Raw genomic sequence first — 56,516 nt, 5'->3', positions numbered from 1 at the left:
GAGCGGTTGGATGCACAACCGTTGTCGCATGATCGTGGCGTCTTTCCTGGTGAAGGATCTGATTTGTGATTGGCGTTGGGGCGAACGCGCCTTTATGGAATTGGAGGTGGATGGCGATCTAGCCGCTAATAACGGTGGTTGGCAGTGGAGTGCCAGCAGTGGCATGGACCCCAAGCCGCTGCGGATTTTTAACCCCGCCACGCAGGCCACAAAATTCGATGCCGATGGGGACTACATCCGCCGTTGGCTACCGGAGCTGCGTCATGTGAACACAAAAGATCTCCTCACCGGGGAGATTGGTGGTTTGGAGCGCCGGGGTTATCCAGAACCGCTGATCAATCACAAAAATCAGCAGGCTCTATTCAAATCCCTTTACGCCACCATCCGTTCTTGACCTGGGCTGCCGCTGGAGGAGCTTTGATTGAGGAGCGTCTCGAGTGCCGAGACGACTTGATCTTGTTGTGTGGCAGTTAATTCAGGAAAAATCGGCAAACTCAGCACTTCACTGCACAACCGTTCCGTCACAGGAAATGTGCCTTCTCCATAGCCCAGGTGGGCGTAAGCGGGTTGGCGATGAATTGGAATTGGGTAGTAAATAATCGTGCTCACCCCCGCATCTTGAAGTGCTTGCTTGAGCCAATCACGGCAACGGCTCTCGGGTAAGCCGTGGGTGGCGCTGGTGGCGGACGTTGGGCAGCTACCTGCACAGAGTCGGGAAGCATTGGCACATGGCCCCACACGCACCACGAATTGATTCCAGCTGTGCCCGTTGTCTCCCTTTGGCAAAACGATGCCTGGCAATGCGGCCAGCCGCTCTAAATAGCAGTTTGCAATGCTGCTGCGGTTCTTGATCCAACCCGACAGTTTTGGCAATTTCACATTGAGCACCGCTGCCTGGATCGCATCGAGGCGGCTGTTGTATCCAAGGGCTGTGTGGAGATAACGCTGGGGCATGCCATGCACAGCAAGCTCGCGCATGGTTTGGGCGAGCCCAGCGTCGTTGGTGGTGACCGCACCTCCATCACCAGCCGCACCGAGGTTTTTGGTGGGGAAGAAGCTAAAGCAGCCCACATCACCGAAGCTTCCTACAGGCTGACCAGCCCAGGTGGCTCCAGTCGCCTGGGCACAGTCTTCGACCACTTTGAGGTTGTGGGTGTTGGCAATGGCCATGCATCGGGTCATGTCCACCGGACGACCGAAAAGATGCACTGGAATCAGCGCCTTACTGCGTGGTGTGATCACCGCTTCGATCTGATCGAAGTCGATGAGATACGTGGTTGGGTCGACATCCACAAACACGGGGGTGGCGCCAACGGCACTGATCGCTTCTGCCGTAGCGAAAAAACTGAAGGAGCAGGTGATCACCTCGTCGCCAGCTCCGATGCCTAGGGCCCTGAGGGCCAGGATCAATGCATCGGTACCGCTGTTGCAGCCCACAGCAAATTCGACACCGGTGGCGGCTGCAAATGCGGTTTCGAAGTGTTGGATTTGAGCGCCGCCGATGTATTGACCGCTCTGCAGCACCGACAGCACGGCCTTCTCAAGATCGCCGCGCAGATCATCGATCTGTTGGCTGAGGCTGAACGGAGGAACCTGCATATAGGAAATCTTAAGCGGTTCAGCCGAACCATTCGGGCTCTTGGCCGGGGTTCCACTTCACGTTGCATCCCACTGAGGCCACCTGGTTTTGGCTGACAGATGTTCCCGTCAGCACCGCATTGAGAGCGGCCCGGAGGTCGTATCCATCCAAGGGTTGGTCGTTGCCGGGCCGACTGGAATCCAGTTGACCCCGGTATTGCAGGGTTGGACTGCTGCCCTTGCTGTCTTGGCTGAAGAGATAAAACTCAGGTGTACAGGCGGCTTGGAGCGATTTCGCCAGCACCTGTTGATCGTCTAATAGATACGGAAATGCCCAGTCATGGCGTTGGGCCTGCTCTGCCAGTTGTGCTGGTCCGTCCTGAGGATGGGTGATCAAACTGTTGCTGCTGACGCCAACGAATTGGACCCGAGAACCAAAGTCGTTCTCCAGCCGAGTGATCTCAGGTTCGATGTGCTTCACGAAGGGGCAATGGGCACAAAGCACCATGAGCAGGATTGGCTGTTGCTCAAAGTCCGTTGAGGCGAACGTTCCGCCTTGGACCTTGACTCCGTTGACCTGGTCTCCGTTGACCCTGGCCAAACGAAACGCTGGTAGAGGTGTTCCCAGGGCCAGCATTGTTGAAGCTGTACGAGCCATCGCAGCGCTGCAGATCCAAATGGTCTCCATCAGGATGACGCCAGACGGCATGGATGGATGCGGCGGGTCTTGTTGCTCTCAGGCCTCGTCATCGGCCTGATGAGCTGCGGTGTTTCATCTGAACCGCCAAGTTGGCGGATTTTTGCCTTGCAGCGGCATGGTGCCCACGACGGCTTGGCCGTCGTGAATCAACCGGATGGCTACGGCATCCACATCGTCTTAGAAACCGACACCAGTAATCGAGAGGTCTGCCAGCCCCGTTGGTTGCCGGACGCGGCTCGTTTGTTCAATGGCAATGGAACCACCCCCTTCAGCTCTGGCCTCGCAAGTCGCGGTGAATTTTTTCAGGCCGTCACCCGCCGCGACGTCTTGAGGGCGCTCCAGGGTGAGCTCAAGCAATTGTGTGCCCTGCGTGCACCAGAATCTCGGTGGACGTGGACGAAGCCTCCGCGGTCAGAAGCGGAGGTGATTCCGGTGGAGCTGCCGGCTTTGGAGGAGGAGGACCTCCTGACGAATCCCGTGGAGGAGCTGAAACGGCTGAAGCAACTGATAATGAATCAACCCGAGGCCTTGTAGAGCTCCCAGACCACCGGCTCGGCTTCGCGCCAATAGCGACTGAATCGCCCGAGACGAGGGGGACGCGGTAAGTCCACAAAGGGCTCCCCATCGAGAATCCAAAGGGGGCAGTCGCGGTTGATGGCCGCCCCATGGCGTTGCAATCGCGGCTCAATGGCACCACTACTGATCACGCCATCAGCTCCATGACGTTCGGCAAACGCCAACACTTCCGCGACGACATCACCCTTACGAAGGGTCACCGGAAGATCCAAACAGCATTCATAGAGAAAGCCCAGGCGCTTGCGGCTGATGTGCTTGTTACGAATCCAGTCTTGATCGAAAACAAACAGAGCCGGGGCGTCTGGGTAATCCTCGAGGGCTGGGTTGGTGATGCCGAGCGATTCCTCATGCACCCAAACAATCGGTCGTTTTAGATCCATCAGAAGCGCTGAGTGCTGGGGTTTGGGCGAGCCGTCGACTTGTTGCGATGGTTTTGTCGACGGGGAGGAACGTCACGTATTGGGGACCGCTGGGCGAACAGGGTGCTCTCGAGTTGCTCGTAGCTGGCGTCGAAGGGGCACTGATTTGCGCTGGAACAGGTCTTGCAGAAACGTCCTTCGCTGTAGCGCTCAAGGTTGTCGCGATTGAAAAAGTAGGGCTTGTGGCTGAAGGTGCTGGCGATCCATTGCCAACTCAAATGGTTGCTGGCGGGATCTCCATCGAGCAAATGCTCGAGGAACCAATCCGCGCCGGCTTTCCAATGCACATGTCGCCAGTGCACCAGCCATGCGGCCATCCACATCCGGGCGTGGTTATGGAGCCAGCCCGTGCTGACCAGTTCGTTGCGAAATCCATCCATGCAGGCCAAACCTGTGCATCCATCGCGGACGTCGTCTGGGAGCTCTCGGCTGTAACTGGCTGCGCTGTGGCCGGTTTTCAACTCTTCTTGGTCGTCGTTGATGCGATCACCCAGGTTTTGCCACATGCGTTGCCAAAAGTCGCGCCAGCCCAACTCATTGATCAACTTGCTCCCGTCATCGCGTTTGCTGATGCCTCGAAACACCGCATCGCGCACCTCCGCCAGGGTGAAAACACCGTGGCGAATGTAAGGAGACAGACGGGTGACGGCGCCGTTGAGGTGATTGCGGCTGCGGGCATACCGCTTCCCATCCATTTTTTGGATTTGCTTTTCGGCTGCTGTCCGACCGCCACGGATCGGGCTGATCGCACCGCTTGCTTCTGGAAACTCTTGTTCCAGCAGGGTATTTAGAGCTTCGCGAGAGCTGATATCTCTTGGCAAATCACCGGCGATTGGAGGCGAAGCAGGGGCTGGCACCGGCTTTTTGAAGCATCGGGCGTTTGATCTTGGCGGGGGATGGGGGAGAATCGCGCGAATTCAACCCTGTTCCGGTTCGTTCTGATGCTGCTCGATCTCACCGGCAAAAAAATCTTGGTTACCGGCATTGCCAACAACCGCTCGATTGCCTGGGGCATCGCTCAGCAACTCAAAGCGGCAGGTGCTGACCTTGGCATCACCTACCTCCCCGACGACAAAGGCCGTTTTGAGTCCAAGGTGCGTGAGCTCACAGCTCCTCTTGAGCCCAGCTTGTTCTTGCCCCTGAATGTTCAAGATCCAGAGCAGATGGCGAGTGTGTTTGGCGAGATCAAAGACAAGTGGGGCGTTCTTGACGGGTTGGTCCACTGTCTGGCTTTCGCTGGCAAAGAGGAATTGATTGGTGACTACAGTGCCACCACGGCTGAAGGTTTCGCACGCTCTTTAGATATCTCCGCCTATTCCCTGGCGCCACTTTGTGCCCATGCCAAGCCGTTGTTTAGCGAGAAGGCCGGTGTGATCACCCTCTCGTACCTGGGCGCTGAGCGCGCGATCCCCAACTACAACGTGATGGGCGTTGCCAAAGCAGCTCTAGAAGCTTCGGTGCGCTACTTGGCTGCTGAGCTTGGTCCTGAGAAGCAGGTTCGCGTCAATGCCATCAGTGCCGGCCCGATCCGAACGCTGGCCAGTTCAGCCATCGGCGGCATCCTCGACATGATTCACCACGTGGAGGAGAGAGCTCCCTTACGTCGCACTGTCACCCAGATGGAAGTGGGTGGCACTGCTGCGTTCCTCTTGAGTGACCTGGCCAGTGGCATTTCGGGCCAAACCATTTACGTCGATGCCGGCTACTGCGTGACCGGGATGTGATTCCCGATTCTTAGCCCATGGGGATCGTTGGCTTGGCCGTTGAACGACAACAGATTGGTCCGAGCGAAACATCCCCTCGTATAGGGGTTTGGATTCACTGGTTTGGCGGATGGGCCAATGTTCGCCATGATCAGCGCACAGCAATGGTCGGCGGGAACTCAGGAGCATGCGCACGGGTGAAGTTCACCGCCATACCGGCGAGACCGATGTCAAGGTCAAGCTCGACCTCGATGGCACTGGCCGTTGCGAGGCTTCCACCGGTGTGCCCTTCCTCGATCACATGCTGAATCAGATCAGCAGCCATGGATTAATCGATCTGACGATTACTGCGGTAGGTGATACCCACATCGATGACCACCACACCAACGAAGACGTCGGCATTGCGGTGGGACAGGCCCTCAGCCAAGCCCTGGGAGATCGAAAAGGCATTCATCGCTTCGGTCACTTTGTAGCGCCCCTCGATGAAGCCCTGGTGCAGGTGGCCTTGGATTGCTCTGGCCGGCCTCATATCAGCTATGGGCTAACCATCCCAACCCAAAAAATCGGTACCTACGACACAGAATTGGTCAAAGAATTTTTCGTAGCAGTCGCGAATAACAGTGGGCTCACCTTGCATCTTCGCCAGTTGGATGGTGTGAATTCCCATCACATCGTCGAGGCTTGTTTTAAGGCTTTTGCCCGTGCGCTGCGCATGGCCACCGAAATCGATCCCCGTCGCGCTGGTGCGATTCCAAGTAGTAAGGGTGTTCTAGAGCAGGCCGGCGCTAACTGATGCCTGATTGATCTGCCGCGTTTCACGGTGGATTACGAGAAGATGGGTTTCATCACAGTCCTTGTTCGTGACCGTTGCACCTACCCGTCCCTACAACCGCGAGGACTGGTCGAGCGCCTTCGTCAATGTGGACGACGAACTCACCAATGTGGCCCTTATCCCTGTGCGTGGGTCTATCCCATCCGAACTTCAGGGCACGCTTTATCGCAATGGTCCTGGACGCTTAGAACGCGACGGTCATCGTGTTCACCATCCCTTCGACGGTGATGGAATGATCGCTGCGATGCGGTTTGAGAAGGGAGCAGTTTCCCTCACCAATCGCTTCGTCCGTACGGAAGGTTGGCTAGCGGAAGAAAAAGCCAACAAAGTCCTCTATCGCGGAGTCTTTGGCAGTCAGAAGCCGGGGGGGCGGCTTGCCAATGCTTTTGATTTACGGCTGAAAAACATCGCCAACACCAATGTGGTGAGGCTTGGTGATCAGCTTTTGGCGCTCTGGGAGGCGGCAGAGCCCCATGCCCTTGACCCCGTCAACTTGGAAACCCGTGGGTTGTCACGGCTGGATGGTGTGTTGAAGAAGGGAGAAGCGTTTAGTGCTCACCCACGTTTTGATGCTGGGCATCACGATCGCCCGCGGATGGTCACATTTGGGGTGAAAACTGGCCCCCGCAGCACCATTCGGCTCATGGAATTCGCCACGGATGGTCCCGATGCTGGTGTGCTTTTGAACGATCGTTCCGACAGTTTCTCGGGATTTGCCTTTTTGCACGACTTCGCGATTACCCCAAATTGGGCGGTCTTCCTCCAAAACGCGGTCTCGTTTAATCCGCTGCCGTTTGTCACCGGAGAAAAAGGTGCTGCCCAATGTTTGGCGTCCCAGCCGGGTGGGAAAGGGCGCTTTTGGTTAATACCTCGAGATTGTGGTCGTTTCGCTGGTCAAAAGCCCCGCATTCTCGAGGCTCCAGATGGTTTTGTGTTTCATCACCTCAATGCCTTTGAGGATGGTGATCACGTGGTTGTCGAGAGCATCGTCTACGACGACTTCCCTGCGATTGGTCCAGACGATGATTTTGCTCAGGTCGATTTCGACAGCATTCCAGAGGGGATCCTGCATCGCTGTCGTCTTGATTTGAGCCGTGAGATTGTTCAAACCGAGCGCATTGCTCATCGCACCTGTGAGTTCGCCATGGTGAATCCGCAGCGCCAGGGACTTTCAGCGCAATATGCATGGATGGCGGTGGCCGAACGGGAGATCGGGAATGATCCGCTGCAGGCCATCCAGAAGCTCGATCTGAACACGGGCGATACCAGGACTTGGAGTGCTGCCCCCCGTGGCTTCGTCAGCGAGCCTTTAATGGTTGCTCGTCCTGGGGCTTCCGCAGAGGATGATGGCTGGGTGCTGGATTTGGTCTGGAACGGAGCGCGCGGAGCATCCGACTTGGTGATCCTCAATGCGGCTGACCTCTCGGAAGTGGCCGTACTCGAATTGCCCTTGGCGATTCCCCATGGACTGCATGGCAGTTGGTCCGAATCGGTTTGATTGTGGTGAGTCACATCTAGGCAGATTTCAGTTCGCATCTAGTCGCCGATTTGAATCTGATCAGTTTCAAGCTGGTGAGACTGATCGGTGATTGTGATGCGGCGTTGTGGTGTTGTTGTGATCGTTGGCTTGCTGTTGGGAGCAGTCACTCCGATGCATGCGCAGAACGTCAGGTGTGATGGCACTCTGTTGGAACTCGCCGTTGTCGAAGAGAGCACGAGCGAAACAGACCGTTTTCAATTCGCCTTGCGTCTGGAAGTGCAAGCCACGTCGAAGAAAGCTGCTTTGACTGAATTGAATCGTCGGCTCGGCACGGTTCGCCGCAAGATGTCTGGCTTGGCGAGTGGGGGACTCATCGTGTCGGCCCCACGCACCTACACGGTTGGCAACACAACGGCATCTCCGCAGCGTCATCAGGCCACCTCTCGCATCACAGGTGAGGTGAGCCGTTCCAACTACGACCCCTTGATTCAGCAGGCTGGACGTTTGCCGGGCGTCAGTCTTCAGGGGATGACGTCGCTGTCCTCCACGGATGGTGCACGTTCTCTGCAACAGCAATTACTGGAGAGAGCCCTCGCCAGAGGGCGGCGTCAAGCGGAGTCCACACAGCAGCTGTTGGGATTGAGCCAACTTCGGTTGATCCGGATTGATCAGCGCAGTGGGGGAGGTCTTCTTCGTACGAGTGCCCTGTCTCGCTCGGAAAAGAGTTTTGATCCATCTGAAGCACCCAAACCCCGTCAATCCATTCGACTCAATCTCGACTATTGCTTGAACTGATCCCTGCGACTTTGTTGTGACTGTTGAGCGGAAGGGATTCGTCCGTGATGACCATATTTCAAGCGTGATAATTTGATCACCACTGATCGTTCTTTGTGGCCACGCCATTTGCTCTTCCGCAGATCAATAGCGATGAGCGGATGTTGTGGATCCATGCTGGACCTCATAAGGCAGCCAGCAGTTATGTAACTGAACGGTTGCGTAAAAATCGCACCACCTTGGCGAAACAAAGAGTATTAATGGATGGAGATAATAATCTCCTCGCTAATTCTATTGCCGAGAAAAATTATCAGCCTTTGGAGCAGGCTCTTTCAGGATTGTCGAGTGATTTTAAGCGTATTTTGATTAGTAGTTCATCCCTGGATACGCGGATTCTGAAACGGGGCGTTCTGACTATTCTGCAAGAAATGGCATCGTCCTATGGATTTAAGCTTGGAATTAGTTATTTCGTTAGAGATCAGCAGTCCTGGTTAAATTCAGTATATTGTCACCGTATTAGGCGGTTTCGTTCAACGCAAGATTTTCCAGATTACTGTCAATATATTATGCATAATTCTACGTCTTGGGATATTAGTTATCCCTCTAAGTTTAGTGTTTTAATGGAATCTCCAGAAACTATAAAAATGTTTCTACCGTTGTCTCGCGAAGTCGCAACTAAAGATCCCTTTCTGGCGTTGACATCAGCTTTGGGTTTGCAAGAGCCAGCTGGAAATGGATGGCTGAAGGGAGAGCCATCGAAGAAGAATATTCAGCCAGGTGCGAAAGGAATTTGGATGTCTCGGGTTTGTTATCAGCTCATGGAATCTCTTGGTTTTGATCCTGATGTGTTGAACCGCAAAGGAAAAGTGATTCGTGATCTTGCAATTGAGCGAGGCTGGGATCAGGACAAGTTTGATGGGTTTGATCAGCCACTTTTGGATCGTGTATCAGGTTTTTATGCATCATCAAATGATGCGTTTGCGCGCCAGCATTGGGGTGTTTCTTGGAATGCGTTGTTTCCAGCGAAGCCGGCCTCACCGCTTATCTATCCAGGGCCGGAGTCTGAATTGGAGAAGAGGGAAATGCGTCGTTTGATGGTTCGCGTTTTACGAGAGCTCCACTTCCCTTGGACTTTGCGCAAGCGATTTTTTAAGGACTATGACGCCATGGTTGCTTGAAAAGCTGAAACACGAGCTAAATGCTCACATGGTGTTAGTCATGCAAGATTATATGGACTAAGCCAGGATGAATCCGTGTTCCGGCGTGATTTATTGAAAATATTTTACTGAATACTGACTTGCTATATGTTTATAGTTGGTGGTTTTGGATGTATTTAATTTGGTCGGCTTTTTAAGAGTTAAGGATCAGTTTAATTCAACTTGTTTTGTCTCAAAGATTCTTTCCAGGCGAGGCGCGGAGCGCTCCAAAGTGTGAACAGCACTAAGGGGGTCACAGGAACCGCTGTAATCACAATGAAGGCTTGCAGTGCGTCAATCGAGGTGCTGTCACCGAGTCCGGTGCCGATGCGCAGTAATACCAGGGTGAGGCTGCCGATCATCAGGGCCCAGAACAAGCGCAAGGCTGGAGGTGGCTCGTTTTTCCCACTCACCACCATGGCGGCGGCGTAGCTCATCGAATCGGCACTGGTGCACATAAAAAGCACCACCAGGATGAGGCCCACTGGGATCAGCAGAGCTGCGAGTGGTAAAGCGCTGAGGATGGCGAGCAAAGCAGCTGCCGCACCGTTCTGGGCAAGGGCATCCGTAATTCCTGCCCCAGCAAGTTCAAGTTGCATGCCCGTTCCGCCGAGCAATGTGAACCAAAGGTTCGTCACGATCGGGCAGAGGATTGCAACGGCCAACACCAGTTCCCTAAGGCTGCGCCCACGGCTCACTCCCGCGGTAAACAGCCCCATGAGGGGCGCATAACCTAGAAACCAGCCCCAATAGAACACGGTCCAGCCATTCACCCAATTGTTTGCGGAATCGTTCTGAGCCAGGGCCATCTCAGGCAGATGGATCAAATAGGTGAGGAAGCCGCTGAAAAAATGCTGAATCAACCAGAGGCCAGGACCAAGCAGAAGTAGTGCGGCCGCCATCCCGATGGTGAGCCAAACGTTTAACTCCGAGAGCCATTTGATGCCCTTTTGTATTCCGCTCACTGTTGATGTCGCGAAAACAGCGGTGAGCATGAGCACCACGACGGATTGCAATCCAGCGCTGTCGCTTAACCAGGGGAGCTGACCTGCGGCATTGCTCAGCTGTAGGGACAGGAAGCCCAAGGGGCCAACAGTTCCTGCAATGGCAGCCACCACCGATAGGCCATCTGCCAAGTCACCTAGAGGACCATCAACGAGTTGTCTCGGGAGGATATTGACCAGCAGGGTGCGAGGCCGGAGTGGCTCTCCGCGTCGTTCCAAAATTGAATAGGTAATCGTCGTGGTGGTTGCCACTAAGGCCCAAGCCAAAAAGCCCCAGCGCAGGAAGCTCACGGCTAGTGCTGGGTCGACCGCCGCGGCAGTTCCTCCCGTCACCCCCTCGAAGGTTGGTGACGGCGTTTGGAAGTGAAAGAGCGGCTCAGCTGCCGACCAAAACACCCCACCTCCTGCCAAAAGCGTGCAGATCAACACTGCACACCAGTCAAAGAATTTCAGGCTTGGTTTCGCATCCTCTCCGCCGAGGCGGAGGCGGCCAATCGGACTGATTGCAATCGCGATTGCGATGAGAAACAGCAGCAACACCATCCATTGCCAGATTCCTCCAAGCGCATTGCTAACAATCGCCTTACCTGTCTCGGTGAAGTGCTTTGCCAGAGCTAAATCGATAGCGGAGACCACCAGGAAGATCAGAAGTGGTCCAGCACCCACCCAGAGCGGGGGTTGTTTCCACCAGGAGCGAGACGTTGTTGGAATTTCAGACACAGGTTCAAAAACGATGGATTCTTCAGTGCGGATTTCGGCGCAGACTTAGGCGCAGACGGCAGCCCGTTTGTGGTTCCAGCAGGAAATATCGACGGCGGGTGATTCTCCTCTGGCTAATCGCGCGAGGGAGTCTCCAATTAAGGGTGCAAATTTGAACGATTGCCCAGATCCGCCACAGAACAAACTCAACTTGGGGCTGAGGCGATCAAGAACGAAGTTCACATCGCTGGTCATCGAATACGGGCTGATGACAGTTTCGACGCGTTCCTGAATGCCACTCACATTGTTGAACAGAAAATGGTCGAGCAATTCGACTAGCCGTGCCGGTGGTTCGCTGCACATGGCATTGGGTTCTCTCACCCGCAACTCTTGGGGGGCCCAATCGATACCAGCTTTGATGCGTGGACGACCATCGCTCGTGGTGCTGAGGACAGGGAAGCCGTAGTACAGGCCACCGTCATCACCCCGTTCCTTTTGGAAGCAGAACCATTGGGGATACCGATCGGCCAAGGCTGGATCCACGGTGTAATGGGCCCAAAGCATCGGCCACACCTCAAGTTTGGGCGCCAGCCCTAAAGGTGCTAACAGCAACTGGCTCCAAACACCGCAAGCCACAACAACTTGGTCGGCCGCAATGTGCTGACCGGATTCCAGGAGAACACCACCGCCGTCGTCATCCAAGCTGCGCACCGCAGCGTGTTCAACCAACAGGTGGCCGGCTTGCTCAGCCGTTTTTCTCCAATGGGCAATGACTTTGTCACTGCGAACGGCACCGGCAGTGGGTTCAAACAGTCCAGTGAAGTCTGCTTTTGGCTTCAAAGGAAACCGCGCTGAAATCTCACCAGCATTCAACGCTTCATAGGGAATGCCTTGGTCGTCCATGACGCGCCGGGCGCCCGGAATTGATCCCTCGATGGTTTCCTCATCCCAGCTTTCCCCGTAAAAGAGCAAGCCGTGGGTTTCGCGCAGAGTTTCCCCGGAGAGAACTTCTTCTTCGCGCCAGAGTCGATTCGCTTCTTGGGCCAGCTTGCAGAGCACTGGGTCGGAATACATTTCCCGGAACATCCGGGTTTCGCCAAAGCTGCTGGCTTGGGCGTGGGCCAGAGTTTTGGCCTCTAACAGCACAACATCTGAAACGCCCTGCCGGGCCAGCGAAGCGGCGCAACTTAAGCCGGCCATTCCTCCGCCAATGATCACCACGGAGGCTTGATTGGGGAGGGATGAAAGGTTGTTGCTCATGGGGTGTCTTTAAAGCTCAGGCCGATTGGATCGGTGGTGTCTGCTGCGACTTCGGTGAGCGCATCCCCTACTGATAGCCCTTGTTCGCGTTGCGACAAGTATTCCGTGGCCCTTCGGCGCACTTCGCCACGAACGAAGGCGTAAACGTCTTCAGCACCGGCACCTTTCCAAGCTTGCGGTGAAAAACGTTCAATTGAATCCGCAATCACCGCTCCAGCATTTACGAGGGGATCGGGTAAGACGGGGATCCCACGCTGACGGAGCTCGTCGGCAAGTTGAGGGTTCTGAAACGGAGCATTGGCCGCTGGTACCACGGCCTTGGTGCGCATTCCTTCTGCAATCTCTGAGTTGATCAAACCGGAGATTGAGCAAGGAAGCATCAGATCCACTTTCACTTCCCACCAGGGGCAGCTGGGAGGCAGTGGAGTGGCACCGGCCAAGCCAGCACGCTCCCTGTTGAGATCCACGGTGAAGACGGTCCAGCCTTGATCCACAAGGGTTTTTGCGACGGTGCCCCCTACGGCCCCACATCCGTGGACAAGGGCCCTTCCGGGGGGTGCATCTTTCAGGTCGCTGCTGAGCACAGCTTCGACGGCTCCGAGCGTGCCGTGGGCTGTGGCAGCACTGGCATCCACAGGGCTTCCAACGGCAGCAAGAACATGGGGTGTGAGCGACATCAGTCGCTCCATGTCTTCCAAACTTGTATTCAGGTCACATCCTGTGATCATCGAGCCATCGAGTGACTCCAGCAGCCCTGCGGTCACGCTGATTAGTTCGTCCTTAACCGCTGCGGGTTCCTGGGCACGCGCCACAATTTTTCCGCCGGCAAACCCGGTGCCATACAGGTCGTGCTTGTGGGTCATCAAACCCGCTAACCGTTGACCGTCCGCAATGCAGGCTTCATCGCTTGGGTAATTCAGAAGCCTTAACCCACCATTGGCTGGGCGTTTCGAATCGGTGTTTTCTGCGACGACAAAGACTGAGAGATGCGCTGAGACGTGTTGAGCCAGAACCGACACCGTCGGCTCTGGCTTGGTTGCATTGGCCATTAAGCAACTTTCTCCATCATCTGGTGATGCTCCACGTAATCCAGGCTCCACTCATCTGGGGCAGCGGCAATGCGCTGTTCAAGACGGTCATACACCTGATCCGCGATTGTGTCCCCTGCGACGGAGGCAAAGCTGTGCCGGCTCCAACTCCGGATGGTGGCCATCAGGCCAGCCGCGAAGGTTGCCGTGTCGCCGTCTTCATTCCAGCGACGGCGGTAGGGGCACTTCACATACACCGTGCGTTCGTCCACCAAACGCAGGCCATTGCGATAAGCCGCTGAATTGGTGTCCTTCAGCGGTGTCATGAATTCTTCCGGGGATTTGTAGAAATTCAGGACAGTGCCTTTTTTATAAATCTCTTCAGTGATGACTCCCTCATCTGCAAGGCCACGCCAGATCTGATGGAGCTGGTCGTGCACATTGCGGGTTTCACCGCCGTTATGGCCCAGGTAGCGACCTTGCTCATCCCGGGAGAGGTTCACCGTGAGGAGTCGGCCACCAACTTTGAGTTCCAAGCTGCGCAATTCCAGGATGTAGGCCCAATCCTTGAGTGCTTGGTTTGTGAATCGTGCAAGGGCTTCTGAATCCCCTGATGCCAGCACATGCGTGTGAGTCTCGAGCGGTCCCGGAGATTCGCTCAGCCAGTGCATTGCCGTAGCTGAGAAGCCAAAGCTCACCGTGTCCGGTGCGACGGAGGGTTCGTAAAAGCTGCGTGCGCTCACTAAAACCGTTGGTTTTGGTGTGCGTGGAATTTGTTGGGCCAAGTTTTCAGCCAGAGCGACGTTGTCGTTGCTTGGCAGGTCGTTGCCGATCAGCGTGAGATGGGCCTTGGGTTGATTGGCGTGCAACCGATCCAGTACCTGGCTCCAAAGACCAACTGCAGTGCCTCCATCGGCAGCGCCGTAATCAATCAGCACGTAGCTGGTCTGGGCAGAAAGTTGGTCTACACAAGTCAGGGCCCAGTCCGAGGCGGCATTGATGCAAAGCAGTGCGCCTTCGGTCTGTGCGCTGTAACCCGTGGTCATGGCAATGGCCATCGACCTCGTCAGCGTCAGATCGCACCGTACAGGGTTTCACCCTTGGCGTCCTGATGTGATGTGCGCTCGTTGTTAATCCGTGGAAATGAGGTTTTTCAGCAGTGGTTCCAGGAGGGTGAAAGCCCGGCCTCGATGGCCATAGCTTTTCTTTTCGGACAAGGCCATTTCTGCAAATGTGCGGCCCGTGTTGTTGACCTCGAAAATTGGGTCGTACCCAAAGCCTTGGTCGCCGCGGGGGGCCTTGGTGATTTGGCCTTCACAGCGACCCTCCACTTCGACCAACACCTCACCATCCGGAGCGGCAATACACAGCGCTGCACTGAAATAGGCGGAGCGCTCATGGCAGGGGCGTAATGCTTCGAGCAATTTCTTGATGCGCTCAGGGTCTGTTGGGGCATAACGCGCCGAGTGCACCCCTGGCGCGCCATTCAGGGCTGAAACGCTCAGGCCCGAGTCGTCGGCGAGGGCCCAATGTCCCGTGGCTTGCGCCACGGCAAGGGCTTTGATTCGGGCATTTGCAGCGAATGTGGTGCCCGTTTCTTCCACATCAAGACCCTCCGGCTGCGGCTCTACCAGCAGGGGTAGTCCGTTCAGCAACCCTTGAAATTCAAGAATTTTGCCTTGATTGCCACTAGCGATCACGAGCACCCGGTTCTTCGTCATGCCGCCTCAGCAAAGTGTTCTGCCCAAGTCAGTACGGCGTGCACGCGGTCTGCATCGGGTCCTTCGCAATACAAACGGAGTAAGGGCTCTGTCCCGGAGAAACGCAGCATCAGCCAGTGGCTTGGTCCCATCCGAAGTTTGATGCCATCGGTCCGAATCACCTCTTGCACCTCTTCACCAGCCACTGCCGTTGGAGTGGCTTTCTCAAGGATCTGCTCGAGGCGTTTGCGGGCTTCCATGTTGGCGAGTCTTAAATCCAGGCGGTCGTAATGACTCGCTCCACCATGTTGATCTTGAAGACCGGTGAGTCGCGCACCAAGCGGTTGTCCGCCTTCCACCAAAGCTTCCAAAACCAGAACAGCGGCATAGAGCGCATCCCGCTCGGGAAGGTGCATGCCAAAGCCCACGCCCCCAGATTCTTCGCCCCCGATCAAGACATCTCCGGTCAGCATTTCCGCCGCGATGTATTTGAAACCCACAGCTAATTCAAGGACGTCTCGACCTTGCGCCTCGGCCACCAATCGCATGAGGTCCGATCCGCTGACGGTTTTCACAATCGAACCGGGTAGCGCACGGGCACGGGCCAGATGATCGATGAGTAAGGGCATTAACAGCTGGGTGCTGCAAAACCGTCCCGTTTCGTCAACGGCGGCGATGCGATCTCCATCGCCATCGAACACGAGCCCAACCGCAGGAGTGCCAGCCGCGGTGGAGGCGCGGACCGCTGCAATTAACTCCTGCAGATAAGGCGCTAAAGGTTCCGGGGGATTTCCACCAAAGAGAGGGTTGCGTTCACTGCGGATTTCTTCAATCCATCCCGCGCCAGCCGGTCCGAATAAATCCGAGATGCAGCCCGCCGCGGAGCCATGCATGGGATCAACGATCACCTTGAGCTTCATCGCTTTAAGCCCCGCCATGATTGGGGCTAGATCCAGTTTTGTGCGAAGCCCATTGAGGTGCTCGTCTCGCCCAGGGAACCGCGCAACCTCGCCCTGGATCGGGATCGTGATTCCGCCGGCAGCAAGCCGGCGTTCCACTGCCGCGGTGAAATCCCCCTCCACGGAGCCTCCGAAGGGGCCTTTGATTTTCAGCCCGAGCCATTCCGGAGGGTTATGGCTCGCAGTGATCACAAGGGCTCCAAGAGCCCGACGCTCGACGACGGCCCAGCTGCACGCTGGGGTTGGAACGGGTGTGTCCGTTAACAGCGGCTCTAACTCACATCCACGGACAGCGGCAGCGATGGCTTCCGCCAGTTCAGGGGCAAGAAACCGGCGGTCATAGCCGATCACCACGGTGCGGCTGTCGAGGCCTTCGGGGGCGCGGTGCGCGAGTTCTTGGGCGGCGGCCGCCGCCACGGGAAGCAGACGCTCCACCGTGATGTCGACCCCCAGCACGCCGCGCCAACCATCCGTGCCGAATTGAATTGGAGCTGGGCCGAGCGGTAATGGAGCCGATGCCATGGGGACACCCTGCAGTGGAATGGATTTAGCAGCCCATGGCCGTAAGGTCAGCGTATGGGTGCCACCCCGCTCGCCGACAACGTCCTCACGGATCGGCTGCTGCGCAGCTGGTTGCGTTGCCGCCGAAAGGCATGGCTGGATCGCCATGGAGATGTCAATCAGCGGCGATGGACCGCCCATCGCAACCTGCTGCTTGATGATCAGCAACGATCATTTGTTGCGTTGCTTCCGCATAAGCCAGGCCATGGCGTAGCCGCCTGTGCTGCTGGTGAAGAAGGGATAGTGGGGTTGCGTCTTAAAGGGGCAGGACCCTCTGGTGAGCGCGTAGAGGCCCATCCACCGCTGTTGCTTCGGGTGACAGGTCAAAGCCGCTGGGGTTCGTTTGCTTATCAACCTGTTTTGGCGCGCCAAGGCAGGCGGATCACGAGGGAGCATCAACTGCCCCTTGCCCTAATGGGCCATTTGTTAGAGGCCTATCAGGCGAGCCCCGTACCCGAGCTTTTGGTGTTGGGTGGCGGTGGACGTCGCCTGGAGCGGGAACGGATCAGGCTGACGAGTGGGCTGCGAAAGCAGCTCAGCGAGGCGCTTCGGAAACTCAAGGCCGATTTAGAACGACCTCAACCACCATCCTTGGCTGCGGATCGTCGCAAGTGCACGCTATGTAGTTGGCGTGAGAGTTGTAGCCGCGTTGCGGCGGCGGATGGCCATCTCAGCGAGGTGAGTGGCATCGGTGCAAAGCGGCGCGACATGCTGCAGGAGCTTGGGATTCATGGCCTCAACGACCTCGCATCGGCTAATCCAGAACGGTTGGCCGTTGAGATGGAACGGTTTGGTGAGCAGCATGGGGACGTTGCTCGAGCTCTGGTTGCCCAGGCCATGGCCCAGCGTGATGGCCTGGTCGAACGGTTGGATGGCACCCCCGCTTTGCCTGAACTGCAGGGAGCGCCTGGGGTTCTGCTCTACGACATCGAGTCCGACCCCGATGCACGCCATGATTTCTTGCATGGTTTTCTGCGATTGCCGCGTCAAAGCGATGGTCGTTGGGATCTTGCGGCAGCCACCTACCACCCGTTACTTGTGATGGCTGAGCATGGAGAACAGCGCAGTTGGCTTCGACTGCAACGTTTGTTGAGTCGATACGACGGTTGGCCGATCCTGCATTACGGCGAAACGGAAACCCTGTCACTTCGTCGTTTGGCCCAACGACAGGGTGCGTCTGATGCGCAATTGCGTCGATTGAAGCGACGTTTAGTGGATGTGCACTCCAGGATTCGGAGCCACTGGCGATTGCCACTCGGCAGCTATGGGCTCAAGTCGGTTGCGGCTTGGCGTGGGTTTCATTGGAGCCAGCCTGGCGTGGATGGTGCGCGGGCTTTGCTCTGGTGGCGGCAATGGTTGGGGGAAGGTCCGAAGCGTCGAGGTTCCCGTCATGGTTTGGCCTGGATTTTTCAATACAATCAAGACGATTGCCGAGCCACTTGGGCTGTGGCGGAATGGATCCTGAAGGAAGATCATTTGCTCAAATCAGGGCCGGTTTTGGATCAGCCGACCGCTGGACGCTGATCCGCTGGCAAGGGGTTCATGTGCACGGTCTGGCCGTCTGAGCCATCCAGGGTTTCCGCCCCAAGATGCAGACGCCGCACCAAAGCAAGACCGATGGACCCTTCCGGTGTGTCGAGGACACTGGTGATTGTTCCTGCTCGTTCGCCGTTGGCGCGCAAGGTGTCGCCGACCGAAGGCACGTGGTTGCAGATCCATCCCCTGAGCTCCTGCTTCGTTCCGCCGAGGTTGGCGAGCTTGGCAACTGTTTCCTGTCCGAGAAAACACCCCTTGCTAAGGCTTACGAGATCCGTCAATCCCAGCTCGAAGGGATTGGCATCAGCGTTCAACTCGCCAGCGCCAAAAGCCAGTCTTTGTTCAATACGCCAGCGCTCCAATTGCTTTGAATCAGCAGGATTGCTGGTCCAGCTCGGCGGTAATGGTGAGTCATGGTCGAGCCACAGCGCGGTAATGGTTTTGCTGAGGGGTTGAACGCGGCGCTGTTCTGTGATGGGTTGCAAGCGCACCCGATCTGCCGGAAAAATCACTTGGTCGAATCCCTTCGCTACGGCCGTCGCGTCGCCAGCAAGAACAAGCACATCCGCACCGTTGGCCCGAAGGCGAACTTCCAAGAGGGCTCGCAATCGACCAGTCGCGCTGAGCCAGCAGGTTTGAACCAAAGCCCCCTCAGGGGTATCGGTCATATCTGCGCTGGTTTGTCCTTGAAGAAAGTTGCGGGTTCCTTCCCCTTCGAGCCTTAGCAATGGGAAGGCTGAATCCCAGTGAAGAGCCCCAGTCATTGGTTGAGTGTGGATGCAAAGGCTGAAATTTCGGATAGCCGGAACAAGCTGATGAGCTCGAGTTCCGCGGCGTCCATGGCTGCCGCTCCTCCCTCCTCGCGATCCACGATCGTGATCACACGGTTCACGACGTAACCAGCTTCGCGCAGTTGGTTCACGGCTTTGAGGGATGACCCACCGGTCGTCACAACGTCTTCCAGCACCGTGATCAGAGCGCCGGGCTGTGGGAGAGGCCCCTCAAGCCAGGCCCCAGTTCCATGTCCTTTCGCGGCTTTCCGCACGATCAATGCGTCCAAGTTGTGGTGGGCCAAGGAGGCCGCCATGGCCACTCCGCTCACGAGAGGGTCCGCTCCAAGGGTGAGGCCAGCCACCGCAACGGACTGGTCCTCCACGTGGCTGAGCATTGCCGTGCTGATCAGGAGTAGCCCTGCCCCACTGAGGCTCACCGGCTTGCAATTCACGTAGTGCTCGCTCTGGCGTCCAGAGGCGAGGGTGAAATTGCCACGTTTGTAGGCCGATGTGGCCAAGCGCCGCATCAAGTCGCTGCGCTGCTCCTCGGTGAGTCCGGGCGAGGTGGACATGGGACTGGCCAGTGGTCACAGATGTCCTTAGTTTGCGCTGAGAGGGGACAGATGTTTGTGCCGCTGGGTATGAGGAAATTTTCAGCTTTGCTGACGGCCTTCATGGCCACGGCGGTTTCGGAGATGGCGCTTTCGCAGATGGCTGCCCCTGTCAAGGCTGGTCCTGTGGTGTGCACGACCACCCTTGAGGCGCCGGATCCATCTGCAGGGTCTGGCTTGGTGCCTGTTGAAGTCACCACCTGTGGCCCTAGGGAAACCAGCTCCGCATTGCTCAACCGGCGGATGTACACCTGGACAGCGCCCTTTGTCCGGGGCATTGATGTGACCCATCAAATCACCGACCTTTTGGGGATTGCAGTGGCTGGCAAGGGTGGTAACCAGCTGATGGGCTTTGGCTTCCCTGATCAAACGATTGTTTGGGACGCTTCCGCGATTGAGAACACCGTTGAGGCCTTGATCGAAGAGCAGAGCCCTCCCGGCCCGTGGCGCACCCAAGACATTGCCAATGGCTTTGGCTCCAGTCTTTCGTTGGAGCAGGGGCAACCTCCGGCACAACTGGAGATTCCCTTGGTTACCCCCTTGTGGTAACACTCGTGAGAGGGGGGTCTAGCAATCTGGTGAATGCAGCGAACTCATAATTCGCCTAAGGCGGGTTCGATCCCCGCGACCCCCATTGACGTCACTTGATGCGGCTTTTTCTACTAGCTGTTTTGTTGGTTTTGCCGGCATTCTTCGCTGCGGCGGAGGTGTCGTTATTGCGCTTACGGCCCAGTCGGGTCGAGTTGCTCGTTGAAGAAGGCCATACCGGAGCCCAGGCGATCCAGCGTTTGCAGAGAAGGCTGCGGCGAGCGCTTATGGCGTCCCAACTTGGCGCCACTTTGGCGTTGGTCTCCCTTGGCTGGGCCGGTCGAGGCTTGGGTGGGCGTCTTTGGTCCGATGGATCGCTCGGTGTGGCTTGGCGGGACGCCTCGTTGTTTGTGCTGATTGTGTTGCTGGCCACATTCCTCGGGGGATTGTTGCCGAAGGCGTGGGTGCTGAATCGTCCAGAACAAGCGGCTTTGCGTCTGGCGCCGTTGCTCGAGGTGGTGATGCGCTGTCTCGCGCCTTTGCTCAATCTGCTGGAGGCTTTTGCTGGCTTGCTGATGCGGCTTCTAGGACTAGCGCCCCAATGGGATGTTTTGGTGCCCGCCCTATCGGCTGGTGAGTTGGAAACCTTGGTCGAGTCCGGTCGGGTTACGGGCTTGTTTCCGGATGAGCGCAACATCCTTGAAGGGGTGTTTGCTCTTCGAGATACGCAAGTGCGAGAGGTGATGGTGCCGCGTTCCGGCATGGTGACGCTCCCCGCCAGCGTTTGCTTTGCAGAATTAATGGAGGCGGTGCACCACACTCGGCATGCTCGTTTTCCTGTGATCGGTGAATCCCTCGACGATGTGCTCGGGGTGCTGGATTTACGGCAGATGGCTGAACCGATTGCGCGTGGACAGCTGGAGTCCAATTCGCCCTTGGAGCCCTATCTCCAACCTGCGGTTCGGGTTTTGGAAACCTCCACGCTGGCCGAATTGCTTCCCATGATCCGTAGCGGTCAGCCCCTGCTGCTGGTGGTAGATGAGCACGGTGGTACGGAGGGCCTTGTGACGGCCGCTGATCTCACGGGGGAAATTGTTGGTGACGAGGTTCAAGACGATGCCGATGAACCGGAATTGCAGGCGGAAGAGAGTCGACCTGGTTCCTGGTTAGTGGCTGGAGAACTTGAGATCTTTGAGTTGAATCGGCAGCTCGACTTAGACCTGCCTGAAGCGGATGACCACCACACCTTGGCGGGCTTTCTGTTGGAAAGGCTTCAGCACATTCCTGCAGCAGGAGAAGCCCTAAGTTTTCAGGGTCTGCAGTTTGAAATCACCGTGATGGCAGGGCCACGAATTGATCGTGTTCGGCTGATTCTGCCGAACTTGGACGAGGTTTCTGACTGAAGGCCGATAGTCTTCCCACATCTTTAATGGCTAGCCGATGTCTGCCGACCCCATCGTTCCGGTAAAGGTCGGGGTGATCGGCATCGGCAATATGGGCTGGCATCACGCCAGGGTGCTGAGCCTTCTACGCGACGCTGATCTCATTGGCGTTGCTGATCCAGATCCTGAACGCGGCCGCATGGCCACCGAACAATTCGGTTGCCGTTGGTTTGCGGATTACCGCGAGATGTTGTCTGAGGTTGAAGCGGTCTGTATTGCAGTGCCGACCTTGCTGCATCACCCGGTTGGTTTGGCCTGTCTCCAAGCTGGTCTTCACGTTTTGATCGAAAAACCGATTGCTGCCAGCCAAGACGAAGCCACGGCACTGATCAATGCGGCCCATCAGGCTCACCGCCTTTTACAGGTGGGGCATATCGAACGGTTTAATCCCGCCTTCCGAGAACTCATCAAGGTGGTGGCGAATGAAGAGGTTGTGGTGTTGGAAGGCCGTCGTCATAGCCCACACTCCGATCGGGCTAACGACGTTTCGGTGGTGCTTGATCTAATGATTCACGACATTGATTTGGTCTTGGAGTTGGCCCAAGCTCCGGTGGTGCGACTAGCGGCTGCTGGAGGACGTAGTGCTGAGGGACCCATCGATTATGTGAACGCAACACTTGGTTTTGAAAACGGGGTGGTGGCAAGCCTGACGGCCAGCAAGATGAGCCATCGCAAGATTCGCAGTCTGAGTGCGCACTGCCGTTCCAGCTTGGTGGAAACGGATTTTCTCAATCACACCCTGCACATTCATCGTCGTGCCCATGAGTGGGTCTCTGCCGATCATGGAGAACTGCTGTATCGAAACGATGGATTCATCGAAGAGGTCAGCACCACGTCGATCGAACCCTTGTACGCCGAACTAGAACATTTTCTCCAATGCGTTCGAGGACGGGAGACTCCAGCGGTGGATGGTCTTCAGGCCTCAAGAGCGCTCAAGCTGGCTGATTTGATCGAGCAGGCTGTTGAACACCCCGACTCTGGTCATCCGCTGACCGCACCAATTTGATGCGAGCTTGATGGCCCTGACTCAGACTAGGCCATTTTGCTCAGCGAGCTCTTTGAGGGCAATCACCTGCCAGCGCCGACAATCCCCGGGTGAGGCCAGGTAGAACTGCCCCCAAGCTTGGGCTTTGTGCCTCGCGTAGTCATCCACATGCATCGATGGGTGGGTGTGTTGCCATCCCACCCGCACTGCATGGCCAATCACCACATCGAGTGCCAGATCATCGTCGAAGCGCACATCGGCATTGGTCTCAACGAAAGCCATGAGTGACAGCAAACACTCACAACACAATTGGCGGTATTCCGGAGCCTCGATTCGGCTTAAGAGGTGATCGACCAGAGTCGCAAAATTACGTTCCCCTGGGGTCTTTTCAAGGACAAGACGGCTATTCAGTCGGTTGCGGCGTTCCAATTTGTCGCCGATTACGAGGCCGCGGCAGTGCTGCAGCAAGGACCAAATCCCCGCATAGAAATCACGCGGCACTTGTTGGAGTGAGCCAAGGCGAATTCGGTGTTGCAGCCAATCACCGTTGCCCGGACGGCGTTCCAGGGGATCCGGCACCGTCCACTGCACACGCCCGCTCACATGCAGCTGCTCACTGCGTTTCAGAGCGGCTTTGGCATGGTCAACATCGGTAAGTACGGTGCGAAGACGGCTGCGAATCCTGTGGGGAGGTTCGCAGCAGAGGACTTCAAAAGCCTCGTCCTGACTCAAGCCTTGTTCCCCTGACAGTTCGGATGTGAGCAGCAACAGGAGTTGCCCGAGCTGGAGGGTGAGGCTCCCGTCGAGCAGCGATGGCTCGCGTCGGACCATGCTGTCTAGGGCGAGCAACAGCTCTTGTTCCAGCATCCGCTCGCGGGCATCAATCCCGCTGGTGCGTTCGATCCGCTCAGCGATCGCGGTGCTGTCTTGCGGTTGGTTTAAACGGGACTCACCGGTGTAATTGCGGCCCACCACCACCTGTTTTTGGCGGACAAGCAAATCGGTTAGGGCATCTTCGAGCTGGGGGTGCACCATTCCCATAGCGCCCGCACAACGACGCACCACATTCCAGTCTTGGCAGCGCAAGCCGTGTTGATACACCTCCGCTAACAGCTGTCGAAGCTCGATCGGGCGCTTTCCACGACTGAGCTGAACTTTTTGTGAGCCCAAACGGCGCTGGAGAAGTTCCAAAACCTCCGCTTGTTCGTGCAACAAGGAACTGCTCCATAACCGCTGCGTGAGTTGTTCAATCGAGATGTCATCGAGTTCTTGCTCTTCGGCAGCGGTGAGATCACGAAGATCCGTGGCATCGCGGAGCACGATGGCTGGAGTGGCGTTGATGTCGCGTAGGGGCGTTTGATTGTTTGGCAGATCGGCCCATTGCCCCTGTGCTGCTAGTCGACTGAGGTAATCGCATTGCACTGAAATGGTCTGGAGGGAGCCGCTCTCGAGCTGTCGACTGAGTTGGATGTAAATCTCAGGATTTTGTTGAAAGAGTGCGCTGTTAACGGGAATCACAAGCAGAGGCAGTCCGCTTCCTCTCCAGTGACGTTGGAGTAAGTGCAGTTCATCGACAACGCTGTCGAGCAGTTGCTGCGTGTCGTCCGCGAGGTAGCTGTTGCTGTCCTCTAAAACGGTGGGTGTAAACACCAGTTGTTGTCCGTTGTGTCGATAAAACCGAGCGGTTTCTTCGGTTTCGACTCGATGTCCTGGGCGGCCGCTGAGGCCGAGGCGTGTGTTGTTGCCGGCTGATTTCAGATGGTTTTTGAGGGAGGAGGAGGAGTGGACGCTGATTGTTTCCTCTGCATCGACGGGGCAGCCAGCGGCGATCAGCGCCTCCCGTACATCGTCTGTTTGAGGTGCAAAGGCCACCAGCACTGAGTCCGCACCGAGCGCTGCGGGTGTGCGTCGGTTGCAGGGATCGATATCGGCTGGGGTGATCAGTCGTTCCAGCAGCATTTCTCCGAGCCAGGCCAAGCTCTGGGTCCAGATCAACGGAAGGTTGGTGTTGGCAATACGGCGTTGGCTGCCAGGGTTGCGTCTCTCGTTCTCGATCGCATCCCTCTCCACCAAATAAAGCTCGGGATACAGCGCGTCACCGTTGGTCTGAACGGCCAGCCTTTTCAATTTGGTGTGCCAGCTTTGAGCTTCATCCCACCGCTGTTCACAGCAAGCTGTGACCAGTTCGAAGGCGAGGAATAGGGGCCATTCCGATTCGATCCCTTCGAACTTGGACAGCTCTTCAGGTTCGTAGTGCAGTCGGCTCGCATCTTCCACGACGGTTTGATGTCCGTCTCTGAGAAAGCGTTTGTAGCCGTAATGGCCCCCAAGTTCCCGTCGGATCCGCCGCAGGGTCCGCTCCACCAAGTCGGAGTCCTCCACGGCCCATGCCGGATAGCCCACCACCGATAAGCAGGCGCTATCGGCTTCTTTGCTGGCGGATTCCCTGGGTAGCAAGCCCACCAAGGCCCGCCGTAGCCGCACGATCGCCCCTTGTGGAATCAAAACGCGGCAAGACCCATTCCCATGGGGTCCATAAAGATCGAGCCCGTCGAGGGCTTCTAGAGCGGCTTTGGCCATGCCGATCGAGCTGGCATTGCGCTCGGGACAACCATGGTTCGCTTTATCACCCCGCTCCCAAATGCCGTAATCCGGGATGCGGTATGCCCGAGCGATGTAGTGGATCAAGTTCTGAATGAAGTCGGCTTCGTCCCGACTCCGGATCACGGCACATCCACCCCGTGTCAGCTGACCAAGCTGGAGAAGAAATAACGAAGTGGCATCGAGCTGCAGGTGACCCCAAGCGTCGTCGTCGACGACGGGGTCCCCCGAGCATCCGTCGTATTTCGCATGAAGAGCATCCAGCGGATTCAGACTGGTTTTGAAGCGTTCCACCTTGTTCGCCTGGCGCAGCATGGAGCGCAACAGACCGCGCATGAGTGCGACGACGTGTTGCTCCAATTCCCAGGCTCTGGGGCTGCTGCTCCCATCACGCCGACGATGGGCGAGGGTGAGCCCCCAGACGCACTGGATGGAGTACACACAGTCGCGAACCCAGGCATCGCCGTAGTTGCCATGGATGGTGTGTGCCGTACTCGCGGGCAACAAGCCACTAATGGGATCCTGTCGTTCAAGGACCACCCTCTCGATGGCTCGATCGAGTCGCTTAAGAACCTCATCGCGACGGCTGTTGTCTTGGGGGAGTTCCGTCGTCGACACAACCATGCCTGGCTCGATCACCACTCCTAAATTCTCCAACGCGGACGGATGACCATGGATTCAGTCACGACAAGTCCTTATGACCATCGGCGTTGTGATGTGCTTGGTGTTCCGGTGGATGCTTGCCGCGATGTGCAAGCGGCTGCCTTAGGTCTCCATGCCAATGGAGGTGGACGCATTGTCACCCTCAATGCTGAGATGACGATGGCAGCTAGGGATGATGAGCAGCTTGGTGCTGCGATTCAAACCGCTCAGCTCGTAATTCCTGATGGCGCAGGCGTGGTTTGGGCCCTCTCCAAACAAGGCGTGCGTGTCGTCAAGAGTGCAGGGATTGAATTGGCTTGGAGCCTGTTGAGCTACGCGGCATCCCATGGCTGGCGCGTGGCCTTAATCGGTGCATCCCCCGCGGTGATGGAGTCGATCAGAACATCCTTGCCTCAGACGTTTCCAGGCCTCAACCTGATTCTCGCCGTGGATGGATATCAATCGGATGAGGCATGGCCCGGTTTGGAATCAGAGCTCAAGACCCTGCAACCCGATTTGGTCCTCATTGCGCTGGGCGTGCCGCGCCAAGAAATCTGGTCACAACGGGTCCAGCAAGGACAAGCCGGGTTGTGGATGGGCGTTGGCGGAAGCTTTGATGTTTGGGCCGGTGCCAAAAAAAGAGCACCCAACTGGATGTGTCGGATGCAAATCGAGTGGCTCTATCGACTGGTCCAAGAACCAAGCCGATGGAAACGCATGTTGGCGTTACCGGCCTTCGTTTGGCAGGTTGTCAAAACTGGCTGAAGAATCAGCGGAAACCAACGGATGCTTGCCAGACAAAGGCAAGCAGCAGGAAAAACACCGGGATCAAGGGAAGGATGTCGATCAGCGGCGAAAAGGCCTGATAGGCCTCGGGCAGCTGAGCCATCAAATCGAGGGTAAAGGCGGCCATCCCTAGCGTTAAACAGGCATTGAGATTGGACGCTACCACGTGTGATGGGCTGGTGAGTCCTCTTGCCAGGGAGCGAAATCCTCTGAAAAACAGCCCTCTTGAATGGCTTGAGCCATGGCATTGGTGAATCGCACTAGATGCGTGATGTTGTGCAGGCTTAGCAATGTGAGTCCTAGGAGCTCGTCGCTGCGAATCAAATGGTGGATGTAAGCGCGGCTATGGCTCGTACAGGCCAAACACGAACAGGTGGGATCAAGGGGCGTGTGGTCATTCCTGAAGCGGGCATTGCGGAGGTTCCAGCGTTCTCCACCCACCAGTGCTGTGCCATGGCGGCCTAGGCGAGTGGGGAGTACGCAATCGAACAAATCGATCCCGTTGGCAACGGCAACGGCCATCTCACGCAACGTGCCAATCCCCATGAGGTATCGGGGCCGATCCTGCGGCAAAAGTGGACCGATGTCGCGCACAATTCGATGCATGTCGTCCGTTGGTTCGCCCACGCTGACGCCGCCGATCGCGATGCCAGGGAGGTCGAAGGCGGCCACGGCTCGGGCACTTTCGCGACGGAGGTGGGGAAAGCAACCTCCTTGAACGATGCCGAATAGGGCTTGGTCGGTTCGGGTATGGGCATTCACGCAGCGTTCAAGCCAGGCATGGGTGCGTCGACAGGCATCTTTCACATCGTTTTCTGTGGCTGGATAGGGCGGACATTGGTCAAAGGCCATCGCCACATCAGCGCCAAGGGACATTTGGATGTTGGTGGCGTGCTCTGGCGTCATGTCGATGGTGCGCCCATCCCGCGGGTTGCGAAACACCACCCCCCGTTCATCAATCTTGTTTAGTTTCCCGAGGCTGAACACTTGGAATCCGCCTGAGTCGGTGAGCATGGGCCCATCCCACCCCATAAACCGGTGTAGGCCTCCAGCCTCTGCGACGACCTGTTCGCCTGGTTGGAGATGTAGGTGATAAGTGTTTGACAGCACCATCTGGGCCCCCGTGCGGGCCAGTTGCTCTGTGCTGATCCCTTTCACTGTGGCCAGGGTGCCCACAGGCATGAACCGCGGGGTTTGTACCGGGCCATGCGGGGTGTGAAAGCATCCACAGCGGCCCTTCGTGTGGGGGCAATGGGCGCTGATCTCGAAGTTGAACACGGCGGTTATCCCGCTTTTGCTGAACCTAAGGTTCAGCCGATCCAAGCTTGCCGCTGCACGTCATGGCAAAACAACGGATTTATCGCATGAAGGCTGGGATCGTCAGGATTGTTTTCCCTTGGTTGTCGGATTTGGCGGGGGCCTGGATTTTTTATTCGGTGTTGCCGGCCTGGCCTTGGCCGAGGCCCCGCTTTGAACGCATAGCCCGCTTTGCTCCATGGATTGGGCTGTGGATCGGAGTGCTGCAGGCCCTGCTGTGGTGGGGCTTGAGTGGACTGGGTTGGAGTGATGTTGCCTTGGCACCAGTCGTGATCGCAGGCGGTATTTGGCTTGGTGGTGGTCTGCATCACGACGGATTGATGGATACCGCCGATGGCTTGGCTGCTGGGGCCGCGAGACGCCTTGAGGCCATGGAAGACAGCCGGGTGGGAGCGAGTGGTGCGTTGGCCTTAGCTGTTGTGCTGTTGCTTCAGCTCGCCGCCTTGCTCCAGCTCCACGAGCAAGCGCCTTTGGCTTTGATCCTGGCGGGGTTTTGGGGGCGTGTTTCGCCCCTGTGGGCGATGGCCCGATTCGACTATCTCCGCTCGGATGGCACCGCGGGTTTTCATCGGCGTTATGGACAACCGTGGTGGGATGTGGTGCCAACGGTGGTTGCTTGTTTGGCCTTCGCTCCTTTCGTCACTCCCCTGCTCCTGCTGATTGGCGCTCCAGTCGCGGTCGGCGTTGCAGAGCGTTTGGGGCGTCGTCTTGGCGGCCATACCGGCGATAGCTATGGCGCCGTGGAGGTGGTGACCGAGGTGATCACGCTGTTGCTGCTGGCAGGGCTGGCTGCGGCCAACTGAGCTGAAATGCATTGCCCTTTGACGGCAGGTTGGTTTGGACCCGCCATGGCTCAACGCTCAGAGTGAGATGGCCACCATTGCGCTCAGCCAAGGCTCGAGCTAATGCCAATCCAAGGCCGGTACCAGGGCGATCGCGGCTGGTGGTGCCCCGTTCGCCACGTTGGAAAATCAGCTTTCGTTCTTCGCTTGAAATCGGAGGACCGTCATCCCAAACGCAAAGACCATCGGGCAGTAAGGCGAGACCGATGGAACATCCCGGCGGGCTGTAGCGGAAAGCGTTCTCGAGCAGGTTGGCAACGATCTCAGCCGTGCTGCCATCTCCAGCGGAGTGGGTGCTCCAGGTCGGCCACTCTGAGGGACCATGCCAGGGACGGCCCTGAAGGCTGGCTGTTGCACTGGCCCGCTCGATGAGAGGCAACAGGAGTTCTTTCAGGCTTTCCCGCTGCGGTGCTGCGCCAGGAGGGAGCAAGTAAGCCGTTGAAGTCTCAGGACCATTCGGGAGGCGTTGTTGCCCTAGGTTTTCGATCGCATCGATGTAACGCCCCAGTTGATGCTGCTCCGTCAGGATGCCGTCCACGAGGGAGATGTGGGCGCTATCAGGTTCCAGGCGGCGCATCATCAACTGGGCATAGGTGCGCAGTGCTGCTAAAGGGTTGCGGAGCTGGTGCACCAGAGTTTTGAGTTGATTGCGTTGCTGGTGGAGCTCCTCCTGCAGCTGAACGCACTCCAGATCGCGTCCGAGGGCGTGGCTGATCGCTAGGGCGCATCGCCGCATCTCCTCTTCGAGGTCTGCAGTCCAGCTGAGGCCTGGCGCGAGTTCGGCGCGAAGGGCACCAAGAATCAATCCACCATCCTGAAGCGGGTACCAGCGGCGCTCTTCACTGGCTTGCCTGAGTTCTGGATCCAGATCTGCTGCGGGCAAGGCACGGCTCGTTGACGACCATTGCTTGATCAGGATGAGCGGAGGCCCCTCTTGGTCTGGTGGCGCGCTTAGGTACAACCCGAGATGGGTAAAACCCATGAGCGACACCACAGGATTCAGCTGCTGGTCTGCGAAGTCGAGGAACCGATCAGTGAGTTGCATGGGCTTCTGACGGTGAAATGAGTCAGGCCCATCGCGCTGACTGACTTGATAAATCTGAGAAAAGTCTTAAGATCTGGTTATCGACCGAGGCGCAGCTCGTCAAGAGCGAATGCCCGCCAACGCGCATAAAAGTTGCACTCTTGATGCAATCGCGGCTACAGCAGAGACAGATGAGTTCTCCGCTGGATATCCACTTTGGCATTGCTGAGGTGTTGGTGTCCTTTTGACGGTTGGGGCTTTGCCTCTCTGTCCTGATGCGGTCCACCCCCAGCGTCCGACGTTTCCCGTCGACCCACTTGCGGCGAAGAGATCGAAACGGTGATTCCACTTGCTCGATTTCCGTCTGCCATTGCGTCCATCCCTAAATCGTTCTCCTTCAGGGGATTTCTCTATGTCAAAGAAAAGAAAGCGCATTAGCCGTCGCAGGCTTGCTGGACAAAGAGTTCTTGCGCATGTTCAAACGCACCATTTAGAGACTGGCGAATACAAACCTGTTACCGCCGCACGCCGTTATATCGCTGAAGGCGGTCTCGTACCACCGGCTTTGTTGAATGTGCGTCGTAACGAGCACACCACAGACCGTTTCTTCTGGGGTGAGAAAGGTTTGTTTAGTGCTCAGTACGCAGAAGAGAACCACTTTCTCTTTCCTTCCCTGAAAATTATCGTCGACTCCGTTGGCGAGGACACGTTGTTCGAGGGTCTGGATCTCACCTCCGATGACTGGGAGGAAATGGAAGAGTACGAATACGCCTTCGTTTGATTAAGGCGACTTCAACATCGTTTGAAGTGTGTCTCTTAACGGCTGCATCACCTCCAATGGGATGGTGTGGCCGTTTTTGAATAGGAGGCCTTGGCAGCGCTCAGGATGAAGACGCCCCTTGATCATCTCGAGTGCACCGGGCGGCACGATCTCATCTTCACTGCCGTGCATGGCGAGAACGGGGGGATGATCAAGGGGTGGCTGCCAATCGGGATGGGGGTAGCCGCTGCAAGTGATCACGCCAGCGAGGGGAAGCCTGCAGCCGCAGCTGAGGGCCATCGCTCCACCTTGCGAAAAGCCAAATAAAACGGTGCGCTCGAGCGGAATGCCATCCCTCGCGACGTCGAGTAAGCGTGATGTGAGCTGTTGAACAGCGGTGGGGACTGCATCCCAGTCCGATGGAAAGAGTCCATACCACTGACGCCCGCCTGGTGACGGGTGTGGTTCTGGTGCTTCGAGGCAAACAATGTCCAGTGGTTCTGGGTGTTGGGCTGCTAACTGCTCGCCTAAGGGTTGTAGGTCAGCGGCTGCTGCGCCCCATCCATGCAGCAGCACAAGGCGTTGAGGCATCCGGATGTTTGATCAACTCATGCGTAGGTTGGCTCAAGACTTAGTCATGTCGCCTGATGGCTCCTGTCGCTCTGCTGAGTGTGTCCGACAAATCTGGGCTTTTGCCGTTGGCCGAGGCTCTGCATCGAATCCATGGCTATCAATTGCTCTCCAGTGGTGGCACCGCCAAGGTGCTTGAGCAGGCTGGTCTTCCGGTTACCCGTGTTTCCGAGTACACCGGGGCCCCTGAGATTTTGGGTGGCCGCGTCAAAACACTGCATCCCCGTGTTCACGGTGGAATTTTGGCCAAGCGTGGTGATGCGGCCCATCAAGAAGATCTTGAACAACAAAAGATCAAGTTGATTGATGTGGTGGTCGTGAATCTGTATCCCTTCCGGGAAACAGTGGCCAAGGCTGATGTCACCTGGGATCAAGCGATCGAGAACATTGATATTGGTGGGCCCACCATGGTGCGTTCTGCCGCAAAAAATCATGCAGACGTTGCTGTTCTGACCAGCCCAGATCAGTACGACCGTTTGCTTGAAGCGATGGCTCAGGCCGGTGGTGAAGTGCCGGCTGCATTACGCCGTCAACTTGCCCTTGAAGCCTTCCAGCACACCGCGGCTTACGACACCGCTATCAGCCGCTGGATGGCTCAGGCGGTGGCCGCGGAAGCATCACCTTGGCTTGAGGCAGTCCCTTTGCGTCAAGCCCTCCGCTATGGCGAGAACCCTCATCAGAAAGCTCGTTGGTTCAGCCATGCCGAGCAGGGTTGGGGCGGTGCGATTCAGCTGCAAGGTAAGGAACTGAGCACGAACAATCTGTTGGATCTCGAAGCTGCTCTCGCCATGGTGCGGGAGTTCGGCTACGGCTCTGATGGAGCTGAGCCGGCTGTTCAGCCAGCCGCGGTGGTGGTGAAACACACCAACCCCTGCGGTGTTGCCATCGGTTCGGATGTGTCGACCGCACTCACAAGGGCCTTGGATGCTGATCGCGTCAGTGCCTTTGGGGGAATTGTCGCCATCAATGGCCTGGTGAGCGCTGCAGCGGCAGGGGAATTGAAAAGCTTGTTTTTGGAATGCGTCGTGGCGCCAAGCTTTTCTCCAGAAGCCAGAGAGATTCTTTCCGCCAAAGCGAATTTGCGTTTGTTAGAGCTCCAGCCTGCAGCGATCGATGCGGCGGGCCCAGACCACGTCCGCAGCATTCTCGGTGGATTACTGGTTCAAGACCTCGACGATCAAGCGATTACACCAAGCGAGTGGACCGTGGCGAGTCAGCGGCCTCCCTCTTCCCAAGAGCAGCTGGATTTGGAGTTTGCTTGGCGACTGGTGCGTCATGTGCGGTCTAACGCCATCGTGGTCGCCTCCAAGGGACAGAGCTTGGGTATAGGGGCTGGTCAAATGAACCGGGTTGGTTCGGCGCGCCTCGCGCTTGATGCGGCTGGGGATCAAGCCACAGGGGCAGTGCTGGCCAGTGATGGATTCTTCCCGTTTGACGACACCGTTCGTTTGGCAGCCAGCCATGGAATCACGGCTGTGATTCATCCAGGTGGCAGCTTGCGCGACGCGGATTCGATCAAGGCCTGTGACGAACTTGGGCTCGCAATGCTCTTAACAGGCCGTCGACACTTCCTCCACTGAGGTGGGGGGGTCCCGTGGACTCTTAGCCTCGCGGCAGAGCCGTTACACCTTCAATGCTGGCCACCCTCCCATTCACGTTGAATTTCGCCCACCCATTGATGGAGTGGAGTTTGTTGGCAACCGGTGGTTGGGCGCTCTATCTCGGCATCAAGGTCAAGAGAACTCGAACCGGGACTCCCGAGCAGCGCAAGCTTCTTGTGCCCAAGAAATTCGCTCAGCGCCATTACCTCTGGGGAAGCATCCTTTTGGCGTTGATGACGCTCGCAACCCTGGGTGGAATGGCGGTGACTTACCTCAACAACGACAAGTTGTTTGTTGGCCCTCACCTCCTGGTGGGCTTAGCGATGACAGGAATGCTGGCAGTCGCGGCCTCGCTTTCCCCACTGATGCAGCGGGGAAATGTGATTGCTCGCAAGGTCCACGTTGGCCTGAACATGGGAATGCTCACCCTGTTTCTTTGGCAGGCCTTCAGTGGTATGGAGATCGTCAACAAGATTTGGACGAGCCGTTAAAAAACCTTTGCGTTCGTTGAGTCCTGTTTGTGGTTAGAACGCTGCTCGTCGTCGAGGCGGGCAGCTCAAGTCATGGGAAGCGTGGAAGTCTTCTTGCACTTTCCAGGTCAGTCGCCGCGAGATCTGACGCACGATCTGCTTGAGCAGGTGGTCACCGCTGGATTGCACAAGATTGTCCGGAAGCATGGTGATCACTTTTGGCAGACGTATCCAAACGGACAAATCAAGATCCCATTGAACCGACGTACCGACTTGCCCCTTGGGATTGGGTTCATCACCACTCTCCTCCAGGGGTATGAGGTGCATGCTGGCTTGAAAGTCAACGTCGTAGTGCTCTCTTAGGTCTTGCGCTTTGGGGGTCGATGGGATGGTTTCGATTCGATAGATGCCCTTGTGTTGGGGCAGGAGTCGTAGGGCAATGGTGGGCTCAACTTCGAACCCGAAGTTCCCAAATTTTCCGAGGGTGAGGTCGTAGGACTGGGCGTCGATCGGATGCACTCGCATCGGAGCGGCACAGCGTTCGAACCAGCCCTGGTGGCGATCTAAGTACTCCTCGACTTGGTCGCTTGCCGACATCATCTCCATCTGATCGGAGAACTCGCTCCGGTAGCAGCGCACCTGGGGGTCATTTTCATGACGCAAATTGACGGTGTCGGTGCGCGACAAGAGCAACAAAATCGAGAGTTGGCTGGTGCAAGACCAGGGAAAGATGAACCAATGTAAAGCTGATTGGCGTCAGTTTTCGCTGAGGCGCATCAACTTTTCGATGACGGCTTCCACCGCTCGATCTGGAGTAGATGCTCCAGACGTAATTCCTACGGTCACAGGCCCAGCTGGCAGAAAGACTTGATCGCGTTTCAAATCCTCGGACAGAGGTTTGTGTTCAATGGAGTTGATTGTTTCGTCGATCCTGTCAGGCGTATCGATATGGAACGATCGGATGCCACGACTGACGGCGATTTCCTGCAGATGGGTGGTGTTAGACGAATTGAAGCCCCCGATCACCACTAACAGGTCTAAGGGCTCGTCAACGAGGGAGAACATGGCGTCTTGCCGCTCTTGTGTGGCATCACAAATGGTGTTGTACGCCAAGAAATGCTCGTTTAGATCAGTGGGGCCGTACTTGCTGAGCATGGTGCGCTCGAACATGCGGCCGATCTCTTCGGTTTCACTCTTCAACATGGTGGTTTGGTTAGCGACACCGAGTCGCTCCAGGTCACGGTCTGGATCAAATCCTTCTGAACATGCTTTGGCGAAACGCTGCATGAATGCTTCGCGATCTCCTTTGCCGAGGATGTAATCAACAACGATCTGGGCTTCTTCGAGATCCAGAACCACGAGGTAGGTTCCGGCAAATGAGCTGGTCGCCAGGGTCTCTTCGTGCTTCACCTTGCCGTGGATGACGGAGGTGAAGGTGTGCTTCTTGTGCTTCTCCACGGTGTTCCACACTTTGGAGACCCATGGACAAGTGGTGTCCACGATGTGGCAACCCCGTTCATTGAGCAGTTGCATTTCCTGAACGGTGGCCCCGAAGGCGGGAAGAATCACAACGTCGCCGGACGTGACTCCTGAAAAATCTTTCACCCCCTTCTCAACCGGAATAAACAAAACGTCCATCTCGCGCAGATGATCGTTGACGGAGGGGTTGTGGATGATTTCGTTGGTGATCCACAACCGCTCGCTTGGGTAATGGCGCCGCGTCTCGTAGGCCATCGCGACGGCCCGTTCGACGCCCCAGCAGAAGCCAAATGCTTCGGCCAAGTGAACATTGAGGCGTCCATGGGTGAGCTTGTAGCCGTTATCGCGAATCGTGCCGATGAGTCCGCTTTGATAGGCCTGCTCAAGGTTTTCGGCTACTTCTTCGGCTCGCCCGAACCCGCGCCGGTTGTATCGCTCTGAGTGGTGGAGGGAGCGCTTGAAGGCGTGGGTGTCCATGGCGGGCGCTGTGATGAACTAACTCTATGGGGCCTGCGGGGGATTCAGGGCATAAAAAAGCCCGGCCGGTGGGCCGGGCTGAAGGAAATCCTTCTTGAGGACTTAATTCGTGGTGGAGAAACCTGCGTAGGCCTCCATTCCGTGTTCGCCGATGTCGAGGCCTTCGGTTTCTTCCTGTTCGGTGACACGAATGCCGCCGAAGAGGGCGCCGATGATCTTCCAAGCAATGAAGCAGGTAACCACGGTCCAGATGGCGTAAGCACCAGCGCCCAAGGCCTGGATGCCGAGCTGCTCAATGCCACCACCAACGAGAAGGCCGAGAGGGGAACCGTCGCCCTGAACATCAAAGCCCCAAAGGCCGATCACCACAGTGCCCCACACGCCACACACGCCGTGGACGGAGAAGGCGCCGACAGGATCGTCAATTCCAGCGTTGTCGAGGGCCGAAACGGCGAACACCACGATGATGCCGCCCACCAATCCAGCCACCCATGAGCCCGCCAGTGTGAGGTTGCCGCAACCGGCGGTCACGCTGACGAGACCGGCCAAGATGCCATTGATGATCATGGTGAGATCAGGCTTTTTAGAGGTGATCGTGGAGATCACCGTGGCGCCAATGGCACCACCAGCTGCACCCAGGGTGGTGGTAACAGCGACGTAAGGCACCCACTGGTCCATCGCGAGTTGGGATCCAGGATTGAAGCCATACCAACCAATCCAAAGGATCAGGCAACCAAGTGTCGCAATCGACATGTTGTGGCCGGGAATGGCTTGCGCTTTTCCGCCGACGTATTTACCGATGCGGGGACCAAGCAACATGGCGCCTACCAAACCAGCCCAGGCACCCACGGAGTGCACGATTGAGGAACCGGCGAAATCGATGAATTCCTTGTTGCCGATGCTGTTGAGCCAACCACCGTTCCATTCCCAGCTGCCGGCAACTGGATAAATGAAGGCGGTGAGCACGAGGGCAAAGATCACAAACTCGCCGAACTTGATTCGCTCGGCTACCAGGCCGGAAACGATGGTGGCAGCTGTGCCAGCAAACGCGGCTTGAAAGAGGAAATCAACCGTTGGCACAAGGCCAGCTTCACTGATGGTTTCAGCGGTAACGGCTGGATCGAAGAAGAATCCTGCGAAGTACAGCCAGCCGTCGATCGCAGCATCGCCATACATGAAGGAGTAGCCCACAAACCAATAGGCGGTCACCGCGAGGGCAAATACGAACAGGTTTTTGGCGAGGATATTGACGGCGTTTTTCTGACGACACATGCCGGCTTCGACCATGGCGAAGCCGGCATTCATGAAGATCACCAGGATTGTGGCGACCAACAGCCAAAGATTGTTAGCGAGAAAAGCTGCTGATAGTTCAGGAAGCTCTTCAGCCTTGGCCGACAAGGTAAAGATGCCGAGGCCAAGCAATGCCAGCGGTGCGCAAGCGAGCCAGATGGCGGCGCGGTTGGAGCTGAATCCCCTGATGCTGTTAAGCAGCAGCATGGGACCGTTCAAAAGACTTGCTTCTTGAAGCGTTTTACGCTTTCGCAACGGTGGCGATTGATAGGCAGTTGTCATGAGCGAGAGAGCAAAAACTGCGGAAAAACGTGGAGGTGTATCCCCACGAACTTGTACAAGTTGTCGCCTGCTTTCGCCAATAAGTGTTCCTATTGCTACAGATTCTGAAATTTCTTGACCGGACGGATTCCTTGCCAGCTGATTTCGTTGGATTGGTAACGAAAACAGCAGGGAAGAACTTCAACGCCTGCGACTAATGCATCGCGAAATAGCGAGCCATAGCGCGGGTCTGCCTCGTCGCCTGGTGCGAAATCCATCACATCAGGACGACTTAAACAAGGAACCAAAACGGCTCTTGCGTTTGGAATCACACCCATCAATTCCACCAAATGTTTTTGGCCGCGCTCCGTCACGGTGTCTGGAAACAGGGCCGTGGTTCCGTCGGTCCAGGTTGTGTTTTTCACTTCGAGGTAGATCAGGCGCTGATCGGGATTGTTCTCAGCTGGAGTCAGCAACAAATCAATCCGGCTTCGACGGTTGGTCCCATAGGGCACCTCAGCACGGATGTTGCCGATGGCTCCCAACTGCTCGGATAGGCATCCGGCTTCGACCGTGGCTCGGATCAATCGATTCGGGAGGGCTGTGTTGATACCGGCCCAGCACGGCTGACCATCAGCGCCAGGAACCTCCGCTTGCTCCCAGGTCCAGGCCAGCTTGCGCTTGGGTGATGGCGCATGCCTTAGGCGTACCCGTTGCCCTGGGATAAGAACGCCCGTCATCGGGCCTGTGTTCGCGCAGTGGGCGGTTACGAGCTCTCCATTGCTGAGTTCAATGTCTGCCAGAAACCGTTTGTATCGCTTGATAAGAACACCCTCTTGCAGCGTTTCGAACTCCAGCAAGGGCATGCCCAAGGGGGGAAGGCCGGTCATGGCGCTAGCCGATGTCTCCCCATGCTGCCCCGATACGCCCCCACAATGCGGCCATCGCTAAGGCCTCAATGGCGCGTTCACTGAAGGGCATTGCATTGGTGGTCACCCTTGGCACCCTGCTCAGCAAGGCGGGAGGGTTGGTCCGACAGCTTGTGATTGCAGCCGCTTTTGGTGTGGGTGCTGCTTATGACGCCTACAACTACGCCTACGTCTTGCCGGGCTTTTTATTGATCCTCCTCGGGGGCATCAATGGGCCGTTTCATAGCGCCATGGTGAGTGTTCTCAGTCGGCGACCACGGGAGGAGGGTGCGCACATTCTTGCTGCTCTGAACACCACGGTTAGCGCGCTTCTTCTTGTGGTCACTGTTTTGTTGGTGCTCGCAGCTGATCCCTTGATCACGTTGGTCGGCCCCGGCCTGAGTCCGCAATTGCATGAGATTGCGGTTGTGCAGTTGCAAGTCATGGCACCGATGGCGTTCTTGGCCGGGCTGATTGGTCTGGGTTTTGGTTCGCTCAATGCCGCCGATGAGTTTTGGATCCCAGCGATTTCACCGCTGATGTCGAGCCTTGCGCTGATGCTTGGTGTTGGCCTCCTTTGGTGGCAACTCGGAGGACAGATCGGTGCACCGTCCTTCGCCATGCTTGGTGGCCTTGTCTTGGCGGCTGCAACGCTGGTTGGAGCCCTCGCGCAGTGGCTCATCCAGCTGCCGGCGTTGATGCGGCAAGGATTGGCTCGTTTCAAGTTGGTGTGGGACTGGAACCATCCTGGCGTTCGTGAGGTTTGGCGGGTGATGGGGCCTGCAACGTTGTCGTCCGGGATGTTGCAAATCAATGTGTTCACCGATCTTTTCTTTGCCTCAGGCATCGTTGGTGCGGCAGCGGGTCTTGGTTACGCGAACCTGTTGGTGCAGACACCGCTCGGCCTGATCTCTAACGCGTTGTTGGTGCCCTTGCTGCCTACATTTGCGCGCTTGACTGCTCCCGAGGATCAGCCCCAGTTGCTGGCCCGCATTCGCCAGGGGTTGATGCTCTCGACCGCTTCCATGGTTCCGATCGGAGCTTTATTCATCGCACTGGGCACTCCAATCGTGGCCCTGGTGTACGAACGCGGCGCGTTTGATTCCTCTGCTGCACAGTTGGTGGCGGCATTACTGATGGCTTACGGGCTGGGGATGCCCGCCTATCTCGGACGTGATGTGTTGGTCAGGGTGTTCTATGCCCTAGGAGATGGCACAACACCATTCCGTCTGTCTCTGGCGGGAATCGGCCTCAATGTGATCTTTGATTGGGTGTTGGTGGGTGGTCCTACCCCATGGGGGAATCAGTCGCCCTTTAATTTCGGTGCATCAGGCCTGGTGTTGGCCACCGTTGCCATCAACGTTCTGACCTGCTTGATGTTGTTGCTGGTGCTCAAACGCCGCATGCCCGCGATGACGCTGATCCCCTGGGGGATGGATATAACGCGATTGCTTCTAGCGGGTGTTCTGACCGGCTGCATCGTTTGGGGGATGTCCCTTGGGGTGGACTGGCCCTTGGGTTGGTTTGGTTTGTTAGCCCGCGTCGGAATACCAAGCCTGTTGGGTTTGGCCTTCTTTGGCCTCATGGGTTCGGCGTTCGGGGTCGCGGAGGTGCAGGAGATCGGAACGATGGTGCTTCGACGCATGCGATTGCGTTGAGTTCTCCCCTATGGATTTGGCCTGTGGGTTAGGCCATTGGGGGCGATGGGTCTCAACAGATTCAGGCCGTTCGATCCTGCCGCTTAGGTTGCCTGTAGTGGCATCGAGGCGTTGGCTCAGCAGCAAGGTGGCGACCTGCGCCATGCGCGGACTGGAATCGAATTGAGACCTGGTTTGGATGGTGTGCCCGCCACCAAGTCTGCGATTTGCGATATCGACGGTGAGCAGGGGCTTCTCACCTACCGCGGCTATCCGATGGAGGATCTGGCCGTTAACAGCAGTTTTTTAGAGACGGCGTACTTGCTCATTTGGGGTGAGTTGCCCACCGCTGATCAGCTTCAAGCCTTTGAGCATGAAGTTCAAATGCATCGCAGGGTGAGCTTCCGGGTGCGGGACATGATGAAGTGCTTCCCAGCCAGTGGTCATCCGATGGATGCCCTGCAGTCCAGTGCTGCATCCCTGGGGTTGTTTTATTCCAGGAGGGCCATTGATGACCCTGGCTACATCTATAAAGCCGTTGTTCGATTAATCGCCAAAATCCCCACGATGGTTGCGGCGTTTCAGTTGATTCGGAAGGGTCAGGATCCGATCCAGCCTCGAGATGATTTGGCCTATTCAGCCAATTTCTTATACATGCTCACTGAGCGGGAGCCTGATCCCCGTGCGGCACGGATTTTTGATCGCTGCTTGATGCTCCATGCGGAGCACAGCTTGAATGCCAGTACCTTCAGTGCCCGGGTTACGGCTAGTACCCTCACCGACCCTTATGCGGTGATTGCATCTGCCGTTGGCACCTTGGCGGGCCCATTGCACGGTGGAGCAAATGAGGATGTGTTGGCCATGCTCGAGGAGGTGGGATCCCCCGCGCAGGCGGGTCCTTTCCTTGATGAGGCGATTGCTGCCAAGCGCAAGATCATGGGATTTGGTCATCGCGAATACAAGGTGAAAGACCCCCGGGCGGTCATCCTTCAATCGCTTGTGGAGGAAATGTTTAACGACTTCGGCCACGACGACTTGTATGACGTTGCGCGGGCGATTGAACAGGAAGCGATGGCTCGCCTCGGGCCGAAGGGCATTTATCCGAATGTGGATTTCTATTCCGGGTTGGTGTATCGAAAACTCGGTATTCCGCGCGATCTATTCACGCCTGTGTTTGCGATCGCTCGCGTGGCTGGTTGGCTTGCCCATTGGCGAGAACAACTGGGAGCGAACCGAATCTTTCGCCCATCTCAGATTTATTCGGGAGCCCAACCGCGTGGTTGGACCCCGATGGAGAAGCGAGCTGCGTCTCCGGCCGATTAAGTTGAGGAAACTTCAGTCGACACCATGGTGAGCCCAGGACTGGACCTGGAACTGAGTTTTAGCCAAGCGATGCAGGGTTTTGGCCTCTCCCCAGAGGTCGCTCGGTTGCTCTGGTTGCCGCTGCCGATGCTGCTTGTCCTTGTGGCGGCGGTTGTTGGTGTGTTGGTGTCGGTGTGGCTGGAACGAAAAATTTCTGCTGCCGTACAGCAGCGTGTTGGTCCCGAATACGCCGGCGCCTTAGGCGTTCTTCAGCCTTTGGCCGATGGCCTGAAGTTGCTCGTCAAGGAAGACATCATTCCTGCGCGAGCTGACAGCATTTTGTTCACCCTTGGTCCGATCCTGGTGGTCGTGCCGGTGATCGTGTCTTGGCTGATTATTCCCTTTGGTCAGAACCTTTTAATCAGCAACGTTGGTGTTGGGATCTTTCTTTGGATCGCCTTTAGCAGCGTGCAGCCGATTGGTTTGTTGATGAGTGGATATGCCTCCAACAACAAGTATTCGCTCCTAGGGGGGCTTCGCGCTGCAGCGCAGTCGATCAGCTACGAAATTCCTCTGGCTTTGGCCGTGCTGGCCATCGTGATGATGAGTAACTCGCTTAGCACCGTCGACATCGTCAACCAGCAAACCGGCGCCGGCATCCTGAGCTGGAACATTTGGCGTCAACCGGTTGGGTTTCTGATTTTTTGGATTTGCGCTTTAGCCGAATGCGAACGTCTTCCCTTCGATCTACCGGAGGCTGAGGAAGAACTTGTGGCTGGCTACCAAACCGAATACGCCGGGATGAAGTTTGCCCTGTTTTACTTGGCGGGTTACATCAACTTGGTGCTCTCGGCCGTCTTGGTGTCGGTGCTTTATCTGGGGGGTTGGGGCTTCCCCATTCCTGTTGAGTGGCTGGCGGACTGGCTCCATCAACCCATTGATGCCCCTGTTGTTCAGGTGATCACAGGATCTGTCGGCATCATGATGACCATCCTGAAGGCTTACCTTCTGGTTTTCGTTGCGATCCTGCTGCGGTGGACCACGCCTCGGGTTCGGATCGACCAGCTGCTGGATCTGGGCTGGAAGTTTCTGCTTCCCCTAGCGCTTGTCAATCTGCTGGTTACGGCAGCTCTCAAGTTGGCATTCCCTGTGGCATTTGGCGGCTGAATCCGCCTTCCCCGCCCCGACTCCGCCATCATGGAGTTGAGGACTGTTATCACCCTTCCCCTGGTTCCTGTCGATGTTCGGATTCCTCAAACAGGTTGGTGACTACACCCGGGATGCTGTGGATGCAGCCCGGAATTTGGCGCAGGGATTTGCGGTCACCTTCGACCACATGCAGCGTCGTCCCGTCACGGTGCAATACCCCTACGAAAAGCTCATCCCTTCGGAGCGTTATAGGGGCAGGATTCACTACGAGTTCGATAAGTGCATTGCCTGTGAGGTGTGCGTCAGGGTTTGCCCGATCAACCTTCCAGTGGTCGATTGGGTGATGAATAAGGCCACGAAGAAGAAAGAGTTGCGGAATTACTCCATCGACTTTGGTGTTTGTATTTTCTGTGGAAATTGCGTTGAGTACTGCCCGACCAATTGCTTGTCGATGACTGAAGAATATGAATTGGCGGCCTTTGATCGCCATAGTCTCAATTACGACAACGTTGCTCTTGGTCGTTTGCCCACGAGCGTGACGACAGACCCATCAGTCCAGCCCTTGCGGGAGCTTGTGTATCTGCCCGCTGGGGAAATGGACCCCCACACCGTTCCAGCTGATCGTCCACGTGCTGGCAAGCTTCCTGCTGAAGTCTTGGAAACCCTTGCTCCAGTCAAGGATGAGGGACAATCCTCCAAGGCTGTCTCGAAGGAGGACGCATGACTATTGCGACAAGCACGGAACTGATTTGTTTTCTGGTGCTGTCCGCTGTCGTCGTGACCGGCGCGCTTGGTGTTGTTCTTCTCAGCAACATTGTTTATTCCGCTTTCCTCCTTGGTGGAGTGTTTATGGCGGTGGCTGGTCTTTATCTGCTCTTGAACGCCAGTTTCGTTGCGGCGGCTCAAGTGATGATCTACGTCGGGGCCATCAACGTATTGATCTTGTTCGCAATCATGCTCGTGAACAAGCGGGAAGATCTCAAAGCAATCGCCAACCTCACCACCCGTCGGATTGTGTCGGGGGGAGTTTGCTTAGGCCTTCTAGCTCTCTTGGTCCGCGTGGTCGTGACAACACCCTGGTCCCTACCTGGGCCAGCTGCGGTGGGAGAAGAAGCCACTGCTCGCATTGGAGAACACCTCTTCACGGATTACTTGCTGCCGTTTGAGTTGGCGTCTGTGCTGTTGCTCATGGCCATGATTGGAGCCATCGTTTTGGCCCGCCGCGATGTGTTGGCGAATGACGTGGTCACTGGTGAAGCTGCCGATCAGGGCTTGATCGAAAAAGCACGAACTCCCCTTCTCCTCGAGCGCCGCTCGTCTTGATTGCCATACCCATGAACGATCTTCTTTCCACACTTCCTTCCCTTCAGGCTTACCTCTTGGTGGCGGCGATGTTGTTTTGCATCGGTGTTTGGGGGTTAATCAACAGCCGAAACGCCGTCAGGGTGCTGATGAGCATTGAGCTCATGCTCAATGGGGTGAATATCAATTTGATGGCGTTTTCCTCCTATGTCGATGGCGATCTCATTCGCGGCCAGGTGTTTGCAGTGTTTGTGATCACCGTTGCGGCTGCAGAGGCTGCCGTTGGTTTGGCCATTTTGCTGTCGCTTTACCGCAACCGAGTTACCGTCGATATGGAGCAGTTCAACCTGCTGCGCTGGTAGTTGCTCCCCTAATGGGTCATGCGTCTCGATCGGGTCTGGGTGATCTATCGGGCTGACAGTCAACCGGCCCAACGTGAAGCTCGCCACTGTGCAAAACAGTTAGAGGCTTTAGGTGTCAAGGTCGTTTCGGCGATGTCTGGCCCCCGTGCCAATCCCTTCCCAGGGCTCCTCGCTGTGGAGGGGGAACTTCCCAATTTGGCGGTTGTATTAGGAGGAGACGGCACGGTTCTTGGTGCTGCCCGCCACTTGGCCGTCCACGACATTCCTCTCCTCAGCATCAATGTGGGTGGTCATCTCGGCTTCCTTACCCACGACCGACGGGTGTTGCGGGGTGATGAGGTTTGGCAGCGTTTGCTTGACGATCAATTTGCGATTGAGCGGCGGATGATGTTGCAGGCCATGGTGGATCGTCGTTGTGCCGCGGAGCGTGCTGAGGGGCCGGCGGTGTTGCAGCAGCCCGATGTTGAAGATGATGAGGAACACCATTGGGCTCTGAATGATTTTTATCTGCGGGCTTACCGCGACGAAATTTCTCCGACTTGCACGCTCGAGCTCGAGATTGATGGAGAGGTGGTGGATCAGGTGCGGGGCGATGGACTGATCTTGGCGACCCCAACGGGGTCGACGGGTTATGTGATGGCGGCTGGAGGGCCGATCTTGCATCCAGGCATCGACGCCATCATTGTTACGCCGATTTGTCCGATGAGCCTCTCAAGCCGCACCGTGGTGGTGCCACCCCGTTCCAGGCTTGTGCTGTGGCCATTAGGGGATGCAGGCCATCAAATCAAACTTTGGAAAGATGGCGTGGGATGCACGGTTTTGCAACCGGGAGAGTGCTGTGTTGTTCAACAAGCTCGCCATCATGCGCAGATGGTGTTGTTGAACCAAAGTCCCTCGTATTACAGAACTTTGACCCATAAGCTCCATTGGGCAGGCAGCCTGACGGCGAGTCAGCCTTCACCAAACTGACGGATCTATGGCTCTCGAGATTGAGCGACGGTTCTTGGTGTGTGGAGACACTTGGCGAGCTCATGCGGGGAGTGCGCAGCCTCTGCGGCAGGGTTACTTGGCAGCCAGTGCTGAAGGGGTCACGGTGCGTTTGCGCATTAAGGGCAATGACCAGGCCTGGCTCACCCTGAAAGCTCCTGCTGGTGAGAGTGGCTTGGTGCGGCACGAGTTTGAATATTCCATTCCTATGGATGATGCCGAGGCCATGTGGCAACTGGCACCGCATCGCTTGGAGAAGAGCCGTTGGCTTCTTGATCTCCCTGGGGGGGAATGGGTTGTGGATTGTTTTGCTGGGGCGAATGCTCCTTTGGTTTTGGCCGAAGTGGAGCTCCCTCAGGTGGATCAATCTGTGGTGATACCGCCTTGGTGTGGCCTTGAAATCACCGGTGAATCGATTTGGTCCAACGCGGTTTTAGCCCAACATCCTGTGCAGTCATGGCCGTTGGAGGAACGGCTGCAGCATGGATTGGCGTAAACCCTGGACCAATTTATAGATTTCCTTTAGATTTAAGCGAGACGGGCAGAGCTCCAGTCATGGTCGGTCTTTACGACGCAACCGGAATGCTTCGCTTCGTTGGAAGCAGTATCGAAGCTTGTATGGAATACGCCAATTTATTCGATCTTGCCTTGCTTCCCTCCTCGCTTCAAGCTTTGCCGGAACCCGTCGTTGCATCGATCAAGGTTCGTGGGGATCGGCATCTGGAAGCGCACAGCAATTAAAACCGTCGCGACAAATCTTTCCGTTGTCCATCGACCAATTCAGCAAAGCCACCCGGTTTTTTGAACCTGTTTTGGTGAATACATTGCTCACATGGTTGTCCACGGTGCGTTTGCTGATGGTCAAACGATCCGCGATTTCTTGATTGGTGAGTCCCTCTGCCACCAACTGAATGATCTCGATCTCCCTGGCAGACAGAGAAATGTCCAAGGGATCAGTTGTATCGACGGATGACATAGTCAACCCTCTTTAGATGCATGTTAGTCCCGACCGAAGTCCAATCCTGCATAGTGGTGCGCTGAAGCGATACAAGGCTTTGACGACGGCGCTCCAGTGCGCAATTGAGGCCGGAAAGCAGGCACTCACGGCAGAGGTTATGCCCCCAAGAGGAGCTGATCCTGCTCACATGCTTGCCATGGCGGCTTATCTGCAGGGGCGTGTGCATGCTTTGAACGTCACAGATGGCAGCCGTGCCGTGATGCGAATGAGCAGCGTGGCTGCTTGCAAACTCCTGATCGAGGCTGGTGCTGAACCTGTGTTGCAGTTGGCCTGTCGCGATCGCAATCGGATTGCGCTGCAGGCGGATTTGCTCGGTGCCCATGCTCTGGGGATTCGCAATCTTCTTTGTCTCACTGGCGATCCCGTCCGCAGTGGCGACCAGCCTTTGGCGAGACCTGTGAATGAGTTTGAGTCTGTGAAATTACTGCAGCAAGTTGAGGCTCTGAACCAGGGTGAAGATCCCGTTAAGGGCAACCTTCCCGATGGAGCCACGGCTCTTTTTGCAGGGTGTGCAGCCGACCCTCACTCTCGAAGTTGGAGTGGTTTACAGCGTCGATTGCAGCGGAAGGCGGGCGCCGGCGCTCGATTCGTCCAAACCCAAATGGTGATGGCCCCTCAGGTGTTGGACCGGTTCCAGCGGGAGCTGGCGGGGCCGCTTCAGCTTCCAGTTTTGGCAGGGGTGTTTTTGTTGAAGTCGGCCAAAAATGCACTGTTTATCAACCGTGTGGTGCCAGGAGCTTGCATTCCAGACCACCTGATTCAGCGATTAGACGCTGCATCTGATCCCGCGATGGAAGGCGTTGCCATTGCTGCTGAGCAGGTGCGCACCTACTTAGGGATTGTGCAGGGTGTGCATCTCATGGCGATTAAGGCAGAGGAGCGGATCCCCTTAATCCTCGATCAAGCCAATATCAGTTCACTGACGACATGAGATCTGTGCCGAGAAGCTCCGCCATCGCTTTTTGTTGAGGTGATGGCTCCACAAGATCTTGGCGTCGTGCATCGGTGATCAACCAATCCAGTGAGGCTTCCTGAAGGTCGAAGTGGTCTCCGTCTTTGCCAACGCAATAACGACCGAACACAAGTTTTTCAACGAGTTGAACGCCGGCTCCAATGCGGGAATAGTCGAAAATAATTGAATTATCAACCGTGGCGCCTTCGCAAATGTGACAACTAGGCCCAATCATTGAGGGGCCAATAATCGTTGCACCGTCTTCGATTTTGGTCATCCCTCCAACGTAGACGGGCCCAGTCACATTGATTTTGTCCCAGTTAGCGGCAACGTTTAAACCGGTATACACGCCAGGACGGATCTCTTTGCCAGGGATGCCCACTTGGCGCACATCACCGGATAAAACACTGCGAATTGCCTGCCAATAATCGGGAACTTTGCCAATATCTACCCATTCAAAATCCATCGGAATGGCATAAAAGGGAGCTCCGGAGGCTGCCAATTTTGGAAACAAATCGGAGCCGATATCGAAGGACACCCCTGAAGGAATGTGCTCAAAAATATCAGGCTCAAAAATGTAAATACCAGTATTAATTGTGTCGCTCAGGGCCTCATCGATACTTGGCTTTTCTTGGAACGAGGAAATTCGACCTTCGTCATCCGTCACCACAACGCCGTAGCTGCTCACCTGATCTTTGGGAACGCGCTTGGTGACCAAGCTGGCGATGGCTCCTTTCTCTCGGTGCCGCTTCAGGGCTTCAGTGAGATCGAGATCGATCAGCGCATCACCACAGAGCACAACAAAGGTGTCGTCAAAAAAATGTTGAAAATCTTGGATTTTTTTCAAGCCACCGGCAGAACCCATCGCATTTCCAATGAGTTCTCCATCTTCAATCCGTCCTTCGAAGCTGTAGGCCAGTTCAACGCCAAAACGTTGACCATCACGGAAATAGTTTTCAATTTCCTCAGCCAGATGAGACACGTTCACCATCACTTCGGTGAAACCGTGCTCCTTTAAGAGTTCCAGTAGGAATTCCATCACTGGCTTTTGCAGGATTGGAATCATCGGCTTGGGGATCACATGTGTGATCGGCTGCACCCTTGTCCCCTTGCCAGCCGCCAGAATCATCGCCTTCATTGGCGTTTCGGGCTCCTGAATTGGCAGCACATTAGACCAATTTTAGGCAGCAACGGCTGTTGGCGCTGGTATTGGGGTCGCAACCTGGAGGCTGCTAATCGGTAATTGCGTTGGGATGCCAGCTGCGGGGATTCGTTTGAGCCGTAGTGGTCCGTGCAGCCATTGCGATTGTTCGAGCTCCACACTGCCTTGCGAGGACAGAAATAGAAGGGCCCAGAACACGCCCACCCTGTCTTGATCCAGATCAGCTGCAGCCACCTGGCCCCAGCGCTGAACGAGGCCTTCAAAATCCACCCAATCCAGGGCGTCTTCCCAGCCATTCAGAAACACGCCGAGGGCGGCCGTGGTTTCCGGTAACTTTTCGCGGTGCGCCAAGTTGGCCACCTGAGCGATGGCGTCACGGGTGCTGAACCGTTTCCGCCGTTGACGGCGGCGCATCTCTAATTCATCGGATTCAAGCTGCCCGGCAATGCTCTCGAGTTGTTCAATGAGTTCCCCGAGCGTCACTGGACGCCTCAGCGGTGGAGGTGCCACCGGACGCCGTAGGAGATGACGTTCAGGTCGTCGGGGTAAATCGAAGCTGGGATCCAGCCATCCCTGATCATCAAAGTCGCCCTCGAAATACTCCTCCACGTCTGGGGGCGGTGGAAGCATGCTCGCTTCTAGAACTTCTGCTTTCAGGCCTACGAGCACTGAGGCGGCCAGGAAGGCTTCGCTGCTTTCTGCAAGATCGCGTTCATAGCTGCCACCGCGTCCCGCCAAAGCCGCTGCGATTTGACGCGGCACTTCAATGCGTTGCCTGAGTTGATCAAGAAAGCCGTCGACGACGGCAATCACATCCACATCCCAAGGATCCAGATCGCCCCGCTCGGCAGCATCTTGAAGAAGACGGATCGCGAGGCGGGCACCGGCATCAGCACCGTCGTTGGGGACCGCCTGATGCAATGGAACCCCTTCACTAGGCGAAAGGTATCGATCCCATCGCTGCTCGGCTAGCCCTGCATGACGATCTCCTTCAGGTGTCTCCTGTTGGTGTGTCAGCTTCGCTGCTGCTCACGGTGGTGGCGGGGAGCAGACCGAGCTGCGTCTCGACCGTGGAACGATATCGATTGAGATCGGTTTCCAGCTCTTGAATGCGAACCTGTTGAGCTTCAAATTCAGTGGCTTTGCTCAGCTGATCAACGTTGTTCAACATCCCCGTCCATGTGGCGAAAAACCAAGCGGATACGGCACCGATCCCGGCGACCATCAGCAACAGACCGGCCAAAGGCAGGGTGTATTGCATCCCTGGTAAGACATGAACAGTGGTGGGAGCTGTGTTTTCAAGGGTGAAAAACACGGTGATCAGCCCGAAAACGAAGATCAGTCCGAAATTGATCTGGCGCATGGATGTGGCGTCTCGGCCGAACGAACTTAAGAAGTTCCAGCGATAAGGCCACCGCATCGATACGTCACTTAGGAGTTGGCGTGCCGAGGTTCGGAGCGCGCAAGATGGCTGGAACCGCTGATTGACCTCGAATTAAAGGGGCGGTGGGTTTCGTGAGTTGCTCCATAGCGGTCACATCACGGCTCACCAAAGCTTCGATGGAGCTGCTGAAGCTATCGGTCATCAGGCGTGGATACAAACCGATGCCGATAATCGGAACCAGCAAGCAGCCAATGATGTAGACCTCGCGAGGCTCGGCATCTACCAGGTTGGTGTGGGAAACCAGTTCAGCTTTCTCTTTTCCAAAGAAGATTTCACGCAGCATCGAGAGCAGGTAAACGGGTGTGAGAACAACGCCCACAGCGGCTAGGCCGCAAATCACCACGCGGAAAGGAAGGGTGTAGGCCTCGTCGGTTGCGAACCCTGCAAAAATCATCAGCTCGCTGACGAAACCGCTCATCCCTGGCAGGGCAAGGGAGGCAAGGGCGCAAACGGTCCAAAGGGCGAACATGATTCGCATTTTTTGGCCAATGCCGCCCATCTCATCCAGTAGCAACGTGTGGGTGCGGTCGTAGGTCGCTCCGACGAGGAAGAACAGGCTGGCACCGATCAACCCATGGCTGATCATCTGCAACATCGCGCCGCTGCTTCCAAGAACACTGAAGCTGCCGATGCCAATCAACACAAAGCCCATATGGCTGATTGAGCTATAGGCAATTTTCCGTTTGAGATTGCGCTGGGCGAAGGATGTGAGGGCGGCATAAATGATATTCACCACTCCTAAAACGATGAGCAGTGGTGCGAACTGGGCATGGGCAGCTGGCAGTAGCTCACAGTTGAATCGCAGTAGGGCGTAGCCACCCATCTTCAGAAGGATGCCAGCCAGCAGCATGTGTACGGGCGCTGTGGCTTCTCCATGGGCATCCGGTAGCCAGGTATGCAGGGGCACAATCGGCAGCTTGACTCCGAAGGCGATGAGTAGTCCCGCGTAACAAAGCAACTGGAAGCCACTGCCAAAATCTTTCGCTGCCAGTGCTGTGTATTCGAAGCTTGGCGTTCCTCCTCCGAAAAAGCCCATGGCAAGAGCAGCCAAGAGGATGAACAGGGAACTTCCTGCGGTGTAGAGAATGAATTTGGTGGCCGCATATTGGCGTTTTTTGCCGCCCCAGATGGCAAGTAGCAGATAAACCGGGAGAAGTTCCAGCTCCCATGCCAAGAAGAAAAGCAGCATGTCTTGCACGGCAAAAACGGCGATTTGGCCGCCATCCATGGCCAGAAGCAGGAAAAAGAACAAGCGCGGTTTGAACGTCACCGGCCAGGCCGCTAAGCAAGCAAGGCTGGTGATGAAGCTCGTTAGCAGGATGAGGGGCATCGATAGCCCGTCGGCTCCGACGGTCCAGGTCAGGCCGATCTCTGGCAACCAACTGACGCGTTCAAAGAGCTGCAGACCGCTCAGGCTGGGGTCATAACCCGTCAGATACCCCGCAACCGTGATCAGAAAGGTGATCAGGGTGACGATCAGGGCATACCAGCGAATTTGCTTGCCTTCCCCCTGGTCGGGGATGAAAGGGATGAGCAGCGCTCCGCCAATGGGCACCAAAATCGACAGGCTCAACCAAGGAACTGTCGCTTGCACGGGGTCGCTCAGCCCGGCGACTGCAAACTCGATCACGAACTACCCAGCTCTCCACTGGCTGGATCGTAGAAATCACTGGGCCTGTGTCATCACCTCGATAGGCGATGACACACATGCCGTTCTTGATCAGCTGATCGGTCCGCCGATCACACCGAACAAAACAACCATCGCAATGACGCCGCCAAACACGATCAGGGCATAAAACTGAGCACGGCCAGTTTCCAGGTATTTCAAGCCTTCTCCGCTACCGAGGGTGAGCAAACCGGTGAGGTTCACCACCCCATCCACCACCTTCGCGTCCACCTCAAGTACCTCTCTAGCGAGCTTCCGGCTACCGCGAACAAATAATTTTTCGTTGATCGAATCGAGGTACCACTTGTTCGCAAGGAAGGCGTTGATCGTGGGGAAGCGACCAGCGACCAGCTGACCTAGATCGATCCGGCGCAGGGCGTATGCGAGAACGGCAAGGGTGATGCCCACCAGTGAAATGGCAACTGAGGCCCCTGCGAGAGGTAGGAACTCCGCCCAGCTGAAATGTTCGGCCATTTCCGCTGCTTCTTCAGGGTTCAATAAACCCGCAAAGCGACTGTTCCAAGGCGTTCCCAGCAAACCAATCAGCACGGATGGAACAGCCAAAACAGCAAGGGGGACTGTCATTGGCCAGGCCGACTCATGAACGCTGGTGGCGTGGTCGCCATGCTCCTTGTTTTCTTTTCCGACGGCGGCAAGCAGCGATGTTTGCATCGCCTTGTCGTTGCCACGGAACTCTCCTTCAAAGGTGAGGAAATAAAGCCGGAACATGTAGAAGGCCGTCATGCCGGCGGTGAGGAACCCCACAAGCCACAGCACAGGGAAGGCATTGAAGGCTTGGCCAAGGATTTCATCTTTGCTCCAAAAGCCTGCCAAGGGAGGGATCCCGCTGATCGCGATGCAACCGATAAAAAAGGTGATGGCGGTAATCGGCATCTTTTGGCGCAAGCCACCCATGAGACGCATGTCCTGAGCCAAGACGGGTTCGTGGCCCACCACCTCTTCCATGGCATGAATGACAGACCCCGAGCCCAAAAAGAGCATGGCTTTGAAAAACGCGTGCGTCACCAGATGGAACATTCCGGCAACCGGAGCACCGCACCCCATGGCCAGCATCATGTACCCGAGTTGCGACACGGTGCTGTAGGCCAAACCTTTTTTCAGGTCCATCTGGGTTAGGGCGATCGAGGCCCCAAGGAAGCAAGTGATTGTTCCAACCACTGCAATGACCGTTTGAACAACCGGGAATTGGGTGTAAAGCGGATCCAACCGCGCGACGAGGAACACCCCTGCCGCCACCATCGTTGCGGCGTGAATGAGAGCCGAAATGGGCGTTGGCCCTTCCATGGCATCGGGCAGCCAAACGTGGAGGGGGAATTGGGCCGATTTCGCCATTGGGCCCATAAACACCAGGAGGCAGAGCAGTAGTGCAGCCCATGGCGCGACGCTGCCATCGGCTAGTCCTTGCTGCAAACCATCGGCAATGCCTTGGAAATCAAAGCTTCCGGTGGCCCAAAAGAGGCCCAGGATTCCGAGAAGAAGCCCAAAGTCGCCAACGCGGTTCACCACGAATGCTTTTTGGGCCGCGTGGGCCGCGCCGTCTCTGTCGTACCAGAAACCAACAAGCAGATAGGAACACATCCCCACCAGCTCCCAGAACACATAAATCTCGAGCAGGTTGGGACTAATAATCAGCCCGAGCATCGAGCTGCTGAAAAGGGCGAGATAGGTGAAAAATCGAACGTAGCCCTTGTCGTGGGCCATATATCCGTGGGAATACACCATCACCAACAGGGCAATGGTGGTGACCAGTGACAACATCACTGCGCCCAATGGGTCAACGACATAGCCCATGGGCAATGTGAAGTCGCCCGCACTGGCCCAGACGAATAGATGTTCAACCGGCGGAGAACCGGCTAGTTGACTTGCCAGGATGGCGTAACTCAACACGGCGGCTGCCCCAACGCATGTGATGAGCAGCAGCGCAACGGGTTTGCGCAACCGATTCACCGTCCGGTTGAAGCTGATCAGCCCAAGCCCTGTAATTAGAGCCCCAAAAAGGGGAAGAACAGGAATTAGCCAGGCGAGTTCCGCTGCCGAGGGCATCCACTTCAACCAATTGGAATGAGTGTAGGCAGCTCAGCTGAACAGAGACTCGAGTGCGGAGTTGCGCACCAATGCGCCGGCTTGGGGAATAAAGCGATGGGCCCACCAAAACACGCCTACTGCGATGGCAATTCCCAGTTGTGCTGGACGGACAAACTCGCGCCAATCCAGTTTTTGTCGCCCATCGAGCACCGCAACAAAAGGCATCGATGAAGTGGAGTTTTTGAGTTCATCAAAGGCATCTCCAAAGCGCAACTTCAAGCGGCGATCCCCATGCCAAACCGCGAACAGGTGGTGGGCAATGAGTCCTGCGCAGGTCACCAGCATGAAACTGCTGCCAATCCAGAGTGCATGGGTGAAACACCACAGGATTTGCCCAACTGCCTGGGGATGCCGGCTGATTCTGATGATTCCTGTGGCGTAAAGGCGCACCTGAGGTTTCAACACTGCAGGGATTTCCAACAGGTTGTAAGTGGCTGGATAGAGGAATAGAAAACTGATCGCGGTGCCAATCCACACCATGGGCACCATCCCAGGGACGCCCTGCAGGTTCCAAAGTCGGAGACCGTCGTAACGATGGGCCAGAAACCAGCCAATCACCACCACCGCCGAAGGGATGCTGACGGCTGCAAAGATCAAACGCCACGCTCGTGCTCCGATGACGGCTTCAGCTCGAATGCGCAGGGCGGCGCCTCCGCTGTGTATCACCGCGAAGAGCACCAGCAACACCAGCATGACCAAGCTGCTGTGGTGAGTGGTTGCCATGGAGGGGCCTCGTTAGGCCGTGATTCTGGCGGTCTGTCATCCCGGGCTTAGATTTCGGTTTTTCCGACGGGTGTATCGCGGTGGCTGATCTGCCGTTCACCCTTGATCAGCTCCGCATCCTGCGCGCGATCGTGAGTGAGGGAAGCTTTAAGAAGGCCGCCGACGGCCTCTATGTCACGCAGCCTGCCGTCAGTCTTCAGATTCAAAATCTCGAGAAACAACTCGAGGTATCCCTCTTCGATCGCGGTGGCCGGAAAGCGCAACTCACCGAAGCGGGTCATCTTCTCTTGAGTTATTGCGATCGCATCCTCAGCCAGTGCGCAGAAGCTTGCCGTGCGCTGGATGACCTTCACAACCTCAAGGGCGGATCGTTGATTGTTGGAGCGAGTCAAACCACCGGCACCTATTTGATGCCGCGGATGATCGGATTATTCAGGCAGAAATATCCAGACGTGGCCGTTCAGCTTCAAGTGCACAGCACCCGACGAACCGGTTGGAGTGTGGCGAATGGCCAGATTGATCTGGCCATCATTGGCGGGGAATTGCCGCCGGAGCTGAACGAGCTTCTGCAGGTGGTGCCGTATGCCAGTGATGAACTTGCTCTGGTGCTTCCGGTCAAGCACCCGTTGGCCCGTCTCACCGAGCTCACAAAGGAAGATCTCTACCGACTTGGGTTTGTTTGCTTGGATGCCCAATCCACCACGCGAAAAATGGTGGACCAATTGCTTGCCCGCTCTGGGCTTGATGTACAGCGTTTGCGCATCGAGATGGAGCTCAACTCCCTCGAGGCGATTAAAAACGCGGTGCAAGCCGGATTGGGAGCAGCCTTTGTGCCTGTTGTATCGATTGATCGTGAGCTCGCTGCAGGCACGATCCATCGCCCCCAAGTGGCTGACTTGCAGGTGAAGCGGCAGTTGAAATTGATCACCCATCCAGCGCGGTACTGCTCGAGGGCGTCCGCTGCGTTCCGCCAAGATGTGCTGCCGGTTTTTGCTAGCCCGGACAGTCCGATCCGACAAAAAGGAGCGACGCCAGCGGTGCCGCATCTATCAGCCGATCAACTGGCTCAGAACTGATCCGCTTCCGGTGTGATGCCCACGGTGTCGTCGGCGATCCCTTTCGTGAGGAAGCGATTTTGCGAGATGTCTGTTTGATAAACGCAGCGCACCACGGGTTTATCTCGTACTGAGCCGATGTAGGCAAAGGTGTTCATCCTTTGCTTGCATTCCCGTTCCTGATCCCCTGTGATGGCGCCCTCTTTGCGCAGCACAGACCAGTTTTCCCGACGAATGACGCAGCCTGGCTGAAGGGTTGGCTGGGTGACAAAGCTGCTGGAAGGATTCAGTGTTGTGTACATCTCGATATCCATCACAAAAGCGCTTGCTCCCCATTGCCGACAGAACTCCGGGTCTGGCACGGCCATATCAAGTTGCTGAGAACTAGCGATATTGCCTTGATCTCCTTGAGTAGTGCTTGTGACGGCACTCCCTATACCGATACCTACCACAAGCACGCCCGCTAGCACCGCCACGGTGCGTGAGCTGAAATTGAAATCCGGTCCGCCGCCTTCTGGCGGTGGTCCTGGGGGTCGGCTTCCGCGACTACTACTGCGCCGATCGTCGTAGCCGCCGCGCTCATACCTTCCTCCACCTGTGGGGCGGTCATAGCTGTCGTAGCGGGAACGATTCACAGCAGTTCAGGCGTGCGTGGAAGGCCCATCGAAAAGTTTTGAACACGAGCGTCAGGGTTGTAGCTGAGCTCGCCCCGTTGAAGGAGTTGCCGGATCAATCCTTCCAAGTCCGTTCCAATTCGACGCAAGGTGTAGTCGCTGAGTTCGCCGCCGGCGGCAGCGTCCACGAGCTGCTTAAAGCGTTGCTGTACCTGTGAAATGCTGCTTTCACTCCAGATGAACTCATTGTCTGGATCGAGGTCCAAGGTGAGTTCATTCGCACTTGGAACGAGGTCATCGTTGTCCACCCGTGCGGTGAAAAGTCGTACATGCCGCGTTGTGCACTTCAGCAGGGTGTCGGACATGTCGCACCGGAGACGTTTGCCAAGTTTAAGAAGCGGTCGGGGTGGTGGCTCTCTTAAGGTTGGTTTCACTATTCAGCCATCCGCATGCGCGTCGCTATTGCCGGAGCAGGACTTGCGGGTTTGTCTTGCGCCAAATATTTGGCGGACGCTGGTCATACCCCAATTTTGGTGGAATCCCGTGACGTTCTTGGCGGGAAAGTTGCTGCCTGGAAGGATGAAGATGGCGACTGGTACGAAACCGGGCTGCACATTTTCTTTGGGGCTTACCCAAACATGCTGCAGTTGTTCAAAGAGTTGAACATCGAGGACCGGCTGCAATGGAAAAGCCACTCGATGATCTTTAACCAGCCTGAAGAGCCTGGAACCTACAGCCGCTTCGACTTCCCAGACCTCCCGGCGCCAGTGAATGGTGTTGCGGCGATTTTGGGCAACAACGACATGCTGACCTGGCCAGAAAAGATCAGCTTTGGCCTGGGGTTGGTCCCTGCCATGTTGCGGGGTCAGGGATATGTGGAGCAATGCGATCAATATTCATGGACAGAGTGGCTTCGTTTGCACAACATCCCTGAGCGGGTCAATGACGAGGTGTTCATTGCGATGAGTAAGGCGTTGAATTTCATCGACCCAGGTGAAATCTCTGCAACGGTTCTTCTCACAGCATTGAATCGCTTTTTGCAAGAGAAAAATGGCTCCCGAATGGCTTTTCTCGATGGAGCCCCTCCAGAACGCCTCTGTCAGCCAGTGGTTGAACATATTGAATCTCTTGGTGGAGAGGTTCATTTGGATTGCCCCCTTCGCGAAATCAAATTGAACGACGACGGGAGCGTCGCAGCTTTTCAAATCGGTGGCGTGAAAGGAAAGGAGGGTTTTGATCTTGTGGCTGATGCCTACGTCAGTGCGTTGCCCGTTGACCCTTTCAAATTGCTGTTGCCTGAGCCTTGGAAGCAAATGGAGGTTTTCCGAAAGCTTGATGGTCTTCGCGGTGTGCCCGTGATCAACATTCACATGTGGTTTGATCGCAAGCTCACGGATATCGATCATTTGCTCTTTAGCCGTTCGCCCTTGCTCAGCGTCTATGCCGACATGAGCATTGCTTGTAAGGAGTACGAAGATCCCGACCGTTCAATGTTGGAGCTCGTTTTTGCTCCTGCCAAAGACTGGATCAGCCGTAGTGATGAAGATATTATTGAAGCCACGATGGGAGAACTTCTAAAGTTATTCCCAATGCATTTTAGTGGTG

General features: G+C 56.4%; 57 protein-coding genes and 1 tRNA gene (2 of these 58 running past the window's edge). 28 read left to right on the top strand and 30 right to left on the bottom strand.

From position 1 onward, the window contains the following. On the top strand, window positions 1-394 hold the final stretch of the coding sequence (locus BL107_RS00625) for an FAD-binding domain-containing protein (protein WP_009788316.1). 1,040 nt of this gene lie to the left of the window's left edge; 394 of the gene's 1,434 nt are visible here — the last part of the coding sequence; its start codon lies off the left edge, out of view; it ends in the stop codon at window positions 392-394. Here BL107_RS00625 and BL107_RS00620 read toward each other — a convergent pair. Together BL107_RS00620 and BL107_RS00615 are read right to left on the bottom strand one after the other, a co-directional pair. After that, window positions 373-1,599, bottom strand: coding sequence for a DegT/DnrJ/EryC1/StrS aminotransferase family protein (locus BL107_RS00620; protein ID WP_009788315.1), 1,227 nt, complete (start codon window positions 1,597-1,599; stop codon window positions 373-375). The two genes, BL107_RS00625 and BL107_RS00620, sit on opposite strands and share 22 nt — an antisense overlap. Window positions 1,600-1,618: 19 nt before the next feature. After that, entirely contained in the window at window positions 1,619-2,287 is a 669-nt protein-coding gene (locus tag BL107_RS00615; protein ID WP_009788314.1) for a thioredoxin family protein, read from the bottom strand. A 6-nt stretch (window positions 2,288-2,293) separates the two neighbouring features. Between BL107_RS00615 and BL107_RS00610 the strand changes: the two genes are divergently transcribed. Beyond that, window positions 2,294-2,812 carry a hypothetical protein gene (locus BL107_RS00610; protein ID WP_009788313.1) on the top strand — a complete coding sequence of 173 codons (519 nt, stop codon included), beginning with the start codon at window positions 2,294-2,296 and terminating at the stop codon, window positions 2,810-2,812. Here BL107_RS00610 and BL107_RS00605 read toward each other — a convergent pair. Both BL107_RS00605 and BL107_RS00600 read right to left on the bottom strand, forming a co-directional pair. Continuing rightward, window positions 2,794-3,234, bottom strand: a complete 441-nt coding sequence (locus BL107_RS00605) for a hypothetical protein (protein ID WP_009788312.1) — start codon at window positions 3,232-3,234, stop codon at window positions 2,794-2,796. The two genes, BL107_RS00610 and BL107_RS00605, sit on opposite strands and share 19 nt — an antisense overlap. Next, entirely contained in the window at window positions 3,234-4,130 is an 897-nt protein-coding gene (locus BL107_RS00600) for an FAD-binding domain-containing protein (RefSeq protein ID WP_009788311.1), read from the bottom strand. The genes BL107_RS00605 and BL107_RS00600 overlap by 1 nt, the downstream gene beginning before the upstream one ends. 84 nt (window positions 4,131-4,214) lie before the next feature. On the opposite strand from BL107_RS00600, the gene fabI reads away from it, so the two are divergent. The 5 genes from fabI (at window position 4,215) to BL107_RS12480 (ending at window position 9,240) form a co-directional block, all read left to right on the top strand. Further along, a complete protein-coding gene (fabI, locus tag BL107_RS00595; protein ID WP_009788310.1) occupies window positions 4,215-4,997 on the top strand; it encodes an enoyl-ACP reductase FabI in 783 nt (260 codons plus the stop codon). Window positions 4,998-5,163: 166 nt separating this feature from the next. Beyond that, the gene (gene hisB, locus BL107_RS00590) at window positions 5,164-5,769 is read left to right on the top strand and encodes an imidazoleglycerol-phosphate dehydratase HisB (protein ID WP_009788308.1); all 606 of its coding nucleotides are present in this window, start codon (window positions 5,164-5,166) and stop codon (window positions 5,767-5,769) included. A 67-nt stretch (window positions 5,770-5,836) separates the two neighbouring features. Continuing rightward, window positions 5,837-7,306, top strand: a complete 1,470-nt coding sequence (locus BL107_RS00585; protein WP_037988615.1) for a carotenoid oxygenase family protein — start codon at window positions 5,837-5,839, stop codon at window positions 7,304-7,306. Window positions 7,307-7,402: 96 nt separating this feature from the next. Next, window positions 7,403-8,083, top strand: coding sequence for an SIMPL domain-containing protein (locus BL107_RS00580; RefSeq protein ID WP_037988613.1), 681 nt, complete (start codon window positions 7,403-7,405; stop codon window positions 8,081-8,083). 95 nt (window positions 8,084-8,178) lie between these two features. Next, window positions 8,179-9,240, top strand: coding sequence for a hypothetical protein (locus tag BL107_RS12480; protein WP_156779351.1), 1,062 nt, complete (start codon window positions 8,179-8,181; stop codon window positions 9,238-9,240). A 191-nt stretch (window positions 9,241-9,431) separates the two neighbouring features. On the opposite strand, the gene BL107_RS00570 is transcribed toward BL107_RS12480, so the two are convergent. The 6 genes from BL107_RS00570 to BL107_RS00545 form a co-directional block, all read right to left on the bottom strand. Beyond that, the gene (locus BL107_RS00570) at window positions 9,432-10,982 is read right to left on the bottom strand and encodes a BCCT family transporter (protein ID WP_037987811.1); all 1,551 of its coding nucleotides are present in this window, start codon (window positions 10,980-10,982) and stop codon (window positions 9,432-9,434) included. Window positions 10,983-11,027: 45 nt separating this feature from the next. Further along, the gene (locus BL107_RS00565; RefSeq protein WP_009788303.1) at window positions 11,028-12,221 is read right to left on the bottom strand and encodes an FAD-dependent oxidoreductase; all 1,194 of its coding nucleotides are present in this window, start codon (window positions 12,219-12,221) and stop codon (window positions 11,028-11,030) included. After that, on the bottom strand, window positions 12,218-13,270 hold the full coding sequence (locus BL107_RS00560) for a Glu/Leu/Phe/Val dehydrogenase dimerization domain-containing protein (protein ID WP_009788302.1): 1,053 nt from the start codon (window positions 13,268-13,270) through the stop codon (window positions 12,218-12,220). The genes BL107_RS00565 and BL107_RS00560 overlap by 4 nt, the downstream gene beginning before the upstream one ends. Beyond that, window positions 13,270-14,307 (bottom strand): hypothetical protein, encoded by a 1,038-nt coding sequence (locus BL107_RS00555; protein ID WP_009788301.1) that lies wholly within the window; start codon window positions 14,305-14,307, stop codon window positions 13,270-13,272. Before BL107_RS00555 ends, BL107_RS00560 begins: the two co-directional genes overlap by 1 nt. Before the next feature lie 72 nt (window positions 14,308-14,379). Beyond that, the gene (gene rdgB, locus BL107_RS00550; RefSeq protein ID WP_009788300.1) at window positions 14,380-14,970 is read right to left on the bottom strand and encodes an RdgB/HAM1 family non-canonical purine NTP pyrophosphatase; all 591 of its coding nucleotides are present in this window, start codon (window positions 14,968-14,970) and stop codon (window positions 14,380-14,382) included. Then, complete coding sequence (locus BL107_RS00545) at window positions 14,967-16,430, bottom strand: phosphoglucomutase/phosphomannomutase family protein (RefSeq protein ID WP_009788299.1); 1,464 nt, start codon at window positions 16,428-16,430, stop codon at window positions 14,967-14,969. The genes rdgB and BL107_RS00545 overlap by 4 nt, the downstream gene beginning before the upstream one ends. A 54-nt stretch (window positions 16,431-16,484) precedes the next feature. On the opposite strand from BL107_RS00545, the gene BL107_RS00540 reads away from it, so the two are divergent. Continuing rightward, the gene (locus tag BL107_RS00540; RefSeq protein ID WP_009788298.1) at window positions 16,485-17,993 is read left to right on the top strand and encodes a TM0106 family RecB-like putative nuclease; all 1,509 of its coding nucleotides are present in this window, start codon (window positions 16,485-16,487) and stop codon (window positions 17,991-17,993) included. Here BL107_RS00540 and BL107_RS00535 read toward each other — a convergent pair. Together BL107_RS00535 and pyrE are read right to left on the bottom strand one after the other, a co-directional pair. Next, window positions 17,972-18,769: a folate-binding protein YgfZ gene (locus BL107_RS00535; RefSeq protein WP_009788297.1), complete on the bottom strand. Its 798-nt coding sequence runs from the start codon at window positions 18,767-18,769 to the stop codon at window positions 17,972-17,974. The two genes, BL107_RS00540 and BL107_RS00535, sit on opposite strands and share 22 nt — an antisense overlap. Beyond that, a complete protein-coding gene (gene pyrE, locus BL107_RS00530) occupies window positions 18,766-19,350 on the bottom strand; it encodes an orotate phosphoribosyltransferase (protein ID WP_009788296.1) in 585 nt (194 codons plus the stop codon). Before pyrE ends, BL107_RS00535 begins: the two co-directional genes overlap by 4 nt. 102 nt (window positions 19,351-19,452) lie before the next feature. On the opposite strand from pyrE, the gene BL107_RS00525 reads away from it, so the two are divergent. The 4 genes from BL107_RS00525 (at window position 19,453) to BL107_RS00510 (ending at window position 22,365) form a co-directional block, all read left to right on the top strand. Further along, window positions 19,453-19,938, top strand: coding sequence for a hypothetical protein (locus tag BL107_RS00525; RefSeq protein ID WP_232192708.1), 486 nt, complete (start codon window positions 19,453-19,455; stop codon window positions 19,936-19,938). 12 nt (window positions 19,939-19,950) lie between these two features. Continuing rightward, window positions 19,951-20,023: transfer RNA gene (locus BL107_RS00520), tRNA-Ile, on the top strand. Window positions 20,024-20,036: 13 nt separating this feature from the next. Continuing rightward, a complete protein-coding gene (locus BL107_RS00515) occupies window positions 20,037-21,320 on the top strand; it encodes a hemolysin family protein (RefSeq protein ID WP_037987810.1) in 1,284 nt (427 codons plus the stop codon). Between the two features lie 37 nt (window positions 21,321-21,357). After that, the gene (locus BL107_RS00510; protein WP_009788293.1) at window positions 21,358-22,365 is read left to right on the top strand and encodes a Gfo/Idh/MocA family protein; all 1,008 of its coding nucleotides are present in this window, start codon (window positions 21,358-21,360) and stop codon (window positions 22,363-22,365) included. Window positions 22,366-22,386: 21 nt separating this feature from the next. On the opposite strand, the gene BL107_RS00505 is transcribed toward BL107_RS00510, so the two are convergent. Beyond that, window positions 22,387-25,569: a glycoside hydrolase family 15 protein gene (locus tag BL107_RS00505; RefSeq protein WP_037988611.1), complete on the bottom strand. Its 3,183-nt coding sequence runs from the start codon at window positions 25,567-25,569 to the stop codon at window positions 22,387-22,389. Window positions 25,570-25,617: 48 nt separating this feature from the next. Between BL107_RS00505 and BL107_RS00500 the strand changes: the two genes are divergently transcribed. Beyond that, a complete protein-coding gene (locus tag BL107_RS00500) occupies window positions 25,618-26,352 on the top strand; it encodes a WecB/TagA/CpsF family glycosyltransferase (protein ID WP_037988609.1) in 735 nt (244 codons plus the stop codon). Between the two features lie 4 nt (window positions 26,353-26,356). Here the strand turns inward: BL107_RS00500 and BL107_RS00495 are convergent, their stop codons facing one another. Both BL107_RS00495 and tgt read right to left on the bottom strand, forming a co-directional pair. Continuing rightward, window positions 26,357-26,500 (bottom strand): photosystem II reaction center protein K, encoded by a 144-nt coding sequence (locus BL107_RS00495; protein ID WP_037987809.1) that lies wholly within the window; start codon window positions 26,498-26,500, stop codon window positions 26,357-26,359. Window positions 26,501-26,532: 32 nt separating this feature from the next. Further along, on the bottom strand, window positions 26,533-27,651 hold the full coding sequence (tgt, locus tag BL107_RS00490; protein ID WP_009788289.1) for a tRNA guanosine(34) transglycosylase Tgt: 1,119 nt from the start codon (window positions 27,649-27,651) through the stop codon (window positions 26,533-26,535). A gap of 86 nt (window positions 27,652-27,737) precedes the next feature. Between tgt and BL107_RS00485 the strand changes: the two genes are divergently transcribed. Then, a complete protein-coding gene (locus BL107_RS00485) occupies window positions 27,738-28,493 on the top strand; it encodes an adenosylcobinamide-GDP ribazoletransferase (protein ID WP_006173504.1) in 756 nt (251 codons plus the stop codon). Here BL107_RS00485 and BL107_RS00480 read toward each other — a convergent pair. Further along, the gene (locus BL107_RS00480; RefSeq protein ID WP_009788286.1) at window positions 28,453-29,577 is read right to left on the bottom strand and encodes a HAMP domain-containing sensor histidine kinase; all 1,125 of its coding nucleotides are present in this window, start codon (window positions 29,575-29,577) and stop codon (window positions 28,453-28,455) included. The genes BL107_RS00485 and BL107_RS00480 overlap by 41 nt on opposite strands. A 391-nt stretch (window positions 29,578-29,968) precedes the next feature. Between BL107_RS00480 and BL107_RS00475 the strand changes: the two genes are divergently transcribed. Beyond that, a complete protein-coding gene (locus BL107_RS00475; RefSeq protein WP_009788285.1) occupies window positions 29,969-30,337 on the top strand; it encodes a DUF3155 domain-containing protein in 369 nt (122 codons plus the stop codon). On the opposite strand, the gene BL107_RS00470 is transcribed toward BL107_RS00475, so the two are convergent. Then, window positions 30,338-30,907, bottom strand: coding sequence for an alpha/beta hydrolase (locus BL107_RS00470; RefSeq protein WP_009788284.1), 570 nt, complete (start codon window positions 30,905-30,907; stop codon window positions 30,338-30,340). 56 nt (window positions 30,908-30,963) lie between these two features. Here BL107_RS00470 and purH point away from each other — a divergent pair, with 56 nt between their 5' ends. Both purH and BL107_RS00460 read left to right on the top strand, forming a co-directional pair. Further along, entirely contained in the window at window positions 30,964-32,526 is a 1,563-nt protein-coding gene (gene purH, locus BL107_RS00465) for a bifunctional phosphoribosylaminoimidazolecarboxamide formyltransferase/IMP cyclohydrolase (protein ID WP_009788283.1), read from the top strand. 53 nt (window positions 32,527-32,579) lie between these two features. Then, complete coding sequence (locus tag BL107_RS00460) at window positions 32,580-33,038, top strand: DUF4079 domain-containing protein (protein ID WP_009788282.1); 459 nt, start codon at window positions 32,580-32,582, stop codon at window positions 33,036-33,038. Window positions 33,039-33,071: 33 nt separating this feature from the next. Here BL107_RS00460 and BL107_RS00455 read toward each other — a convergent pair whose 3' ends face one another. The 4 genes from BL107_RS00455 to sfsA form a co-directional block, all read right to left on the bottom strand. Then, a complete protein-coding gene (locus tag BL107_RS00455) occupies window positions 33,072-33,713 on the bottom strand; it encodes a DUF1997 domain-containing protein (protein ID WP_009788281.1) in 642 nt (213 codons plus the stop codon). 60 nt (window positions 33,714-33,773) lie between these two features. Continuing rightward, window positions 33,774-34,973 (bottom strand): 4-hydroxy-3-methylbut-2-enyl diphosphate reductase, encoded by a 1,200-nt coding sequence (locus tag BL107_RS00450; protein ID WP_009788280.1) that lies wholly within the window; start codon window positions 34,971-34,973, stop codon window positions 33,774-33,776. A gap of 102 nt (window positions 34,974-35,075) precedes the next feature. After that, complete coding sequence (locus BL107_RS00445; protein WP_009788279.1) at window positions 35,076-36,545, bottom strand: ammonium transporter; 1,470 nt, start codon at window positions 36,543-36,545, stop codon at window positions 35,076-35,078. Window positions 36,546-36,640: 95 nt separating this feature from the next. Continuing rightward, on the bottom strand, window positions 36,641-37,414 hold the full coding sequence (gene sfsA, locus BL107_RS00440; protein WP_009788278.1) for a DNA/RNA nuclease SfsA: 774 nt from the start codon (window positions 37,412-37,414) through the stop codon (window positions 36,641-36,643). Window positions 37,415-37,482: 68 nt separating this feature from the next. On the opposite strand from sfsA, the gene murJ reads away from it, so the two are divergent. The 8 genes from murJ (at window position 37,483) to BL107_RS00400 (ending at window position 44,667) form a co-directional block, all read left to right on the top strand. Next, window positions 37,483-39,090, top strand: a complete 1,608-nt coding sequence (murJ, locus tag BL107_RS00435; protein WP_009788277.1) for a murein biosynthesis integral membrane protein MurJ — start codon at window positions 37,483-37,485, stop codon at window positions 39,088-39,090. A gap of 111 nt (window positions 39,091-39,201) precedes the next feature. Beyond that, the gene (locus tag BL107_RS00430; protein WP_009788276.1) at window positions 39,202-40,392 is read left to right on the top strand and encodes a citrate synthase; all 1,191 of its coding nucleotides are present in this window, start codon (window positions 39,202-39,204) and stop codon (window positions 40,390-40,392) included. Window positions 40,393-40,419: 27 nt separating this feature from the next. Then, entirely contained in the window at window positions 40,420-41,538 is a 1,119-nt protein-coding gene (nuoH, locus tag BL107_RS00425; RefSeq protein WP_198002347.1) for an NADH-quinone oxidoreductase subunit NuoH, read from the top strand. A gap of 73 nt (window positions 41,539-41,611) precedes the next feature. Next, window positions 41,612-42,244 carry an NAD(P)H-quinone oxidoreductase subunit I gene (gene ndhI / locus BL107_RS00420; RefSeq protein WP_009788274.1) on the top strand — a complete coding sequence of 211 codons (633 nt, stop codon included), beginning with the start codon at window positions 41,612-41,614 and terminating at the stop codon, window positions 42,242-42,244. Continuing rightward, entirely contained in the window at window positions 42,241-42,843 is a 603-nt protein-coding gene (locus tag BL107_RS00415) for an NADH-quinone oxidoreductase subunit J (protein WP_009788273.1), read from the top strand. Before ndhI ends, BL107_RS00415 begins: the two co-directional genes overlap by 4 nt. Window positions 42,844-42,854: 11 nt before the next feature. Continuing rightward, window positions 42,855-43,184, top strand: a complete 330-nt coding sequence (gene nuoK, locus BL107_RS00410) for an NADH-quinone oxidoreductase subunit NuoK (protein ID WP_009788272.1) — start codon at window positions 42,855-42,857, stop codon at window positions 43,182-43,184. Between the two features lie 18 nt (window positions 43,185-43,202). Further along, the gene (locus BL107_RS00405; protein WP_009788271.1) at window positions 43,203-44,153 is read left to right on the top strand and encodes an NAD(+) kinase; all 951 of its coding nucleotides are present in this window, start codon (window positions 43,203-43,205) and stop codon (window positions 44,151-44,153) included. Window positions 44,154-44,160: 7 nt separating this feature from the next. After that, window positions 44,161-44,667, top strand: a complete 507-nt coding sequence (locus BL107_RS00400) for a CYTH domain-containing protein (RefSeq protein WP_009788270.1) — start codon at window positions 44,161-44,163, stop codon at window positions 44,665-44,667. A 201-nt stretch (window positions 44,668-44,868) separates the two neighbouring features. Here the strand turns inward: BL107_RS00400 and BL107_RS00395 are convergent, their stop codons facing one another. Then, on the bottom strand, window positions 44,869-45,147 hold the full coding sequence (locus BL107_RS00395) for a helix-turn-helix transcriptional regulator (protein WP_009788268.1): 279 nt from the start codon (window positions 45,145-45,147) through the stop codon (window positions 44,869-44,871). Window positions 45,148-45,226: 79 nt separating this feature from the next. Here BL107_RS00395 and BL107_RS00390 point away from each other — a divergent pair, with 79 nt between their 5' ends. Then, window positions 45,227-46,120: a methylenetetrahydrofolate reductase gene (locus tag BL107_RS00390; protein ID WP_156779473.1), complete on the top strand. Its 894-nt coding sequence runs from the start codon at window positions 45,227-45,229 to the stop codon at window positions 46,118-46,120. Here the strand turns inward: BL107_RS00390 and BL107_RS00385 are convergent. The 6 genes from BL107_RS00385 to BL107_RS00360 form a co-directional block, all read right to left on the bottom strand. Continuing rightward, entirely contained in the window at window positions 46,101-47,279 is a 1,179-nt protein-coding gene (locus tag BL107_RS00385) for an NDP-sugar synthase (protein ID WP_009788266.1), read from the bottom strand. The two genes, BL107_RS00390 and BL107_RS00385, sit on opposite strands and share 20 nt — an antisense overlap. A gap of 42 nt (window positions 47,280-47,321) precedes the next feature. Next, window positions 47,322-48,224: a segregation/condensation protein A gene (locus BL107_RS00380; protein ID WP_009788265.1), complete on the bottom strand. Its 903-nt coding sequence runs from the start codon at window positions 48,222-48,224 to the stop codon at window positions 47,322-47,324. A 70-nt stretch (window positions 48,225-48,294) separates the two neighbouring features. Continuing rightward, window positions 48,295-48,666 (bottom strand): lipopolysaccharide assembly protein LapA domain-containing protein, encoded by a 372-nt coding sequence (locus BL107_RS00375; RefSeq protein WP_009788264.1) that lies wholly within the window; start codon window positions 48,664-48,666, stop codon window positions 48,295-48,297. 64 nt (window positions 48,667-48,730) lie between these two features. After that, on the bottom strand, window positions 48,731-50,377 hold the full coding sequence (locus BL107_RS00370) for an NAD(P)H-quinone oxidoreductase subunit 4 (RefSeq protein WP_009788263.1): 1,647 nt from the start codon (window positions 50,375-50,377) through the stop codon (window positions 48,731-48,733). 90 nt (window positions 50,378-50,467) lie between these two features. Next, window positions 50,468-52,477 (bottom strand): NAD(P)H-quinone oxidoreductase subunit 5, encoded by a 2,010-nt coding sequence (locus tag BL107_RS00365; protein ID WP_009788262.1) that lies wholly within the window; start codon window positions 52,475-52,477, stop codon window positions 50,468-50,470. Window positions 52,478-52,510: 33 nt separating this feature from the next. Then, complete coding sequence (locus BL107_RS00360; RefSeq protein ID WP_009788261.1) at window positions 52,511-53,242, bottom strand: NnrU family protein; 732 nt, start codon at window positions 53,240-53,242, stop codon at window positions 52,511-52,513. Between the two features lie 80 nt (window positions 53,243-53,322). On the opposite strand from BL107_RS00360, the gene BL107_RS00355 reads away from it, so the two are divergent. Continuing rightward, window positions 53,323-54,318: a LysR family transcriptional regulator gene (locus tag BL107_RS00355; RefSeq protein WP_009788260.1), complete on the top strand. Its 996-nt coding sequence runs from the start codon at window positions 53,323-53,325 to the stop codon at window positions 54,316-54,318. On the opposite strand, the gene BL107_RS00350 is transcribed toward BL107_RS00355, so the two are convergent. After that, window positions 54,309-54,932 (bottom strand): DUF3172 domain-containing protein, encoded by a 624-nt coding sequence (locus BL107_RS00350; protein ID WP_037987805.1) that lies wholly within the window; start codon window positions 54,930-54,932, stop codon window positions 54,309-54,311. The two genes, BL107_RS00355 and BL107_RS00350, sit on opposite strands and share 10 nt — an antisense overlap. Next, on the bottom strand, window positions 54,929-55,276 hold the full coding sequence (locus BL107_RS00345; RefSeq protein ID WP_009788258.1) for an NAD(P)H-quinone oxidoreductase subunit M: 348 nt from the start codon (window positions 55,274-55,276) through the stop codon (window positions 54,929-54,931). Before BL107_RS00345 ends, BL107_RS00350 begins: the two co-directional genes overlap by 4 nt. Window positions 55,277-55,360: 84 nt before the next feature. Here BL107_RS00345 and pds point away from each other — a divergent pair, with 84 nt between their 5' ends. Then, window positions 55,361-56,516, top strand: partial view of a 15-cis-phytoene desaturase gene (gene pds, locus BL107_RS00340; protein WP_009788257.1) — the 5' portion only. The gene runs 263 nt beyond the window's last position; 1,156 of the gene's 1,419 nt are visible here — the first part of the coding sequence; its start codon is at window positions 55,361-55,363; its stop codon lies off the right edge, out of view.

It is taken from the genome of Synechococcus sp. BL107, from assembly GCF_000153805.1.
In the GTDB taxonomy this organism is placed as follows: domain Bacteria; phylum Cyanobacteriota; class Cyanobacteriia; order PCC-6307; family Cyanobiaceae; genus Parasynechococcus.
Note: the sequence above shows the minus strand (reverse complement) of the source record. Positions and strands in the feature narration are given on the sequence as shown.

Coding starts and splice junctions, on each gene's coding strand:
- BL107_RS00400 (WP_009788270.1), top strand. CDS start 44,161: ATGGCTCTCGAGATTGAGCGACGGTTCTTGGTGTGTGGAGACACTTGG.
- BL107_RS00445 (WP_009788279.1), bottom strand. CDS start 36,545: ATGACAACTGCCTATCAATCGCCACCGTTGCGAAAGCGTAAAACGCTT.
- BL107_RS00615 (WP_009788314.1), bottom strand. CDS start 2,287: ATGCCGTCTGGCGTCATCCTGATGGAGACCATTTGGATCTGCAGCGCT.
- BL107_RS00610 (WP_009788313.1), top strand. CDS start 2,294: ATGCGGCGGGTCTTGTTGCTCTCAGGCCTCGTCATCGGCCTGATGAGC.
- purH (WP_009788283.1), top strand. CDS start 30,964: ATGGCTCCTGTCGCTCTGCTGAGTGTGTCCGACAAATCTGGGCTTTTG.
- BL107_RS00555 (WP_009788301.1), bottom strand. CDS start 14,307: ATGGCCATTGCCATGACCACGGGTTACAGCGCACAGACCGAAGGCGCA.
- BL107_RS00375 (WP_009788264.1), bottom strand. CDS start 48,666: ATGCGCCAGATCAATTTCGGACTGATCTTCGTTTTCGGGCTGATCACC.
- BL107_RS00540 (WP_009788298.1), top strand. CDS start 16,485: ATGGGTGCCACCCCGCTCGCCGACAACGTCCTCACGGATCGGCTGCTG.
- BL107_RS00535 (WP_009788297.1), bottom strand. CDS start 18,769: ATGACTGGGGCTCTTCACTGGGATTCAGCCTTCCCATTGCTAAGGCTC.
- BL107_RS00605 (WP_009788312.1), bottom strand. CDS start 3,234: ATGGATCTAAAACGACCGATTGTTTGGGTGCATGAGGAATCGCTCGGC.
- murJ (WP_009788277.1), top strand. CDS start 37,483: ATGGCGCGTTCACTGAAGGGCATTGCATTGGTGGTCACCCTTGGCACC.
- BL107_RS00480 (WP_009788286.1), bottom strand. CDS start 29,577: ATGCAACTCACTGATCGGTTCCTCGACTTCGCAGACCAGCAGCTGAAT.
- BL107_RS00345 (WP_009788258.1), bottom strand. CDS start 55,276: ATGTCCGACACCCTGCTGAAGTGCACAACGCGGCATGTACGACTTTTC.
- BL107_RS00485 (WP_006173504.1), top strand. CDS start 27,738: ATGAAGGCTGGGATCGTCAGGATTGTTTTCCCTTGGTTGTCGGATTTG.
- BL107_RS00545 (WP_009788299.1), bottom strand. CDS start 16,430: ATGGCATCGGCTCCATTACCGCTCGGCCCAGCTCCAATTCAATTCGGC.
- BL107_RS00460 (WP_009788282.1), top strand. CDS start 32,580: ATGCTGGCCACCCTCCCATTCACGTTGAATTTCGCCCACCCATTGATG.
- BL107_RS00405 (WP_009788271.1), top strand. CDS start 43,203: ATGCGTCTCGATCGGGTCTGGGTGATCTATCGGGCTGACAGTCAACCG.
- BL107_RS00385 (WP_009788266.1), bottom strand. CDS start 47,279: ATGAAGGCGATGATTCTGGCGGCTGGCAAGGGGACAAGGGTGCAGCCG.
- rdgB (WP_009788300.1), bottom strand. CDS start 14,970: ATGACGAAGAACCGGGTGCTCGTGATCGCTAGTGGCAATCAAGGCAAA.
- BL107_RS00475 (WP_009788285.1), top strand. CDS start 29,969: ATGTCAAAGAAAAGAAAGCGCATTAGCCGTCGCAGGCTTGCTGGACAA.
- BL107_RS00515 (WP_037987810.1), top strand. CDS start 20,037: ATGCGGCTTTTTCTACTAGCTGTTTTGTTGGTTTTGCCGGCATTCTTC.
- BL107_RS00620 (WP_009788315.1), bottom strand. CDS start 1,599: ATGCAGGTTCCTCCGTTCAGCCTCAGCCAACAGATCGATGATCTGCGC.
- nuoK (WP_009788272.1), top strand. CDS start 42,855: ATGAACGATCTTCTTTCCACACTTCCTTCCCTTCAGGCTTACCTCTTG.
- BL107_RS00360 (WP_009788261.1), bottom strand. CDS start 53,242: ATGGCAACCACTCACCACAGCAGCTTGGTCATGCTGGTGTTGCTGGTG.
- BL107_RS00510 (WP_009788293.1), top strand. CDS start 21,358: ATGTCTGCCGACCCCATCGTTCCGGTAAAGGTCGGGGTGATCGGCATC.
- fabI (WP_009788310.1), top strand. CDS start 4,215: ATGCTGCTCGATCTCACCGGCAAAAAAATCTTGGTTACCGGCATTGCC.
- BL107_RS00580 (WP_037988613.1), top strand. CDS start 7,403: ATGCGGCGTTGTGGTGTTGTTGTGATCGTTGGCTTGCTGTTGGGAGCA.
- hisB (WP_009788308.1), top strand. CDS start 5,164: ATGCGCACGGGTGAAGTTCACCGCCATACCGGCGAGACCGATGTCAAG.
- BL107_RS00415 (WP_009788273.1), top strand. CDS start 42,241: ATGACTATTGCGACAAGCACGGAACTGATTTGTTTTCTGGTGCTGTCC.
- pyrE (WP_009788296.1), bottom strand. CDS start 19,350: ATGTCCACCTCGCCCGGACTCACCGAGGAGCAGCGCAGCGACTTGATG.
- BL107_RS00450 (WP_009788280.1), bottom strand. CDS start 34,973: ATGGACACCCACGCCTTCAAGCGCTCCCTCCACCACTCAGAGCGATAC.
- BL107_RS00500 (WP_037988609.1), top strand. CDS start 25,618: ATGGATTCAGTCACGACAAGTCCTTATGACCATCGGCGTTGTGATGTG.
- BL107_RS00565 (WP_009788303.1), bottom strand. CDS start 12,221: ATGAGCAACAACCTTTCATCCCTCCCCAATCAAGCCTCCGTGGTGATC.
- BL107_RS00560 (WP_009788302.1), bottom strand. CDS start 13,270: ATGGCCAATGCAACCAAGCCAGAGCCGACGGTGTCGGTTCTGGCTCAA.
- BL107_RS00505 (WP_037988611.1), bottom strand. CDS start 25,569: ATGGTTGTGTCGACGACGGAACTCCCCCAAGACAACAGCCGTCGCGAT.
- sfsA (WP_009788278.1), bottom strand. CDS start 37,414: ATGACCGGCCTTCCCCCCTTGGGCATGCCCTTGCTGGAGTTCGAAACG.
- BL107_RS00495 (WP_037987809.1), bottom strand. CDS start 26,500: ATGGCCGCCTTTACCCTCGATTTGATGGCTCAGCTGCCCGAGGCCTAT.
- BL107_RS00395 (WP_009788268.1), bottom strand. CDS start 45,147: ATGTCATCCGTCGATACAACTGATCCCTTGGACATTTCTCTGTCTGCC.
- BL107_RS00525 (WP_232192708.1), top strand. CDS start 19,453: ATGGCCACGGCGGTTTCGGAGATGGCGCTTTCGCAGATGGCTGCCCCT.
- BL107_RS00470 (WP_009788284.1), bottom strand. CDS start 30,907: ATGCCTCAACGCCTTGTGCTGCTGCATGGATGGGGCGCAGCAGCCGCT.
- BL107_RS00365 (WP_009788262.1), bottom strand. CDS start 52,477: ATGCCCTCGGCAGCGGAACTCGCCTGGCTAATTCCTGTTCTTCCCCTT.
- ndhI (WP_009788274.1), top strand. CDS start 41,612: ATGTTCGGATTCCTCAAACAGGTTGGTGACTACACCCGGGATGCTGTG.